At 67.8% G+C, this 53,645-nt stretch carries 50 protein-coding genes, 1 pseudogene and 1 riboswitch (1 of these 52 only partly in view); of the genes and pseudogenes, 22 read left to right on the top strand and 29 right to left on the bottom strand.

The window, feature by feature from the left end; genetic code table 11:
* Window positions 1-100 precede the first annotated feature (100 nt).
* The 7 genes from trxA to ABZ208_RS06885 all read right to left on the bottom strand — a co-directional run bounded on the left by trxA (window position 101) and on the right by ABZ208_RS06885 (window position 9,545).
* On the bottom strand, window positions 101-433 hold the full coding sequence (trxA, locus tag ABZ208_RS06915; RefSeq protein WP_328398806.1) for a thioredoxin: 333 nt from the start codon (window positions 431-433) through the stop codon (window positions 101-103).
* Window positions 434-479: 46 nt separating this feature from the next.
* Window positions 480-1,454: a thioredoxin-disulfide reductase gene (trxB, locus tag ABZ208_RS06910; protein WP_356908499.1), complete on the bottom strand. Its 975-nt coding sequence runs from the start codon at window positions 1,452-1,454 to the stop codon at window positions 480-482.
* A 124-nt stretch (window positions 1,455-1,578) separates the two neighbouring features.
* A complete protein-coding gene (locus ABZ208_RS06905; protein WP_356908498.1) occupies window positions 1,579-2,028 on the bottom strand; it encodes a hypothetical protein in 450 nt (149 codons plus the stop codon).
* A gap of 449 nt (window positions 2,029-2,477) precedes the next feature.
* Window positions 2,478-3,182, bottom strand: a complete 705-nt coding sequence (gene sigM / locus ABZ208_RS06900) for an RNA polymerase sigma factor SigM (RefSeq protein ID WP_356908497.1) — start codon at window positions 3,180-3,182, stop codon at window positions 2,478-2,480.
* Window positions 3,183-3,206: 24 nt separating this feature from the next.
* Window positions 3,207-4,913: a protein kinase family protein gene (locus ABZ208_RS06895; RefSeq protein WP_356908496.1), complete on the bottom strand. Its 1,707-nt coding sequence runs from the start codon at window positions 4,911-4,913 to the stop codon at window positions 3,207-3,209.
* A gap of 117 nt (window positions 4,914-5,030) precedes the next feature.
* A complete protein-coding gene (gene murJ / locus ABZ208_RS06890; RefSeq protein ID WP_356908495.1) occupies window positions 5,031-7,172 on the bottom strand; it encodes a murein biosynthesis integral membrane protein MurJ in 2,142 nt (713 codons plus the stop codon).
* A 45-nt stretch (window positions 7,173-7,217) separates the two neighbouring features.
* On the bottom strand, window positions 7,218-9,545 hold the full coding sequence (locus ABZ208_RS06885; protein ID WP_356908494.1) for a DUF6049 family protein: 2,328 nt from the start codon (window positions 9,543-9,545) through the stop codon (window positions 7,218-7,220).
* Between the two features lie 180 nt (window positions 9,546-9,725).
* On the opposite strand from ABZ208_RS06885, the gene ABZ208_RS06880 reads away from it, so the two are divergent.
* Window positions 9,726-11,192: a CCA tRNA nucleotidyltransferase gene (locus ABZ208_RS06880; protein ID WP_356908493.1), complete on the top strand. Its 1,467-nt coding sequence runs from the start codon at window positions 9,726-9,728 to the stop codon at window positions 11,190-11,192.
* Window positions 11,193-11,307: 115 nt separating this feature from the next.
* On the opposite strand, the gene ABZ208_RS06875 is transcribed toward ABZ208_RS06880, so the two are convergent.
* The 3 genes from ABZ208_RS06875 to ABZ208_RS06865 all read right to left on the bottom strand — a co-directional run bounded on the left by ABZ208_RS06875 (window position 11,308) and on the right by ABZ208_RS06865 (window position 14,500).
* Window positions 11,308-12,558 (bottom strand): MFS transporter, encoded by a 1,251-nt coding sequence (locus ABZ208_RS06875; protein ID WP_356908492.1) that lies wholly within the window; start codon window positions 12,556-12,558, stop codon window positions 11,308-11,310.
* An 83-nt stretch (window positions 12,559-12,641) separates the two neighbouring features.
* A complete protein-coding gene (locus ABZ208_RS06870) occupies window positions 12,642-13,724 on the bottom strand; it encodes an inositol-3-phosphate synthase (RefSeq protein ID WP_356908491.1) in 1,083 nt (360 codons plus the stop codon).
* A gap of 59 nt (window positions 13,725-13,783) precedes the next feature.
* The gene (locus tag ABZ208_RS06865) at window positions 13,784-14,500 is read right to left on the bottom strand and encodes a PadR family transcriptional regulator (protein WP_328398826.1); all 717 of its coding nucleotides are present in this window, start codon (window positions 14,498-14,500) and stop codon (window positions 13,784-13,786) included.
* 371 nt (window positions 14,501-14,871) lie between these two features.
* Here ABZ208_RS06865 and ABZ208_RS06860 point away from each other — a divergent pair, with 371 nt between their 5' ends.
* A complete protein-coding gene (locus ABZ208_RS06860) occupies window positions 14,872-17,586 on the top strand; it encodes a transglycosylase domain-containing protein (protein WP_356908490.1) in 2,715 nt (904 codons plus the stop codon).
* 101 nt (window positions 17,587-17,687) lie between these two features.
* Entirely contained in the window at window positions 17,688-19,223 is a 1,536-nt protein-coding gene (locus ABZ208_RS06855; protein WP_356908489.1) for a glycosyltransferase 87 family protein, read from the top strand.
* 102 nt (window positions 19,224-19,325) lie between these two features.
* Here ABZ208_RS06855 and ABZ208_RS06850 read toward each other — a convergent pair whose 3' ends face one another.
* The 3 genes from ABZ208_RS06850 to ABZ208_RS06840 form a co-directional block, all read right to left on the bottom strand.
* The gene (locus tag ABZ208_RS06850; RefSeq protein WP_356908488.1) at window positions 19,326-20,357 is read right to left on the bottom strand and encodes an alanine racemase; all 1,032 of its coding nucleotides are present in this window, start codon (window positions 20,355-20,357) and stop codon (window positions 19,326-19,328) included.
* A 94-nt stretch (window positions 20,358-20,451) separates the two neighbouring features.
* A complete protein-coding gene (locus ABZ208_RS06845; protein ID WP_328398834.1) occupies window positions 20,452-21,570 on the bottom strand; it encodes a peptidoglycan bridge formation glycyltransferase FemA/FemB family protein in 1,119 nt (372 codons plus the stop codon).
* Window positions 21,571-21,727: 157 nt separating this feature from the next.
* Complete coding sequence (locus ABZ208_RS06840; RefSeq protein ID WP_356908487.1) at window positions 21,728-22,039, bottom strand: hypothetical protein; 312 nt, start codon at window positions 22,037-22,039, stop codon at window positions 21,728-21,730.
* A 272-nt stretch (window positions 22,040-22,311) separates the two neighbouring features.
* Here ABZ208_RS06840 and rpsF point away from each other — a divergent pair, with 272 nt between their 5' ends.
* From rpsF to rplI, 4 genes are all read left to right on the top strand, one after another.
* On the top strand, window positions 22,312-22,602 hold the full coding sequence (gene rpsF, locus ABZ208_RS06835; protein ID WP_004950685.1) for a 30S ribosomal protein S6: 291 nt from the start codon (window positions 22,312-22,314) through the stop codon (window positions 22,600-22,602).
* Window positions 22,603-22,675: 73 nt separating this feature from the next.
* Window positions 22,676-23,254, top strand: a complete 579-nt coding sequence (locus ABZ208_RS06830; protein ID WP_356908486.1) for a single-stranded DNA-binding protein — start codon at window positions 22,676-22,678, stop codon at window positions 23,252-23,254.
* Between the two features lie 43 nt (window positions 23,255-23,297).
* Window positions 23,298-23,534 (top strand): 30S ribosomal protein S18, encoded by a 237-nt coding sequence (gene rpsR, locus ABZ208_RS06825; protein ID WP_003956534.1) that lies wholly within the window; start codon window positions 23,298-23,300, stop codon window positions 23,532-23,534.
* An 18-nt stretch (window positions 23,535-23,552) separates the two neighbouring features.
* Window positions 23,553-23,999, top strand: coding sequence for a 50S ribosomal protein L9 (gene rplI, locus ABZ208_RS06820; RefSeq protein ID WP_328398840.1), 447 nt, complete (start codon window positions 23,553-23,555; stop codon window positions 23,997-23,999).
* A gap of 165 nt (window positions 24,000-24,164) precedes the next feature.
* On the opposite strand, the gene ABZ208_RS06815 is transcribed toward rplI, so the two are convergent.
* A complete protein-coding gene (locus ABZ208_RS06815) occupies window positions 24,165-25,502 on the bottom strand; it encodes an MATE family efflux transporter (RefSeq protein WP_356908485.1) in 1,338 nt (445 codons plus the stop codon).
* 442 nt (window positions 25,503-25,944) lie between these two features.
* On the opposite strand from ABZ208_RS06815, the gene dnaB reads away from it, so the two are divergent.
* Window positions 25,945-27,420, top strand: a complete 1,476-nt coding sequence (gene dnaB, locus ABZ208_RS06810) for a replicative DNA helicase (RefSeq protein ID WP_356908513.1) — start codon at window positions 25,945-25,947, stop codon at window positions 27,418-27,420.
* A 170-nt stretch (window positions 27,421-27,590) separates the two neighbouring features.
* On the opposite strand, the gene ABZ208_RS06805 is transcribed toward dnaB, so the two are convergent.
* Window positions 27,591-28,340, bottom strand: a complete 750-nt coding sequence (locus ABZ208_RS06805; protein ID WP_356908484.1) for a helix-turn-helix domain-containing protein — start codon at window positions 28,338-28,340, stop codon at window positions 27,591-27,593.
* 221 nt (window positions 28,341-28,561) lie between these two features.
* On the opposite strand from ABZ208_RS06805, the gene ABZ208_RS06800 reads away from it, so the two are divergent.
* From ABZ208_RS06800 to ABZ208_RS06785, 4 genes are all read left to right on the top strand, one after another.
* Window positions 28,562-29,233 carry a DUF4097 family beta strand repeat-containing protein gene (locus tag ABZ208_RS06800; RefSeq protein ID WP_356908483.1) on the top strand — a complete coding sequence of 224 codons (672 nt, stop codon included), beginning with the start codon at window positions 28,562-28,564 and terminating at the stop codon, window positions 29,231-29,233.
* Window positions 29,234-29,247: 14 nt separating this feature from the next.
* Window positions 29,248-30,222, top strand: a complete 975-nt coding sequence (locus ABZ208_RS06795; protein WP_356908482.1) for an ATP-binding cassette domain-containing protein — start codon at window positions 29,248-29,250, stop codon at window positions 30,220-30,222.
* Window positions 30,219-31,010, top strand: a complete 792-nt coding sequence (locus ABZ208_RS06790; protein WP_356908481.1) for an ABC transporter permease — start codon at window positions 30,219-30,221, stop codon at window positions 31,008-31,010. Before ABZ208_RS06795 ends, ABZ208_RS06790 begins: the two co-directional genes overlap by 4 nt.
* A gap of 236 nt (window positions 31,011-31,246) precedes the next feature.
* The gene (locus ABZ208_RS06785; RefSeq protein WP_356908480.1) at window positions 31,247-32,635 is read left to right on the top strand and encodes a serine hydrolase domain-containing protein; all 1,389 of its coding nucleotides are present in this window, start codon (window positions 31,247-31,249) and stop codon (window positions 32,633-32,635) included.
* A gap of 60 nt (window positions 32,636-32,695) precedes the next feature.
* On the opposite strand, the gene ABZ208_RS06780 is transcribed toward ABZ208_RS06785, so the two are convergent.
* From ABZ208_RS06780 to ABZ208_RS06765, 4 genes are all read right to left on the bottom strand, one after another.
* Window positions 32,696-33,148: a GNAT family N-acetyltransferase gene (locus ABZ208_RS06780; protein ID WP_356908479.1), complete on the bottom strand. Its 453-nt coding sequence runs from the start codon at window positions 33,146-33,148 to the stop codon at window positions 32,696-32,698.
* A 10-nt stretch (window positions 33,149-33,158) separates the two neighbouring features.
* Window positions 33,159-33,635 (bottom strand): MarR family transcriptional regulator, encoded by a 477-nt coding sequence (locus ABZ208_RS06775; RefSeq protein ID WP_356908478.1) that lies wholly within the window; start codon window positions 33,633-33,635, stop codon window positions 33,159-33,161.
* Window positions 33,636-33,799: 164 nt separating this feature from the next.
* Entirely contained in the window at window positions 33,800-34,672 is an 873-nt protein-coding gene (locus tag ABZ208_RS06770; RefSeq protein WP_356908477.1) for a GNAT family N-acetyltransferase, read from the bottom strand.
* Window positions 34,673-34,677: 5 nt separating this feature from the next.
* Complete coding sequence (locus ABZ208_RS06765) at window positions 34,678-35,223, bottom strand: DUF2269 domain-containing protein (RefSeq protein WP_356908476.1); 546 nt, start codon at window positions 35,221-35,223, stop codon at window positions 34,678-34,680.
* A 77-nt stretch (window positions 35,224-35,300) separates the two neighbouring features.
* Here ABZ208_RS06765 and ABZ208_RS06760 point away from each other — a divergent pair, with 77 nt between their 5' ends.
* Together ABZ208_RS06760 and ABZ208_RS06755 are read left to right on the top strand one after the other, a co-directional pair.
* On the top strand, window positions 35,301-35,951 hold the full coding sequence (locus ABZ208_RS06760; RefSeq protein ID WP_356908475.1) for an HAD-IB family phosphatase: 651 nt from the start codon (window positions 35,301-35,303) through the stop codon (window positions 35,949-35,951).
* Window positions 35,952-36,247: 296 nt separating this feature from the next.
* The gene (locus ABZ208_RS06755) at window positions 36,248-37,744 is read left to right on the top strand and encodes a globin domain-containing protein (RefSeq protein WP_356908474.1); all 1,497 of its coding nucleotides are present in this window, start codon (window positions 36,248-36,250) and stop codon (window positions 37,742-37,744) included.
* Window positions 37,745-37,848: 104 nt separating this feature from the next.
* Here ABZ208_RS06755 and ABZ208_RS06750 read toward each other — a convergent pair whose 3' ends face one another.
* The 5 genes from ABZ208_RS06750 to ABZ208_RS06730 form a co-directional block, all read right to left on the bottom strand.
* Window positions 37,849-38,328: an NUDIX hydrolase gene (locus ABZ208_RS06750; protein WP_328398868.1), complete on the bottom strand. Its 480-nt coding sequence runs from the start codon at window positions 38,326-38,328 to the stop codon at window positions 37,849-37,851.
* Between the two features lie 85 nt (window positions 38,329-38,413).
* Window positions 38,414-39,304 (bottom strand): LysR family transcriptional regulator, encoded by an 891-nt coding sequence (locus tag ABZ208_RS06745; RefSeq protein WP_328398870.1) that lies wholly within the window; start codon window positions 39,302-39,304, stop codon window positions 38,414-38,416.
* Window positions 39,305-39,547: 243 nt separating this feature from the next.
* Window positions 39,548-40,669, bottom strand: a complete 1,122-nt coding sequence (locus tag ABZ208_RS06740) for a cystathionine gamma-lyase (RefSeq protein WP_356908473.1) — start codon at window positions 40,667-40,669, stop codon at window positions 39,548-39,550.
* Window positions 40,666-41,163, bottom strand: coding sequence for a low molecular weight protein-tyrosine-phosphatase (locus tag ABZ208_RS06735; RefSeq protein ID WP_356908472.1), 498 nt, complete (start codon window positions 41,161-41,163; stop codon window positions 40,666-40,668). The genes ABZ208_RS06740 and ABZ208_RS06735 overlap by 4 nt, the downstream gene beginning before the upstream one ends.
* Window positions 41,164-41,170: 7 nt before the next feature.
* Window positions 41,171-41,548 (bottom strand): phage holin family protein, encoded by a 378-nt coding sequence (locus ABZ208_RS06730; protein WP_328398876.1) that lies wholly within the window; start codon window positions 41,546-41,548, stop codon window positions 41,171-41,173.
* A gap of 51 nt (window positions 41,549-41,599) precedes the next feature.
* On the opposite strand from ABZ208_RS06730, the gene ABZ208_RS06725 reads away from it, so the two are divergent.
* The 4 genes from ABZ208_RS06725 (at window position 41,600) to ABZ208_RS06710 (ending at window position 43,866) form a co-directional block, all read left to right on the top strand.
* The gene (locus ABZ208_RS06725; protein WP_356908471.1) at window positions 41,600-41,917 is read left to right on the top strand and encodes a cupin domain-containing protein; all 318 of its coding nucleotides are present in this window, start codon (window positions 41,600-41,602) and stop codon (window positions 41,915-41,917) included.
* Between the two features lie 136 nt (window positions 41,918-42,053).
* Window positions 42,054-42,266, top strand: a complete 213-nt coding sequence (locus tag ABZ208_RS06720; protein WP_356908512.1) for a DUF5326 family protein — start codon at window positions 42,054-42,056, stop codon at window positions 42,264-42,266.
* Between the two features lie 264 nt (window positions 42,267-42,530).
* Window positions 42,531-43,301: an IclR family transcriptional regulator C-terminal domain-containing protein gene (locus tag ABZ208_RS06715; RefSeq protein WP_356908470.1), complete on the top strand. Its 771-nt coding sequence runs from the start codon at window positions 42,531-42,533 to the stop codon at window positions 43,299-43,301.
* A gap of 130 nt (window positions 43,302-43,431) precedes the next feature.
* On the top strand, window positions 43,432-43,866 hold the full coding sequence (locus ABZ208_RS06710; protein WP_356908469.1) for an SsgA family sporulation/cell division regulator: 435 nt from the start codon (window positions 43,432-43,434) through the stop codon (window positions 43,864-43,866).
* A 25-nt stretch (window positions 43,867-43,891) separates the two neighbouring features.
* Here the strand turns inward: ABZ208_RS06710 and ABZ208_RS06705 are convergent, their stop codons facing one another.
* Entirely contained in the window at window positions 43,892-45,241 is a 1,350-nt protein-coding gene (locus ABZ208_RS06705) for a YibE/F family protein (RefSeq protein WP_356908468.1), read from the bottom strand.
* 70 nt (window positions 45,242-45,311) lie between these two features.
* Window positions 45,312-45,425: riboswitch (TPP riboswitch) on the top strand.
* Here ABZ208_RS06705 and thiC point away from each other — a divergent pair.
* Both thiC and ABZ208_RS06695 read left to right on the top strand, forming a co-directional pair.
* Window positions 45,418-47,211, top strand: a complete 1,794-nt coding sequence (thiC, locus tag ABZ208_RS06700; protein WP_356908467.1) for a phosphomethylpyrimidine synthase ThiC — start codon at window positions 45,418-45,420, stop codon at window positions 47,209-47,211. Its footprint overlaps the riboswitch before it by 8 nt.
* A gap of 75 nt (window positions 47,212-47,286) precedes the next feature.
* Window positions 47,287-47,430 (top strand): annotated as a pseudogene (locus ABZ208_RS06695) (IS630 family transposase); the annotation flags it as partial.
* A gap of 155 nt (window positions 47,431-47,585) precedes the next feature.
* Here the strand turns inward: ABZ208_RS06695 and ABZ208_RS06690 are convergent.
* Window positions 47,586-49,007: an alkaline phosphatase family protein gene (locus ABZ208_RS06690; protein WP_356908466.1), complete on the bottom strand. Its 1,422-nt coding sequence runs from the start codon at window positions 49,005-49,007 to the stop codon at window positions 47,586-47,588.
* 364 nt (window positions 49,008-49,371) lie between these two features.
* On the opposite strand from ABZ208_RS06690, the gene ABZ208_RS06685 reads away from it, so the two are divergent.
* On the top strand, window positions 49,372-49,533 hold the full coding sequence (locus tag ABZ208_RS06685; protein ID WP_356908465.1) for a hypothetical protein: 162 nt from the start codon (window positions 49,372-49,374) through the stop codon (window positions 49,531-49,533).
* A gap of 464 nt (window positions 49,534-49,997) precedes the next feature.
* On the top strand, window positions 49,998-51,104 hold the full coding sequence (locus ABZ208_RS06680) for a hypothetical protein (RefSeq protein ID WP_356908464.1): 1,107 nt from the start codon (window positions 49,998-50,000) through the stop codon (window positions 51,102-51,104).
* Between the two features lie 28 nt (window positions 51,105-51,132).
* On the opposite strand, the gene ABZ208_RS06675 is transcribed toward ABZ208_RS06680, so the two are convergent.
* The 3 genes from ABZ208_RS06675 to ABZ208_RS06665 all read right to left on the bottom strand — a co-directional run.
* Entirely contained in the window at window positions 51,133-51,957 is an 825-nt protein-coding gene (locus ABZ208_RS06675; protein ID WP_356908463.1) for a hypothetical protein, read from the bottom strand.
* 149 nt (window positions 51,958-52,106) lie between these two features.
* Window positions 52,107-53,180, bottom strand: coding sequence for a metallophosphoesterase (locus ABZ208_RS06670; RefSeq protein WP_356908462.1), 1,074 nt, complete (start codon window positions 53,178-53,180; stop codon window positions 52,107-52,109).
* A 174-nt stretch (window positions 53,181-53,354) separates the two neighbouring features.
* Window positions 53,355-53,645: the 3' end of a LacI family DNA-binding transcriptional regulator gene (locus tag ABZ208_RS06665; protein ID WP_328398896.1), read on the bottom strand. The gene runs 822 nt beyond the window's last position; 291 of the gene's 1,113 nt are visible here — the last part of the coding sequence; its start codon lies beyond the right edge, outside the window; it ends in the stop codon at window positions 53,355-53,357.

Below are 53,645 nucleotides of genomic sequence, written 5' to 3'. Positions count from 1 at the left end.
CTTCGTTCAGAAAATCTCCTGAATGTACAACTCACCTGGGAAATTACGCAAATTCCCCACCCCCCCCTCCCCTCCACCACCCCCCACCACGACTCAGCGGCTACTCGCCGAGGAAGGTCTCGAGGTCGCGGACGATCGCTGCCTTCGGCTTGGCACCGACGATGGTCTTCGCGACCTCACCGTTCTGGTACACGTTCAGCGTCGGGATGGACATGACGCCGTACTTGGCGGCGGTGGCCGGGTTCTCGTCGATGTTGAGCTTTACGATCTCGATCTTGTCGCCATGCTCAGCCGCGATCGCTTCGAGAGAGGGAGCGATCTGGCGGCACGGACCGCACCAGGCAGCCCAGAAGTCCACCAGCACGGGCTTGTCGCTCTTGAGGACGTCCTCCTCGAAGGAGTCGTCAGTCACATTCTTCAGGGCGCCGGCCACGGCGACCTCCTTAGCTCTGCGGGGTGTGTGGGGTGGGGTGCGGGGGTCAGACCACGGGGGTCTTCTCGGGCTCCGCGGCCTTCTCGCTGTCCGAGAGCGCAGAGAGGAAGCGCTCAGCGTCCAGTGCGGCGGAGCACCCGGTGCCGGCGGCGGTGATGGCCTGGCGGTAGGTGTGGTCGACGACATCGCCCGCGCCGAAGACACCCGTCAGATTGGTGCGCGTGGACGGCGCATCGACCTTCAGGTAGCCCTCGTCGTCCAGCTCGAGCTGGCCCTTGAACAGCTCGGTCCGAGGGTCGTGGCCCACAGCGATGAACAGCCCCGTCACCGCGAGTTCGGAGGTCTCGGCCGTCTTGGTGTTACGAAGGGTGAGGCCGGAGAGCTTCTGCTCGCCGTGGATCTCGGCGACTTCACTGTTCCAGGCGAAGGAGATCTTGGGATCGGCGAAGGCGCGGTCCTGCATGGCCTTTGAGGCGCGCAGCGTGTCACGGCGGTGGACGATGGTGACCGACTTGGCGAAGCGCGAGAGGAAGGTGGCCTCCTCCATCGCCGTGTCACCGCCACCGATGACGGCGATGTCCTGGTCCTTGAAGAAGAACCCGTCACATGTGGCACACCAGGAGACGCCGCGTCCGGAGAGTGCGTCCTCGTTCGGCAGGCCCAGCTTTCGGTGCTGGGAACCGGTGGTGATGATGACGGCCTTCGCGCGGTGGACGGTACCGGCCGTGTCGGTCACGGTCTTGATCTCGCCGGCGAGGTCGACGGACACGACATCGTCCGGGACGAGCTCGGCACCGAAGCGCTCCGCCTGGGCACGCATGTTGTCCATCAGATCGGGACCCATGATGCCGTCGCGGAAGCCGGGGAAGTTCTCCACCTCGGTCGTGTTCATCAGCGCGCCACCGGCGGTCACTGCTCCCTCGAACACCAGCGGCTGCAACGATGCGCGCGCGGTGTAGAGGGCGGCTGTGTAGCCCGCGGGCCCGGAGCCGATGATGATCACATTACGGACGTCGCTCACGGGTTATTTCCTCGTCTCTGCAGACTGCCTACTGCCTACGGGGCCGGTTCAAGGACTCTCACCCCACCCAACGGATCCTACGGGGCTTGCATTCCCGAGGTGTCAGAGCGGCACAGGCGACATATCAGTGGCGAGGGTAGGTCTGCGTCAGCAGAAGCTTTCCTGTGGAGGCCGGCTGGGCATCGACACAGGCGGCGTCGACGACATAAGCCTGGACCCGGGAGCTGTCGGTGGAGTGTGGCATCACCACGAGGTAGGCCCTGACGCCTTCGAATATGCCTCGCTCAACGGCGATGGGGGCATCAGAGCGTCCGGTGCCCTGCTGGATACACGCGGGAGCCCTCGCGATCGCAGTGGCCTTGGGAGTCACCGTGGACGCACCCAGATCCTCCGAGGGCCCCTTCTCCATCCGCGGCTCGGCCTGTGCCGGTCCGGCCGTGAGCAGCGCCTCCACGCGCTGCTCGAGTGCCGCGCCGGTGAAGACCTGCCCGTCGCCTGCCCCGGCGCTGACGCTGGCCTTCCGTGCGGTCTCCGACGCACTCTCCGAGGAGTCATGAGTGGACTGCAAGAACATGACGCTCACACCTACTGCAGCGGCGCTGAAGACAGCTCCGAGGACCACGGTGCGGCGGCGTCGTGTTCGACGGCTCCGGCGGCCGGGGCCAGTGGCCGCATGAGAGTGACCGGCAGGCCGACCGGCCGGTGCAGGCTCGGCTGAACGAGTCGACGACTCTGTTTCACGTGAAACATGCGCGCTGTCGTCCGGAGCGGTTGCGTCCAGGAGTGCCTCGGCGGCCAGAGCGGCATCGATCCGCTCCGCGACATCGGCCGGCATCCCTTGGGCTCCGGGCAGCGTGCCGAGCAGCCCACGGACTTCCTCGAGCGAAGCTCGCACGTCCGCGCACAGGGGGCAGTCGTTCAGGTGGTCTTGCACGTCGGCAGTACGGGAGGGGGACAGTAGTCCTTCGGTGAGGTCGGAGATTTCCGAGACGTCCGGGTGCCGAGTCGTATCGGTCGTGGATGTCACGCGCGCCCACCTCCGCCCTTCACTGCCGCAGGGTCATTGGGCCCTGTCTCTTTCGACCCCGACGCCGGTGGGACGGATGTCCCCGGCGTCCGGTTCCTTCCCTTGCTGACCTCGGCGTTACCCCCGCCGTCACGACGAAGATGGGTGAGCAAGGGCAGCAGCCGCGCCCGACCGCGCGCGCACCGGCTCTTGATGGTGCCCGTCGGTACATCGAGCACACGTGCCGCCTCGGCCACGGGATAGCCCTGCATATCCACCAGCACCAGAGCGGCGCGCTGGTCCACAGGGAGCGTCGCCAGCGCCGCCAAGAGCTCGCGGTGGAGGTCCTGGCGCTCTGCCGGCGCCTCGGCAGACTCGTGGGGCTCCAGCAGCTGCTCCAGGCGCTCCGTGTCGTCGACAGGCGAGGTCTTGCGCGAGGCTGCTTTGCGCGCCCGGTCCAGGCAGGCGTTCACGGTGATGCGGTGCAGCCACGTGGTGACCGCAGACTGACCCCGGAAGGTGTGGGCGGCGCGGAACGCCGACACAAGGGCGTCCTGGACCGCGTCAGCGGCCTCCTCGCGGTCTCCCAGGGTCCGCAGAGCGACGGCCCAGAGCCTGTCCCGGTGGCGCCGTACCAGCTCACCGAAGGCATTCGGATCCCCCGCGACATGCCGCTCCAGGAGATCCTGGTCGCTGATGTCGCCGAGTGTCGCGTCATCCAACGGTGAGCCCCCTCCCGCGTACTGTCAGCTGGTGATCTTGATTTCCGAGATCTTGCCGCGGAAGTCACTGCCCTCGGCCGGCGGCAGGTTGGTCAGCCAGACCAGAACGTACCGCGCCTCGACCGGCTTCCCGGGCTTCAGGGACACATTCGTGCCGGTGCCTTCGGCGACCTTGGTGAAGCCGTCGGGGGTCGTGGGCTCGGCCGCGGCATCCGCAGGTGCCGTCCGCAGCTCCACCGAGGTGTTTCCACCGAGGAAGGAGACGTCCACTGACCCGACCTGCTGGGATTTACCGAGGTCCACGATGATGCCGACACCGGACTTCAGCCGACCGAAGTCCGCGCTGAAGTAGCTCTTGGTGTTCCAGAACGTCGTGGGGTCGCCGTCGTAGCTGTTCCTTATCGCTGCCGGGTTCTCGGAGCCGTCGCTGCCGAACGGGTCGAAGTCGTGAGCACCGACGATGGTGATCGGTTTGCCCGACTCCACCTCCGGATTCTTCTCTTCGGGCTTCGTCTGGGTGGTGCCGCCCGGCTTGACCTTTTCCTTGTCGCGGTCGATCAGCTTGTCGGCGATCTGCCAGCTGCCGAGGCCCAGCGCGGCGATGAGCAGCGCGGCGACGGTCCACTTCAGGGCCTTGCCGGTGCGGCTCTCCAGAGGCGCCGGCGGGGCCGCCGGCATCGCCTTGGTGACGGTCGCGCCCGGGCGCGCTGCGGGGCGGCCGTACGTGCCCTGCTGATAGGTGGTGCGCTGGTACTCGGGCGGTGAGGTGAAGGCCGGCTCCGGCGGGCGGATGCGCGGCATCGCGGCGACGGCCTTGGCCAGCTCGTCGGGTGTGGTGCACGCCGGTTCCTGGCGGGAGGCTGTGGCACCGTCGTTGACCAGAGCACGCATGGCGAGCTCGGAGAGCCCACGGTGCACGCCGGCTCGCACCTGGTCGGGGGCGATCAGACCGACGCCCTTGGGCAGGCCCGGCAGGCCGTACGCGTCGTTCTCGTACGGCCAGCGCTGTGTCAGCGCGGCGTACAGCAGAGCACCGATCGCCTCGGTGTCCGTGCGATGCGGGAGATCGGCGGAGATGCCGCGCAGGGCGGCGTTCACCGCCAGGCCACGGATCCGGTACTGCCCGGTCGACGTCCGCAGCACCGCGCTGGGGGTGAGTCGGAGGTGGGCAAGCCCTTCACGATGGGCCGCGGCCATGGCCTGGGAGATCTGATCGACGAGCATGTAGGCGTCGTGCGGCTCAAAGGGTCCTGCGGCGAGCAGCGCGGTGAGCTCGACGGCGTCCGGGAGCCACTCGTGCACGACATAGACGAGGTCGTTCTCCTCGACTGCGTCCAGCACCTGGACGAAGCGGGGGTCGCCGAGCAGCGCGGAAGAACGCGCCGCCGCGAGGACGGAACGGGCCCGGGGGTGGTCGGCAGGGAGGATATGGACGCCGACAGCGCGCCGCAGTTTCTCGTCGACTGCACGCCAACTGCTGAAACCGTCCAGACGGGTGACGCACTCCTCGAGGCGGTAGCGTCTGGCGAGCTTATGACCGCTGTGCAGTTCGGGCGCCGAGATGGAGGGTTCGCCACCCTGCCGCTCGGCATCCGGGTCCGGTGCGGTCTTCTCTGCCGCGTTCTGGGATTCCGCCGCCCCGTCGGTCGTGGCCTTGCCCGCCTGCGCGGTCAGCGGGTCGTCTCCGCTGTTGTCGGCCACGTCGACGGCAGCCGTGCTACGTTCCGCCACCGTCGTTCCTGCCTCCCCATCCGTTGCGCCATATCCAACAGCCATGCCAATTGTGCCCACAGTCCGACGCTATGCACGACACGCGGGGTCCGACGATGGTTGTGCGGACCCCGCAGATCAGCGTCCCAGTCGTCCGCGGACCATACCGACCATGGCGTTGAGTTCTTCGATGCGCATCCGCTTCGCGGCGAAGAGGAAGACGCCCAGCAGTGCGATTCCACCGACGACCAGCGCAGCCAGTGAACCGGCAGCGCCGCTGCCGAGCACCTTCATCACACCGAAGGCGATCGCACCGGCGACGGCAGCTGCGGGCACCGAGGCCATGGACAGCCGCGCGTAGGTCCGCATGACGTGAGCGCCGTCCAGATCGCCGCCCAGACGGTTCTTGAGGCGTCGCCAGGCGATGCCTACGCCGACGGCGTAGGCGAGGCCGTACGAGGCCGCCATGCCGACGACGGCCCAGCGTGCCGGCAGCACCGCGTAGCACACCGCTGAGGCGCCGGCATTGACGCCGGCGACAATCACCGTGTTGTAGAAGGGGGTTCGGGTGTCCTCATAGGCGTAGAAACCGCGCAGCACGACGTACTGCACCGAGTAGGGAATGAGCCCGAGCCCGAAGGCCATGAGGATGAAGCCCATGCCCTTCGCGCCTTCGAGGCCGCTGGAGGCGAACAGCAGCGTGGACATCGGGACGCCCAGCGCGAAGAAGGCGAAGGCGACCGGGACGATCGCGACCGCCGAGTTGCGCAGGCCTTGGGAGATGTCGTCACGCACGGCGCCCGGATCGTTGTCGTGCGCGGCGCGCGAGATACGCGGCAGCAGAGCGGCCATGACCGACACGGTGATGATCGCCTGCGGCATGCCCCAGATCAGCTGCGCGTTGGCGTAGGCGATGAAGCCCGCACCCTCTCTGCCGGACGCCGCGCCTGCCGCGGTGGCCAACTGGGTGACCACGAGCACTCCCGCCTGGTTGGCGAGAACGAACAGGACGGTCCACTTCGCCAGCTTCACGGTCTTGCCGAGGCCGTGGCCCTTCCAGTCGAAGCGCGGACGGAAGCGGAAGCCGGTCTCGCGCAGGTAGGGGATCATCGCGAGTGCCTGCACGACCAGGCCGAGCAGTGTGCCGATGCCGAGCAGGCGGACGCCCTCCGGCGGGATCGTCTGGACTCCCATCTGGGACTCGGCGGCGGTGCCGTACACCCAGATGAACAGACCGAACGTGGTGATCATGACGATGTTGTTGAGGACCGGGGTCCACATCATCGCGCCGAACTTCCCACGGGCATTGAGGATCTGCCCCATGACGACATGTACGCCCATGAAGAAGATCGTGGGCAGGCAGTAGCGTGCGAACGTGACGGCGACGCTGTTGGCCGCCTGATCGTTCGCAATCGTGTCCGACATCAGCCGGATCAGGAATGGAGCCGCGAACACGGCGGCGGCCACGATGACGCCGAGTGCCACCATGACGAGGGTGAGCAGACGGTTGGCGTATGCCTCGCCGCCGTCCTCGTCGTTCTTCATGGCGCGCACCAGCTGCGGCACGAAGACCGAGTTGAGACCACCGCCGACGGTCAGGATGTAGATCATCGTCGGCAGGGTGTACGCGATGGTGAACACGTCACCGAGGAGGGCGGCACCGAGAGCCGCCGTGATCACCAGGCTCCGTACAAAACCGGTGAGGCGGGACACGAGGGTGCCGGCTGCCATCACCGCACTGGATTTCAACAGGCCGGACGCACGTCCGGCCGGCTTCTTGGGCGCCGGAGGCGCAGGCGCCGGCTCAGGCTCGGGAGCCGGGGCGCCCGATGCCTGCTGGTCGCGGAAGAGGTGGGCGAAGGCATCGGGTTCCGGCTTCTCGTCGGAGGCCTGGGTGACCAGATCGTCCACGCCTGTGAACTGGGTGGTTCTGGCGTCGTCGCCGTACGGCAGCCTGCGGGAGGGGCCGTCGTCGGGCTCGGGGGGCGGAGTCTGTGCCCAGATCCGCGGGTCGGGCGCGTAGGGCGACGCCGGCGGCTGCTGGTACAGCGGTTGCGGCTCCTGGTAGGTGCCGGGAGGCGGCGGGGGGTGCGCCGAGCGGTCGTAGACCGCCTCGGCAATCGGATCCTGAGCGGCGAGATCCTGCGCCTGGAAGGGGTCGTGGGCGTAGGCGTCCTGGACATAGGGGTCCTGGGTGTACGGATCCGGGGCGGGCTGCGACGGCGGCACCTGGCCCCCACCCGCGCCCTGACCACGGTCACCGTCGTACGGCGCGTTCATCGCTACCCCACCTCATCGTCCCCGGCCAACCGGCCACGACATCGCTCAATGGTCCACTTTCTCACCAGCGCCGGACGGGTCGCCGCTTTCCGGTCGGGTGTCCGGTGTCAGGTCACTCGCCTGCCCGGGATCCGGACGGTCGATGTCACCTTCAGCGCCTGATACGGCTTCTTCGCCCGCCGAAGCGGCTTCGCGCGCCGCTGCGCGCTTGCGCTGGGTGTACATCCTGACGCCGGCGAGGACAAGGAGCAGGACACCGCCCGCGAGGACGAGCATCACGGTCGGGGTGATCTCGGACACCTTCAAGGTGAAGGCCATCGGCCGGCCGTACGGTTTGCCGTCCTCGGTGTACAGCTGGGCGGTCATCTGGACCTGGCCGTTGGCATTGGCTTCGGCCGGGAACTTCACCGTCTGGCTGTGGCCGCCCTCGACCGTGATCGGCTGCTCGGCGGCACCCTTGTCTCCGTCGAGGTTGAGGCGTGTGGGATTCTCCGACGTCAGCCGCAGCACCAGGTGATCGATTCCCTGGACCAGCTTGTTCTGCACCGTGACCGGGATGGTCGCGCTGCGCCCGGACAGGGTCACATCCGACTTCTCGATCAGTCGCACTTCGCCGGTGAGGCTGTGCAGATAGTTCCGCACGATCCGGCGGTACTCGTGGGCCGGTGCCGGCGTGCCGCGCCACGACACGGACAGTTCACGGTCGATCGCTCGGCCGAAGGGAGTCTCCACCCGGTCGGCAAGAGTGAGGATGACCTTGAACTTGTCGAGGGTGTCCTGGGTGGCCTTGATGTCCTGGAAGGTCTCCACCGGCAGTTCCTGCTTGCGCAGGGCGGCGGGGTAGCGGGCGGAGCCGGGCACCTGGGTGTTGGCGTCGGCGTCCGGCTTGGCGTCCGCGGCGGCCTCGAGGTCGAGCGGCTGCGTCCAGCGCCGGGTGTCGAGGGCCCGCAGCGCCTGGGCCATGGACTGGGCCTGGGCGGTCGTCGGCGTGCGCTGAGGGGCGACCACGATGCTGCGCTGATTGTTCGGCTGCTGGTGGGTCAGCGCCAGCGTCTGGGCGAGAAACTCCTGAACCGCCAGGGTCGAGTCACCGGCGTCGGTCATATCGCGCTGGAAGGCGGTGGAGAGCCGCGAATCGGCCACGACCGCCGTGGTACCTCCACCGATCGGGCGGGCCGCGGTCGGCGTGTAGTGCAGGTTGTCCTGGAGGCTGTCGCTACGGGCGATGACCTTGTCCGCACCGGCCGAGGTGGCCACGTCGACGATCGACGAGTCGATCTGGCCTTCCACCGGCCAGGCGAAGTCGATGGACGGCTTCACATGAAGCACGGTCTCCACCGTCGTCTCGGCAACCTCGGTGGCGGGCTGCAGATGGCTGAGGGAGCCCGACACGCCCTTGCCGCGGTGGGCGAGTGAGGCGAGGTCGGGGTCGGCGAACGGCAGGGCGACGACCTTGCGACCCTGTACGGCACCTTCGAGTGCGCTCAGCCAGCGCTTGGCCACTGCCTGGTTGTCTTTGCTGCCGGCGACTGTGGTGTTTCCGCTCTTGACCCGGTAGTTCCGCGTCATGGCGTCGACGGTCGCCAGGAGGTCGGGGTCGATGACCCAGGTGACGGGCAGATCGCGGCCAAGAGCAACCATCTGCTCGAGCCGGCCGCCGGGAGCGAGCTCCGCGGCCAGGGTCTCGTCCTCGAAAACGGGCGTCTGCTGTTCGTCCGAACCGGTCTCCGCCGTGAGATGTGTGGAGGAGATCAGCGGCCAGAGGTAGGTGAAGCGGGTCTTCTCCTGTGTGGCCTCCGGCTGCCAGGGCAGGAAGGTGCGCTCGATGCCCAGCACCTGGTCGAACTGCGCGCTCGCGGTCCGACCGGTCAGGGAAACGCCGAGCTGGTAGACGCCGCCGTCCTCGTCGAGGTCGAGCTTGTCGGCGGGGACCGAGAGAGTGAAGTCCTGGCTGATCCCGGAAGCGAGCTTCGGGATCTCCACCGAGTACCTGTCGTCGATCGCGGGAGCGTCGACTCCCGGGAGGTAGCCGGTCCGGTCGGCCGCGCTGTCGATCTCGGTCCTGCCGAGCAGCTTGGGTCCCACGCCCAGATCGATGTGGGCGTCCGTGACGGGCTGCTTGCCGTTGTTGACCACCGTGCCGGAGATGGTGATCGTGTCGCTCTTCCCGGGCGCGGTCGGCGTAAGGGTGTCAAGAGACACATCGACCGTACGGGAGCCGGTGGCGTCTTCGGCGGCATACGCCGTCGGTGCGACGGGCACCCAGAGCAGCCCGGCCAGGAGCGGAGCGCCGATGATCAGGGAGGCTGTGCGACGCAGCCACCGGCGCACAGGAGAAGTACTCATCCCCTGGAAGTCTGCCGCCTCGGCCACGTGCTCGCCCGTCCCTCGTCGATTGCTGTCGCTGGTCGTTCTCTGGTTCTTGCGTCCACGCATGGTAACGAGGTGCGCTGTGCCGAAGTGCCGTGGTGTGCCCCACAAGATCGGAAGCGATGTGAGGGCCGCCATAAACGAGGACGCTCCGGTCGGCCCGGGCACGTACCCTGTTCTGTTGTGCCGAACGCCAATGATGACAACCCCACTGCCCTGAGCCAGGTGCAGCACCGCGCAGTGAGTGAACTGCTGCGGGTGTCCCCTGTCGCCGACGACCTTGCACGCCGATTCCAGGAGGCCGGGTTCAGCCTTGCCCTGGTGGGTGGCTCTGTTCGTGATGCGTTGCTCGGGCGGCTCGGCAACGACCTCGATTTTACGACGGCCGCCCGTCCGGAAGATGTCCTGAAGATCGTCCGCCCCTGGGCGGATTCGGTGTGGGACGTCGGCATCGCTTTCGGCACGGTCGGGGCCCAGAAGGACGGCCTTGTCGGGGATGCCGTGCAGCGCTTTCAGATCGAGGTGACGACGTACCGCTCGGAGGCGTACGACCGGACTTCGCGCAAGCCCGAGGTCTCCTACGGCGACTCGATCGAAGAGGACCTGGTACGGCGCGACTTCACGGTGAATGCCATGGCCGTGGCGCTGCCGGAGAAGGAGTTCATCGATCCGCACAACGGCTTGGACGATCTTGCTGCGCGTGTTCTGCGAACTCCCGGCACGCCCGAGGAGTCCTTCTCCGACGACCCGCTGCGCATGATGCGAGCCGCCAGATTTGCCGCGCAGCTCGACTTCGAGGTGGCGCCCGAGGTGGTTGCCGCCATGAAGGCGATGGCGGAGCGCATAGAGATCGTCTCCGCCGAACGGGTACGTGACGAGCTCAACAAGCTGCTGCTCTCGGCAAACCCTCGTAAGGGCCTGGGGCTGCTCGTGGACACCGGCCTCGCTGACCATGTGCTCCCAGAGCTGCCGGCTCTGCGACTGGAGAGTGATGAGCACCACCGGCACAAGGACGTCTACGAGCACTCACTGACGGTGCTTGACCAGGCCATCGACCTGGAGGACGACGGGCCGGATCTGGTGCTGAGGCTGGCGGCACTGCTCCATGACATCGGCAAGCCCCGGACGCGACGTTTCGAGAAGGACGGCAGGGTCTCCTTCCATCACCACGAAGTGGTGGGCGCGAAGATGACCAAGAAGCGGTTGGCCGCACTCAAGTACTCCAACGAGATGGTCAAGGACGTCTCACGGCTCGTGGAGCTGCATCTGCGCTTCCATGGCTACGGGACAGGGGAATGGACGGACTCCGCGGTGCGGCGGTACGTCCGTGACGCCGGGCCGTTGCTGACCCGACTGCACAAGCTGACCCGGTCGGACTGCACCACGCGGAACAAGCGGAAGGCGGGCGCGCTCGCGCGGGCGTATGACGGGCTGGAGCTGCGTATCGCGCAGCTCCAGGAACAGGAGGAGCTGGATGCCATCAGGCCCGACCTGAACGGCAACCAGATCCAGGAGATTCTCGGTATCGGCCCCGGCCCCACGGTCGGCAAGGCCTATGCCTACCTGCTGGAGCTGCGCCTGGAGAACGGCCCGATGGAGCATGACGCAGCCGTGGCGGCGCTGAAGGAGTGGTGGGCCGCCCAGGGCTGATGCGAGGCGATGCGATGTTTCACGTGAAACATCGCGTCGGATCCATGGGGAGGGAACCGAGACGGTGTCGAGGGTGATGTTTCACGTGAAACATCACCCTCGGTGCTTCCCGGGGTCAGCGCCAGCGTGCGAGAGCGGTAGCGATTGCCGCATAGATCAGCGAGACCACGACAATCAGGGGGACCGACCGCCCGTCTGGCGGCAGCATCAGAGCGGCAATGGCCGCGGCGCCCACGAAGGCGACATTGAACAGAACGTCGTAGAGGGAGAAGATCCGTCCTCGGAAGGCGTCGTCCACGGACGTCTGCACCACGGTGTCTGTGGCGATCTTCGAGCCCTGGGTGATGAGTCCCAGCACGAACGCCGCGACCAGCATGGGCGCCGGGGCGAAGGGCAGCCCCAGTGCCGGTACGAGAACCGCCGCGGATGCCGCACAGGTGAGCATCCAGCCGGACCGGCCGAGCCGCTCGATCGCCCATGGGGACACCACAGCCGCTGCGAAGAAGCCTGCGCCCGAGACGGCAACGGCGAGACCGAGCAGGGCCAGGCCCTCCGACTCGGTATCCGACCAGGAGTAGCGGCAGAGCATGAGAACCATCACGGTCAGCGCGCCGTAGCAGAAACGCAGCAGCGTCATCGCGATCAGCGCATGAGCTGCGGGCAGGCGCTCTGTCAGATGCCGAAGCCCGCTCACCAGGCCACGCGCTGTGGAGGCGATAGCAGCTCCGAGCCGGGGCTGAACGAGCTCCGGGTCGGGTCCGAGCAGGTTCTTTCCCATGCGCAGTGAGGCAAGTGCGGAACAGAGATAGAGCGCGGCGCCGACCAGCATGACCGCCGCATCGGAGTCCGCAGCCACAAGTCGCACCACAAAGGCGAGCCCGCCGCCTGCGGTCGCGGCGAGCGTCCCGGCCGTCGGGGAGAGGGAGTTGGCCACGACCAGTCGTTCGGGGTCGACCACTCGTGGCAGGGCCGCAGAGAGCCCGGCCAGTACGAAGCGGTTGACCCCGGTGACGGACAGCGCGGAGACGTAGAGGAGCCAGTCAGGTACGGAGGCGAGGATCAGGAGCGCCGTGCAGCACGCGAGCAGGGCGCGCAGCAGATTGCCGTAAAGGAATACCTGGCGGCGTTGCCAGCGGTCGAGCAGAACGCCGGCAAAGGGTCCGATCACCGAGTACGGCAGGAGTAGCACGGCCATGGCGGAGGCGATCGCGGCCGCCGACGTCTCCTTCTCCGGAGAGAAGACCACGTACGTGGCGAGCGCCACCTGATAGACACCGTCGGCCGCCTGGGACAGCAGCCGGACCGTCAGCAGCCGACGAAAGTCGGTCAGGCGCAGGAGTACGCGCAGATCACGTACGACAGGCATGCGAGCAAGGGTCACACACGCGGAGGGTCCCCGGGTGGATTACCCGGGGACCCTCCGCGTGTGTGCTCGACGCAGCCGGACGCTTAGCGCTCGACCTCGCCCTTGATGAACTTCTCGACGTTGGCGAAGGCCTCGTCGTCGAAGTACTGAACCGGCGGGGACTTCATGAAGTACGAGGACGCGGAGAGGATCGGGCCACCGATGCCCCGGTCCTTGGCGATCTTCGCGGCACGCAGGGCGTCGATGATGACACCGGCGGAGTTCGGGGAGTCCCAGACCTCGAGCTTGTACTCCAGGTTCAGCGGGACGTCACCGAAGGCACGGCCCTCGAGGCGTACATACGCCCACTTGCGGTCGTCCAGCCAGGCCACATAGTCCGACGGACCGATGTGGACGTTCTTCTCGCCCAGCTCACGGTCGGGGATCTGCGAGGTGACGGCCTGCGTCTTCGAGATCTTCTTGGACTCGAGGCGGTCGCGCTCCAGCATGTTCTTGAAGTCCATGTTGCCGCCGACGTTGAGCTGCATGGTGCGCTCAAGACGGACACCGCGGTCCTCGAACAGCTTCGCCATCACGCGGTGCGTGATGGTGGCGCCGACCTGCGACTTGATGTCGTCGCCGACGATCGGGACACCGGCCTCGGTGAACTTGTCCGCCCACTCCTTGGTGCCGGCGATGAAGACCGGGAGAGCGTTGACGAACGCGACCTTGGCGTCGATGGCGCACTGCGCGTAGAACTTCGCAGCGTCCTCGGAACCGACGGGCAGGTAGCAGACCAGGACGTCGACCTGCTTGTCCTTGAGGGTCTGGACGATGTCGACCGGCGCCTCGGTGGACTCCTCGATGGTCTGGCGGTAGTACTTGCCCAGGCCGTCGAGGGTGTGGCCGCGCTGCACGGTGACGCCGGTGTTCGGCACGTCGCAGATCTTGATGGTGTTGTTCTCGCTGGCGCCGATGGCGTCCGCCAGGTCGAGGCCGACCTTCTTGGCGTCCACGTCGAAGGCGGCCACGAACTCCACGTCACCGACGTGGTAATCGCCGAACTGCACGTGCATCAGACCCGGCACCTTGCCGGCCGGGTCGGCGTCCTTGTAGTACTCGACGCCCTGCACCAGCGAGGCGGCGCAGTTACCCACGCCGACGATGGCTACGCGAACCGAACCCATTCCGGTTGCTCCCTGTGTGTTCTCGGTTTTCCGGATGAAACCCTGCGGTGCGCAAGGTCTCACTTGGCGGTGTCCTCGGACGGATCCGGCGGGGTGGGGCCTTCCGGAGGTGTCCCTCCCGAAGACGCGGCACCCGTGTGCCGGGGCAGGCCGCCCGTCTCTCCAGATGTGTTGTCCTGCTGAGCGGCGCTCTCGGGGGAGGGTCGTCTCTGATCCCGCCCCGCCCGCTCGCTCTCGATGAGCTCGTTCAGCCAGCGCACTTCGCGCTCCACGGACTCCATGCCGTGCCGCTGCAGCTCAAGCGTGTAGTCGTCGAGGCGCTCGCGAGTCCGGGCCAAAGAGGCGCGCATCTTCTCCAGGCGCTCCTCCAGCCGACTGCGCCGGCCTTCGAGCACGCGCATCCGCACGTCGCGCTCCGTCTGCCCGAAGAAGGCGAAACGGGCTGCGAAATGCTCATCCTCCCAGGTGTCGGGGCCGGTCTGCGAGAGCAGCTCTTCGAAGTGCTCCTTACCTTCCGCCGTCAACCGGTAGACGATCTTGGCGCGTCGCCCCGCCAGTGATGCGGCGAGGGCATCCTCCGGAGCACTTCCCGGTTCCTCGATCAACCAGCCGTTGCTGACCAGCGTCTTGAGGCATGGGTAGAGGGTCCCGTAGCTGAAGGCCCGGAAGATCCCCAGCGAGGTGTTGAGCCGCTTGCGCAGCTCGTATCCGTGCATGGGGGCTTCACGGAGCAGACCGAGCACGGCGAACTCGAGGATGCCGGAGCGCCTGCTCATCGTCGCCTCCTCGCCGGGCCGGTCATGTATGTCGCTCTGATGTGTCGTGCTGATGTATCGAGTCGATACATCAGCACGATAGAGCGATGTAACCCGTGCGACAAGTGGGGTCATCGTGAGCGGCGTCACATCGCCAATTCCCACCAGGCAAAATGCCTGATTTGGGGTGAATTTCAAGGCTAGGCGGGTTTTGGCCGTGCGTAGTCTGTGCGGCATGCAGACCGCCGGGAACCATGTGACGCCCTCAGGCGTCCTCGCCGTGGATGCACAGCGGATGAGCTCTTCACCCAGCTCATCCGTAACCATTTCGGGGGGACCGGAACTCAACTGCCGCTTCCAGGCGTCTCGCCTGCCCGAGGAGTAGTCGTTCGATGAGCGAGCACCGTCGCAAACCGCCGCAGCCCCAGGGCGGCGGACGCGCCGCGGCCCGGCGCGCCCCACAGCAGCCTTCGGGGCGGCGCGCAGCCCCGTCCAGGGGCACCGCGTCAGCCTCCCCTTCCTCGTCCTATGACGACGAGCGCACTTACGGCGGCCGGGCAGAAGCCCGGCGTGCCGCCCAGCGCGGTGGTCGCCGCCGCGTGGACGAAGCCGCCGGCGCCGGTCAGGGAGGCCGGGCGGGAGGCGGCCGACGCGGTGGCGGCGGAGGGGGTCACGAAGGTCCCGGCCGTGGCCGGGGCGGCCGCCCCGGCAAGAAGCGGCTGATCGACTACCCGCGGCACAACAAGTACGGATGGCGCCGCTGGGTGCCCTCGTGGAAGTTGGTCACCGGGCTCTGCCTGGCCTTCCTGGGATCCCTGATGACCGCCGCCACGATTGCCTACGCCATGGTCGGCGTTCCGAAGGAGGGCGACTTCGCCAAGGCGCAGAACAACGTCTACTACTGGGACGACGAGTCACAGATGGCTGCGACCGGTGGTGAGGTGAACCGTCAGATCATCCCCATCGAACAGATCCCACTGGACATGCAGAACGCCGTCATCTCGGCGGAGAACAAGACGTTCAAGACCGACTCCGGCATCGATCCCATGGGAATCGGTCGTGCCCTGTTCAACATGGCCAAGGGTGAGCAGACCCAGGGTGGTTCCACCATCACCCAGCAGTTCGTCAAGAACGCGGTTCTCGAGGACCAGGACCAGAGCCTGAGCCGTAAGTTCAAGGAACTGTTCATCTCCATCAAGGCCGGGGCGGAGATGGACAAAGACGACATCATGCGGGGCTATCTCAATACCTCGTACTACGGCCGTGGCGCGTACGGCATCCAGGCGGCTGCCCGCACGTACTACAACAAGGACGCGAAGGAACTCGACGCGAGCGAGTGCGCCGTTCTCGCCTCGCTGCTCAAAGGCGCGACGTACTACGACCCGGCGGGCGCCGAAGCGATCGACGCGGCGGCGACCCCGGAGGCCAACAGAGAGCGGGCCGAGAAGCGCTGGCGCTGGATCCTCGACGAGATGGTCAAGGACGAGCACCTGACGGCTGCGGAGCGGAGCAAGTTCCAAGAGTTCCCGATGCCCGATCCGCCCCGTAAGAACGCCCAGCTGGGCGGCCAGGTCGGATACCTCGTGGACCTCGCCAAGGCCTATGTCGTCAACAACACCGACATCACGCCGGAGCAGCTCTCCAAGGGCGGCTACGAGATCCACACGACCTTCAACAAGAACAAGGTCCGCGCGCTCGAGAAGGCCGTGAACAAGGTTCGGGACAAGAACATCAAGCCCAAGCTGCGTCCGAAGAAGGACACTCACGTCCAGTTCGGCGGGGCGTCGGTCGAGCCGGGGACCGGCAAGATCGTGGCGATCTACGGCGGCGCGGACGCGACGAAGCACTTCACCAACAACGCCGACACGACCGGTGCCCAGGTCGGTTCGACGTTCAAGCCGTTCGTCCTCGCAGCGGCGATGCGCGACGGCGTTCGCGACCCCGATGGCGGCGAAGAGCAGGCCCTCGCAGAGCGCACCATCGTGGACCCGGACAAGAGCCGCTACAGCGGCAAGAACAAGCTCAAGATCAAGAACTGGGACGGTTCCATCTGGGCCGACGAGTCCGGCAAGGAGTGGCTCCAGCGCAACGACGGCGACAGGTCGTACGGCAACATCGATCTGCGTGAAGCCATGATCCACTCCGCCAACTCGCCCTTCGTCCAGCTGGGTATGGATGTCGGCATTCCGCAGGTCAGGCAGGCAGCCGTGGACGCGGGTCTGCTCGAGGGCAGCCTGGCCAAGGGGAACGTCCCGTCGTTCTCGATCGGCACCTCCTCCCCCAGCGCCATCCGCATGGCCGGCGCGTATGCGACCTTCGCGGCCAATGGCGAGCAGTACGCCCCGTATTCGGTCAGCAAGATCGAAAAGGGCAACGTGCCGGTCTACCAGCATGAGGGGGACGGCAAGCAGGCCTTCTCCAAGGCGGTCGCGACCAATGTGACCGACGTCCTGCGGGATGTGGTCGAGGATCCCGAGGGCACGGGTAACAACGCCGCCATCCCCGGTCGCCAGGTCGCCGGCAAGACCGGTACGACCGACGGCAACAAGTCGGCCTGGTTCGTGGGCTACACGCCGCAGCTGTCGACCGCCATCGACATGTACCGGCTCGACGACAACGAGAAGAGCGAGAAGCCGCGCGAGTTCCTCGAGATGTTCGGCACGGGTGGACAGGCCAAGATCCACGGTTCGTCGTTCCCGTCCGAGATCTGGCAGACCTACATGTCGGATGCGCTCGAGAACGCGAAGGTGCTGGAGTTCGACGAGCCCGAGCCCATCGACGGCGAGGCCGTCTGGGGCGGCGGCGCGGTCAGCCCGTCGCCGACACCGAGCGATACGCCGTCCGAGACCCCGTCCGAGACCCCGTCCGAGACCCCGTCCGAGACGCCGTCGATCTCCCCCGGCCCGACCGAGTCGTGCAACCCGTGGGAGGACTGGACCTGCACCGACGGCGGCACCAGCACCGGCACGGACCAGGGTGGTGTGAACGGCGGGCCGACCGTCAGCCCGTCCACCTCGCCGACGGACGGCGGAGGCAGGAACGGCGGAGGGAACGGCAACGGAGGGAACGGCGGCGAGTTCATCGGCGGCGCGGACGGTACCGGTTAGCCTCGGCCGTCCAGGTACCACCACGCGGGCCGCCACCCCCGGAACATCGGGGGGTGGCGGCCCGCGCCGCAGTCCCCACCCCGTACGGCAGGATGTGCAGCATGCCCAGCGCAGAAGAGACGAGCGTGTACGAGGACCGTGCCGAGGTGCGCCCCACGCGGCACGACAGGATCGCCGCGGCCGGCAGCGAGCTGATCGGCGGTGCCGCCGGCCGCTGGGCGCTGCGCGGCGCCCATGGCTGGCTCACGCCCGTACGGGTCATCGCTCTGGTGGCCATCGGCATGTTCGCGCTCGGCATGGTGCAGAAGTGGCCCTGCTACAACTGGGCCTGGTTCCGCGGAACCAGCTCGCAGTACACCCACGCGTGCTACTCCGACATCCCGCACCTGTACGTGGGGCGCGGCTTCTCGGAAGGCAGTATTCCGTACTTCGACCGGCTGCCCGGCGACATGGAGTACCTCGAGTACCCCGTCCTGACCGGCCTGTTCATGCAGCTTGCCTCGTGGGTCAACGACCTTGCCTCCTGGCTCGGTCTCGTCGACGACGGCATTCAGCAGCAACAGCTGTACTGGATGGTCAACGCCGGCATGCTGCTGATCTGCGCCGCGATCGTGGCCGTCTGTGTGACCCGCACCCACCGCCACCGCCCCTGGGACGCACTGCTCGTCGCCCTGGCACCTGCCTTCGCGCTCACCGCCACCATCAACTGGGACCTGCTGGCCGTGGCCCTCACTGCCGCGGCCATGCTGATGTGGTCCCGCGGCAGAGTGGTCGCGTTCGGCATCCTCATCGGGCTGGCCACCGCGGCCAAGCTCTATCCCGCATTCCTCCTCGTGGCACTGCTGCCGCTGTGCTGGCGCGCAGGCAAGTGGCGGGAATTCATCACCGCGTCGATCGCTGCCGCGAGTGCCTGGCTGATCGTCAACCTCCCGGTGATGCTGTTCGCGCCGGAGGGGTGGAAGAAGTTCTACACCTTCAGCGAGGAGCGGACGATCGACTTCGGCTCGATCTGGCTGATCATCACTCAGCGCACCGGCATCCAGATCGAGGTCCCCGCGGTCAACACGTACGCCTCGCTCCTGGTGATCGCGGCCATCCTCGTCGTCTGCGTACTCACGCTGACCGCCCCGCGGCGGCCCCGCTTCGCCCAGCTGGCGTTCCTGCTCGTGGCGGCGTTCATCCTCACCAACAAGGTCTACTCGCCGCAGTACGTGCTGTGGCTGATTCCGCTCGCCGCGCTGGCCCGGCCCCGCTGGCGGGACTTCCTGATCTGGCAGGCCTGCGAGGTGATGTACTTCCTGGGCATCTGGATGTACCTCGCCTTCACCACCAGCCCGAAGCACCAGGGGCTGCCGACCGAGGGCTACCAGGTCGCCATCGCTCTGCATCTGCTCGGCACGCTGTACCTGTGCGCGGTGATCGTGCGCGACATCTTCATGCCCGAGAAGGACGACGTACGCCAGGACGGCACGGACGACCCTGCGGGCGGGGTGCTGGACGGAGCTCCGGACGTGTTCGTCCTGGGGCACGCCGCCCATCCGCCGAAGCACGCGGCGCACGCTGTGGAGGGCACACGCGTCGAATGGGGGGCCCATCTCCGCAGCGGCCCGGAGACTGGCCCCCGGGTGGCGTCCTAGCCCCGGTGCAGGCCCTGCGCCGGGCCTCGCGCAGGGAGACACGTACGCCGCCCCGCGGCAGGGGACGTACGCCGGGCCCCTGCCGCGTACGCTCAGACGGTCCTAGCGGTCGACGAGACGGTCGAACTGCGTCGTCGTGTGCCGCAGGTGAGCCACCAGCTCGTCACCGACCTTCGGTTCCTGCGCATCGGCAGGTACGAACAGGATCGACACCTGCATGTGCGGCGGTTCGGCGAACCAGCGCTGCTTGCCCGCCCACACGAACGGCGACAGATTGCGGTTCACCGTCGCCAGACCCGCGCGCGCGACACCCTTGGCACGCGGCATCACACCGTGCATCGCCTTCGGCGCCTCGAGGCCGACGCCGTGCGACGTACCGCCGGCCACGACCACGAGCCACCCGTCGGACGTCGCCTTCTGCTGGCGGTAACCGAAACGGTCACCCTTGGCGACCGGCGTGACATCGAGCACCGAGCCGCGGTACTCGGTGGACTCGTGGTCACCCAGCCACAGCCGGGTACCGATGCGGGCCCGGAAGCGGGTCTGCGGGAACTGCTGCTGAAGCCGCGCCTGTTCCTCGGCCCGCAAATGGCTGACGAACATCGTGTGCAGGGGGAGCCGGGCCGCCCGCAGCCGGTCCATCCAGCCGATGACCTCCTCGACCGCGTCCGAACCGTCCGTGCGGTCCAGCGGCAGGTGCAGCGCGAAGCCCTCCAGCCGTACGTCCTCGATGGCCGCGTGCAGCTGGCCGAGCTCCTGCTCGACGATGCCGTGCCGCTTCATCGAGCTCATGCACTCGATGACGACCCGCGCCCCGACCAGGGCGTGCACACCGTCCACGGACGAGACCGAACGGACCACCCGGTCCGGCAGCGGCACCGGCTCCTCGCCGCGTCTGAACGGGGTCAGGACCAGCAGGTCGCCGCTGAACCAGTCCTTGATCCGTGCCGCCTCGTAGGTGGTGCCCACAGCCAGCATGTCGGCGCCGAAGCGGGCAGCTTCGTCCGCGAGCCGCTCATGACCGAAGCCGTAGCCATTGCCCTTGCACACCGGTACGAGCCCGGGGAACTGGTCGATCACCGACTTCTGGTGCGCCCGCCAGCGTGCGGTGTCTACGTAGAGGGAGAGCGCCATGGCCGGCCCGGAACCTTTCTGGTGGCTGCGGTGTATCAGAGGTATGTACGAGACTACGGAGTCATTCGCTGCGACGGAGCCGTTCGGGGTGTCGTCAGCGACGCGACATGTAGATGTCGAGCGCCTTGTGGAGCAGCTTGTTGAGCGGGAAGTCCCACTCGCCCACGTACTCGACGGCCTCGCCGCCCGTGCCCACCTTGAACTGGATCAGACCGAACAGGTGGTCCGTCTCGTCGAGCGAGTCGCTGATACCGCGCAGGTCGTAGACCGTGGCCCCCATGGCGTACGCGTCGCGCAGCATCCGCCACTGCATCGCGTTCGAGGGCCGGACCTCACGCCCGATGTTGTCCGAGGCGCCGTACGAGTACCAGACGTGCCCGCCGACCACCAGCATCGTCGCCGCCGACAGATTCACGCCGTTGTGCCGAGCGAAGTACAGGCGCATGCGGTTCGGGTCCTCGTTGTTCAGCACCGTCCACATGCGCTGGAAGTACGAGAGCGGGCGGGGCCGGAAGCGGTCGCGCACGGCCGTGATCTCGTACAGGCGCTGCCACTCGGCAAGGTCGTCGTAGCCGCCCTGGACGACCTCGACACCGGCCTTCTCGGCCTTCTTGATGTTGCGCCGCCACAGCTGGTTGAAGCCCTTGAGGACATCGTCGAGCGAGCGGTTCGCCAGCGGTACCTGGTAGACGTAGCGGGGCTGCACATCACCGAAGCCTGCGCCGCCGTCCTCGCCCTGCTGCCAGCCCATCTTCCGCAGCCGGTCGGCCACTTCGAACGCGCGGGGCTCGATGTGGGAGGCCTCCACGTCGCGCAGACGCTTCACGTCGGGGTCCTGGATTCCCGACTTGATGGCCGGAGCGTCCCAGCGCCGGATGACCACCGGCGGGCCCATCTTCACGGAGAAGGCGCCCTGGTTCTTCAGATGCGCGAGCATCGGCTGGAGCCAGTCGTCCAGGTTGGGGGCGTACCAGTTGATGACCGGGCCCTCGGGCAGGTAGGCGAGGTACCGCTTGATCTTGGGCAGCTGGCGGTACAGGACCAGGCCTGCGCCCACCAGTTCGTTGTTCTTGTCGAACCAGCCCAGATTCTCCGAGCGCCACTCCGTCTTCACATCAGCCCATGCCGGAACCTGGCAGTGACTCGCCGAGGGCAGGCTCTGGATATAGGCCAGATGCTGCTCACGGCTGATGGTCCTCAGGGTCAGGCTCATGCGGGGCGCTCCTCGGCAGGTGTGTCCCCATGGGTACAGGGGCTCCGGCTCTCGCGCCGAAGCCTACTGCGCGGGGGAAGCGTGCTCGATGGCGCTGTGCAAGAGCGCTTGACCACCGTGGGCGCGCTGCCCCGCCGGCACACCTGCCGAGGACCCGCTATCCGAGTACTCCGCCGAAGAGTCCGCCGTGCGCCATGCCGAGGAAGAACCCGACTGCCGAGGCTCCCAGGCCGACGACCAGCGGGAAGCGTTCGCGGGTCGTCTCCGAAACGAACTGTCCGTATCCGCCGGTCAGGATGCCGATCAGTCCGGCCCACGAGCTGAGCAGATGCATGCTGTCGAACATGGCGGAAACGAAGGCCACAGCACCGAGTACGAGCGTCACCACCACCAGGGTGTCCTGGAGGGGATGAGGCTTGCCGTCCGTGGCGAGCAGAGAGACGGAGGGATGTCGCGTTGGCTGTGCCATGAAGCACCTCCTGGCGTTGCCGGAAAAGCGGCGCATGGTAGCGCCGCGTCCACCCGATGTGTACAGATTGCGTCTCCTCACCACCGGATTTCAACCGGAAGCCGGTGTGCGGGTACTCTGTACGGTCTGCACCGGTGTCTGTCCTGGCCAGAACGCAGTCCCAGCTCGACGAGCAGGGATTGTCAGTGGCGACCGATACCGTTGCTTACGCATCACGACCCTCCTGCCACGGAACGACCGTGGCCGCTGAGTCCAAAGGAGGTGGGTTCCACATGCGTCACTACGAGGTGATGGTCATCCTCGACCCCGATCTCGAGGAGCGCGCTGTCTCCCCGCTGATCGAGAACTTCCTCTCCGTCGTCCGTGAGGGCAACGGAAAGGTGGAGAAGGTCGACACCTGGGGCCGTCGTCGTCTCGCTTACGAGATCAAGAAGAAGCCCGAGGGCATCTACTCGGTCATCGACCTGCAGGCCGAGCCTGCGGTCGTCAAGGAGCTCGACCGCCAGATGAACCTGAACGAGTCGGTCCTCCGGACCAAGGTCCTCCGTCCCGAGACCCACTGAGCATCTAGCTCAGAGGTCATCGGGTTCGAGTAGCAGCAAGCAGCCAGAAGCAATCCCGCCGAGAGGTTCACCCATGGCAGGCGAGACCGTCATCACGGTCGTCGGCAATCTCGTCGACGACCCCGAGCTGCGCTTCACCCCGTCCGGTGCGGCGGTCGCGAAGTTCCGCGTCGCGTCCACTCCCCGCACCTTCGACCGCCAGACCAATGAGTGGAAGGACGGCGAGAGCCTCTTCCTCACCTGCTCGGTCTGGCGTCAGGCGGCGGAGAACGTCGCCGAGTCGCTCCAGCGCGGCATGCGCGTCGTCGTGCAGGGCCGTCTGAAGCAGCGGTCGTACGAGGACCGCGAGGGCGTCAAGCGCACGGTCTACGAGCTGGACGTCGAGGAAGTCGGCCCCAGCCTCAAGAACGCCACGGCCAAGGTCACCAAGACCACCGGTCGCGGTGGCCAGGGCGGCTACGGCGGCGGCCAGCAGGGCGGCGGTAACTGGGGCGGCAGCCCCGGTGGTGGCCAGCAGCAGGGCGGCGGCGCTCCCGCCGACGACCCCTGGGCCACCAGCGCGCCGGCCGGCGGCGGCCAGCAGGGTGGGGGCAGCTGGGGCGGAAGCTCCGGCGGTTCCGGCGGCGGCTACTCGGACGAGCCGCCCTTCTAAGGGCAGCTCGTACCCCACTTCTTGATCACACAGGAGATACACCATGGCGAAGCCGCCTGTGCGCAAGCCTAAGAAGAAGGTCTGCGCGTTCTGCAAGGACAAGACCGTGTACGTGGACTACAAGGACACGAACATGCTGCGGAAGTTCATTTCCGACCGCGGCAAGATCCGTGCCCGCCGCGTTACCGGCAACTGCACGCAGCACCAGCGTGACGTCGCCACGGCCGTGAAGAACAGCCGTGAGATGGCGCTGCTGCCCTACACGTCCACCGCGCGATAAGGGAAGGGTGACCGAAACATGAAGATCATCCTCACCCATGAGGTCTCTGGCCTCGGCGCCGCCGGCGACGTCGTCGACGTCAAGGACGGCTACGCTCGCAACTACCTGGTCCCGCGCGGTTTCGCGATCCGCTGGACCAAGGGCGGCGAGAAGGACGTGGCGCAGATCCGCCGCGCCCGCAAGATCCACGAGATCGCGACCATCGAGCAGGCCAACAGCGTCAAGGGCCAGCTCGAGGCCGTGAAGGTGCGCCTGGCCGTCCGCTCCGGCGACGCCGGCCGCCTGTTCGGCTCCGTCACCCCGGCCGACATCGCCTCGGCGATCAAGGCTGCCGGTGGCCCGGAGGTCGACAAGCGTCGCGTTGAGCTCGGTTCGCCGATCAAGACCCTGGGCTCGCACCAGGTGTCCGTGCGTCTGCACCCCGAGGTTGCTGCGCAGCTCGGTGTCGAGGTCGTCGCGGCCTGATCGCTGCGACCGGCTCGATAGAGCAGTAGAGAAGGGCCGTACCCTCTGGGTGCGGCCCTTCCTCTTCGGGGCATCGCTTCTGTCTGTCTGCTCTGTGAACCCTGTCCGGGCGTAGGAAGCGCACCGTGTTTCACGTGAAACGTCGGTACGGGCTCGTCGAGGGCGTCAGCGTGTGGCGCCCGTGACAATCCAGCGGCCGGATCGCGCACGCCACCAGAGGGTCAGCATCCGCACCGTCATCATCAGCGCCATCGCCCACCACAGAGTGGTAAGCCCGCCGCCGAGGCTGGGTACCAGCAGGGCGACCGGCGCGAACACCGCCAGCGTCAGCAGCATCGCCCAGGCCAGATAAGGCCCGTCGCCCGCACCCATCAGGACACCGTCCAGGACGAAGACCACTCCAGCGATCGGCTGGGTGACGGCAACGACGAGCAGGGCAGGAAGCAGCGTGTCCTGCACCGCCTGATCACTGGTGAACAAGGGGACGAAGAGCGGACGGCAGACCACCACCAGCAGCCCCAGTGCGACTCCCGAGATGATCCCCCACTCGACCATGCGCCGACATGCCTGCCGCGCTCCGTCGCCATCGCCCGCGCCGAGACAGCGCCCGATGATCGCCTGTCCGGCGATGGCGATCGCGTCGAGGGCAAAGGCCAGCAGAGTCCACAGGGAGAGCACCACCTGATGTGCGGCGATATTCGTGTCCCCGAGACCCGCTGCGGCGGCCGTGGCGATCAACAGCACTGCCCGCAGGGAGAGCGTGCGGACCAGCAGGGGCCCGCCCGCCTGGGCACTCGCCCGTATGCCCGCTGCATCGGGCCGCATCGACGAGCCGTGCCGCCGCGCACCGCGGACCACGACGACGAGATAGGCCGCCGCCATGCCGCACTGGGCGATCACGGTGCCCCAGGCCGAGCCCGCGATGCCGAGGTCTGCGCCGTATACCAGGCCGGCGTTGAGGCCTGCGTTGGCCGCGAATCCGCCGATCGCGACGTACAGCGGGGTTTTCGTGTCCTGTAGTCCGCGCAGCACACCGGTGGCCGCGAAGACGACGAGCATGGCCGGGATGCCGAGGCTGGATATCCGCAGATAGGTGATGGCATGGGGGGCCGCGGTGTCGGAGGCGCCGAGAAGATCGATCAGCCATGGGGCACCGGGCAGGGTGACGGTGACGACGGCGACACCGAGCAAAAGGGCCAGCCAGATGCCGTCCATGCCTTGGCGGATGGCCGCCTGATGATCGCCCGCGCCGACGCGTCGGGCTACGGCTGCAGTTGTGGCATAGGCGAGAAAGACGAAGATGCTCACGGCCGTCGTCAGCAGTGCGGCCGCGATGCCCAGCCCGGCGAGTTGGGGAGTGCCGAGATGGCCGACTATGGCGCTGTCGACGATGAGGAAGAGAGGCTCGGCGACGAGTGCACCGAAGGCGGGAACGGCGAGCGAGACGATCTCTCGGTCGTGCTGTCGTCGATGAGCCTTCGACGCCACGGGAGCCTGTGTCATGGCATCAATGTAATCTTCCACAGGTAAGAGATGCAATTGCCTTACGTCCCTTACCGAATCGGTCTTGGTGGGCACTCCTGTGCGCTGTTCGTTCCGATCTTGGTCCGGTTGGGAAAGTTTTTCTCCCCCACAGCCGGTGGACGGAAAAATGCCAGGTCAGTTGGGGTTGGAGGAGGGGGTTATGACTTTGTCCACAGTGCTGTCCCCCGCTCCGTGCACAGGTTCTGGAGGGTTCTCCACAGCATCTGGTCCGTCGTCCACATGGCCTGTGGATAACCAGATTGGCTGAAGGTGCCGCCGGGCCTACCGTGGACCGTCGCCTGACTCGCCGAAAGCGGAGTTCGGCGGTCTGTTTTGTCAGTGTCGTGCCGTAGAAAGAGTGGCGCGGCGAGGTCCGTGGAGCGGACGGGAGGAGGTGGGCCGGGTGAGCATTTCCGAGCCCCTGGACGATCCGTGGGCGGCCGAAACCAGCCCCAGTGACCGTCTGCCCGCTTCCCGCCGGCGCCAGGATCAGGGTCGCAGCGGGCGCGGGGGCCGAGAGGACCAGCACGACCGGGGCACGGAGAACGGCGGTTGGGACTCGGGCTCGCCCGGCTTCGAACGCGTGCCGCCCCAGGACCTGGACGCCGAGCAGTCGGTGCTCGGCGGCATGTTGCTGTCCAAGGACGCCATCGCCGATGTCGTGGAGATCATCAAGGGCCATGACTTCTACCGGCCCGCCCACGAGACGGTCTTCCAGGCCATCCTGGACCTGTACGCGAAGGGTGAGCCCGCAGACCCCATCACGGTCGCCGCCGAGCTGGTCAAGCGCGGTGAGATCACCAGGGTCGGCGGAGCTCCCTATCTGCACACGCTGGTTCAATCGGTGCCGACCGCGGCCAATGCGTCGTACTACGCGGAGATCGTCCATGAGCGTGCGGTGCTGCGCAGGCTGGTGGAGGCCGGAACCAAGATCACGCAGATGGGATATGCCGCCGACGGCGATGTCGACGAGATCGTCAACTCGGCGCAGGCGGAGATCTATGCGGTCACCGAGCAGCGCACCAGTGAGGACTATCTGCCGCTCGGCGACATCATGGAGGGCGCTCTCGACGAGATCGAGGCGATCGGTTCCCGTAGCGGCGAGATGACCGGTGTGCCGACCGGGTTCACGGACTTCGACTCGCTGACCAACGGACTGCACCCGGGCCAGATGATTGTGATCGCGGCCCGTCCCGCCATGGGTAAGTCGACTCTGGCCCTGGACTTCGCGCGGGCCGCCTCGATCAAGAACAATCTGCCCAGCGTGATCTTCTCCCTCGAAATGGGCCGGAACGAGATCGCGATGCGTCTGCTGTCCGCCGAGGCGCGGGTGGCGCTGCACCACATGCGGTCCGGGACGATGACGGACGAGGACTGGACGCGGCTCGCGCGCCGGATGCCGGACGTGTCGCAGGCCCCGCTCTACATCGACGACTCGCCCAACCTGTCGATGATGGAGATCCGTGCCAAGTGCCGTCGGCTGAAGCAGCGCAATGATCTGAAGCTCGTCGTCATCGACTATCTGCAGCTGATGCAGTCGGGCGGGTCCAAGCGGGCCGAGAGCCGTCAGCAGGAAGTCTCGGACATGTCCCGGAACCTGAAGCTGCTGGCCAAGGAGCTCGAGGTCCCGGTGATCGCCCTGTCCCAGCTGAACCGTGGTCCCGAGCAGCGCACGGACAAGAAGCCGATGGTCTCCGACCTGCGTGAATCGGGATCCATCGAGCAGGATGCGGACATGGTCATCCTGCTGCACCGCGAGGACGCGTACGAGAAGGAGTCGCCGCGCGCGGGCGAAGCGGACCTGATCGTGGCCAAGCACCGTAACGGCCCGACGGCGACGATCACGGTCGCGTTCCAGGGCCACTACTCGCGCTTCGTGGACATGGCGCAGACCTGATCCGGTGATCTTCGACCCGCCACCCGATCAGCCACGGAGTTGCGATGAAGGACTTGCCGACCTCACCGACCCCAGCCTGAACGAGGCCGCCTGGCGGGCGCACGTTGGGGTCGGCTCAGGTTGAGGGATCCGGCGCGGGCGCCACTGGCTGTGACCATCAGGACGGCTGTCTATCCGCGGTCTGCACGTGGCTCGGCAGTGCTGCCCGGGGTCGCCTCGGCTTTGGTGTAGAGGACTTCGCGGGCCTGCTCCGCGGCGCGGATGATGCTCTCGCCGACGAAGTCGAGGAAGCGGGCGACGTTTTCGAGGCGGGCGGCGGCCGGGGTGTCGCGACCGAGGACGGCGACGCCTTGGCGTGCGGTCTCGGCGAGCTGGGCGTTGGACCGGGCGCTGGCCATCATCGACTGGTACCAGATGTCGTCGTCGACGATGTAGCGCTCGCGGCGGCGTTCGCCTGCTTCCCGGCGCACGAGGGTCATGTTCTCGAGCGCCGTGATCGCTTTGGAGATGGACGCCGGGCTGACCTGGAGGCGCTGGACGAGTTCGGACGCGGTGAGGCTGCCCGCGTCGCTGGTGTAGAGGCAGGTCAGCACCCGGGACAGCATCTTGGGCAGGCCCGATTGCATCAGGACGGTGGTGAACATCTCCTCGTACTCGCGCACGGCCTCGACGTCGCGTCCGTGTGCCTGCGCGTCCGACCCGCGGGGCGAGGTGTGCCTGCGCCTGTGGGCGCGGCGTTCGGTGGCGCGCTGGGCCAGCTCGGCGCGGTAAGCGGTGGGGCCGCCGTTGCGCATCACCTCACGCGTGATCGTCGAGGTGGGGCGGTCGAGACGTCTGGCGATCTCCGCATAGGCGTCGCCGTCGGCCAGCCCCAGCGCGATCTGCCGGCGTTCGGACTGGGTGAGCCTGCCTCCCGGCATCGCGGCCTCCTTCGTGCTCCCGTGTTGCCTGCAGCTTAGCGTTCACCCTCAATCCAGTGCAACAACAGAGCGGGTGCTGTTGCGTTAGTCTCCAATCCATTGCAACGATCTAATGGCTCTTACCTGCACTAACAGTGATTGTGTGCAACAAGCTTGTTGCCAGATCCTTGAATGCAACGTAGCTTTTCCGGCATCGGAAACAACGAGCACAGGAGAGCACGATGCAGAAGTTCGACACCCCCGCCCCGATCTCCGCCGTCCTGGACATCCCCGCGGGGCGCATCCGGTTCATCGCCGCCGACCGGGCCGACACCACGGTCGAGGTCCTGCCCGCAAACGCCTCGAAGGGCCGCGACGTGAAGGCGGCGGAGCAGACCACGGTCGACTACGCCGACGGCGTCCTGCGGATCGACGCCCCGGCGGCGAAGAACCAGTACCTCGGCCCCTCCGGATCCATCGAGGTGAGCATCCAGCTGCCCGCCGACTCCCGTATCGAGGCGAAGTCATCCTGCGCCGAATTCCGGGCCGTCGGACGCCTCGGCGACGTCGTCGTCGAGGGTGCGCACGGCGCGATCAAGATCGACGAGGCCGCGAGCATGCGCCTCACCGCGGCCGCCGGTGACGTCTCCATCGGCCGCCTGGGCGGCCCCGCGGAGATCAGCACGCAAAAGGGCGACATCCACATCGCCGAGGCGGTGCGCGGCACGGTCGTGCTGACCACTCAAATGGGCGACGTGTCCATCGGCGCCGCTCACGGAGTCTCCGCCTCCCTGGACGCCGGCACGGGTTACGGCCGGCTCCACAACGCGCTCAAGAACACCGACGGCGCCGCCGCCGGCCTGAACATCCGCGCGACCACCTCCCACGGCGACATTTCCGCCCGCAGCCTGTAGAAGGAGCACCCCTCATGACCAACCTGGCCATCGCGGCGAACGGGCTGCGCAAGTCCTACGGCGACAAGGTCGTCCTCGACGGCGTCGACCTGGCCGTCCCCGAAGGAACGATCTTCTCCCTGCTCGGCCCGAACGGCGCCGGCAAGACAACCGCCGTCAAGATCCTCTCCACCCTGATCAGCGCCGATGACGGCGTGATCCGCGTCGGTGGCCATGACCTGGCCACCGAGCCCCAGGCGGTGCGCGCCGCGATCGGCGTCACCGGCCAGTTCTCCGCCGTCGACGGCCTGATCACCGGCGAGGAGAACATGCTCCTCATGGCGGACCTGCACCACCTCTCCCGCAGCGAGGGGCGGCGCACCGCCGCCGAGCTGCTGGAGCGCTTCGACCTGGTCGAGGCGGCGAAGAAGCCCGCCTCCACCTACTCCGGCGGCATGAAGCGTCGTCTGGACATCGCCATGACGCTGGTCGGCAACCCGCGGATCATCTTCCTCGACGAGCCGACCACCGGCCTCGACCCGCGCTCCCGGCACAACATGTGGCAGATCATCCGCGAGCTGGTCTCCGACGGCGTCACCGTCTTCCTCACCACCCAGTACCTGGAGGAGGCCGACGAGCTCGCCGACCGTATCGCGGTGCTGAACAACGGCGGGATCGCGGCCGAGGGGAGCGCCGACGAGCTGAAGCGGCTGATCCCCGGCGGACACGTGCGGCTCCGCTTCGCCGACCCGGCCGCGTACCAGAGCGCCGCCCTCGCCCTGCGCGAGGTCACCCGGGACGACGAGGCACTGGCGCTGCAGATCCCCAGCGACGGCAGCCAGCGCGAGCTGCGCTCCATCCTCGACTGGCTGGACTCGGCCGGCATCGAGGCGGACGAACTGACCCTGCACACCCCCGACCTCGACGACGTGTTCTTCGCCCTGACCGGCACCGACGCGCAGCCCGGCCGGTCCAGCCTGCCCAGCCAGCCCAAGGAGGCCGCCCGATGAGCTCCCTCTCCCTCGCCGTACGCGACTCGTCCACGATGCTGCGCCGCAACCTCCTGCACGCGCGGCGCTATCCCTCCCTCACCCTGAACCTGCTGCTCACCCCGATCATGCTGCTGTTGCTCTTCGTCTACATCTTCGGCGACACGATGAGCTCGGGCATCGGCGGCGGTGGCCCGGACCGCTCCGCATACATCGCGTATGTCGTCCCGGGCTTGCTGCTGATGACCATCGGCAGCACCGTGGTCGGAACCGCGGTGTCCGTCTCCAACGACATGACCGAGGGCATCATCGCCCGCTTCCGCACGATGGCGATCCACCGCCCTTCGGTGCTCGTCGGGCACGTCGTCGGCAGCGTGCTGCAGTCGATCATGAGCGTGGTCCTCGTCGGCGCCGTCGCCGTGGCCATCGGCTTCCGGTCCACGGATGCAACCGCCCTGGAGTGGCTGGCGGCGTTCGGGCTGCTCGTGCTCTTCGCCACGGCGCTCACCTGGATCGCGGTCGGTATGGGCCTGATCAGCCCGAACGCCGAGGCCGCCAGCAACAACGCGATGCCGCTGATCCTGCTGCCGCTCCTCTCCAGCGCCTTCACCCCGATCGACTCCATGCCCGGCTGGTTCCAGCCGATCGCCGAGTACCAGCCGTTCACGCCCGCCATCGAAACCCTGCGGGGCCTGCTGCTCGGCAGCGAGATCGGCCACAACGGGTGGCTCGCCATCGTCTGGTGCCTGGGTCTCGCGGTGCTCGGCTACTTCTGGTCGACCTCGAAGTTCAACAGCGACCCGAAGTAACCGCCATGACAGCGCGGGGCCGCCTCCCGCAACTCGTTCCGCCCCAGGGCGGCGTACTCCGGCACCGCGTCGGCGTACGCCGCCCTGTCGGCGCTCCCGGCCATCCGGCCCCGGGGATCCCCGGCCCCGTGGCACCGTCTCAATTGATCTAGGCGCCTGATGGCGCGGGGAGCCGCGCGACGAGGTGTCGGGCACATGCGGTCGACGTCGCGGACCGGCACCGATAGACCTTGCGTATGAAGTCATTCTTGGAAGAACTGCTTCCCAGCACCCGGCGGGCCCTTCTGCACCGTATCGCCGTCGCGCAGGCCGAAGGGCGTGCGCCGTCGCTGGTTGCCGCCGTGCAGCGCGATGGGCATCTGGTGTGGACGGGGTCGCGCACATCGGTCGACGGACACGCGCCGGACGCCGACACCCAGTACCGCATCGGCTCCATCACCAAGACCTTTACGGCAGTCCTCGTGATGCGGCTGCGCGATGAGGGGCTGCTGGATCTGGGCGATCCTCTGGAGAAGCATCTGCCTGGCACGGGTGTGGGTGAGGTGACCATCGTCCAACTTCTGGGGCACAGTGCGGGGTTGAGCGCGGAGTCACCGGCGCCATGGTGGGAGCGGACCCCGGGGTCTACTCGCCCGGACCTTGCCGATGTGCTGGGTGAGAAGACACGGATGCACCCGGCCGGGCGCCGGCATCACTACTCCAACCCCGGCTACACACTCCTCGGTTCGCTGGTCGAGGCGGTACGGGAGGCGTCGTGGGAGGAGGTGCTCCGGCGCGAGATCCTTGAGCCGCTGGCGCTGAATCGCACGAGCATGCAGCCCCGGATGCCGCACGCCGGCGGGTGGGCGGTGCACCCCTGGGCGGATGTGATGCTGCCCGAACCGGCCGAGGACCTGGGGTTGATGGCCCCGGCCGGGCAGCTCTGGTCGACGGCCGGCGACCTCTGCCGCTTCGCTGCCTTCCTTGCCGATGGGGACGACCGCGTCCTGAGTGCCGAGTCCCTGAGCGAGATGCGGACGCCGTCCGTGCCGCCCGAGAGCGGGGAGTGGGAGAGCCTGTACGGCCTGGGCCTGCAGATCGTGCGACGGGACGGACGCACCTTGGTCGGCCATGGAGGCTCGCTCCCAGGCTTCCTCGCCGGGCTGTGGGTGAGCCTGGACGACGGCGTTGCGGCGGTCGCGCTGGCCAACGCAACCTCGGGCCCCTCGACCGGGGTGGTAGCCGGCGATCTCGTACGGATCGTGGCGGATGCAGAGCCGCGGATCCCTGAACCTTGGAAGCCGCTCCCTGAGGTCGACCAGGCGCTGCTGGAACTGACGGGGCCTTGGTACTGGGGGACATACCCCTACGGTCTGCGCCTGGTGGCGGACCGCGGCGTAGAGCTGGAGCCGCTGCGCGGGGCGGGCCGGAAGTCACGATTCGTCGCTGACCCGGGGGCGCGGGAGACATGGACCGGGCTCGACGGCTACTACGCGGGGGAGACGTTGCGTGTGGTGCGCCGTGACGACGGTTCGGTGAGCCATCTGGACCTCGGCTCGTTCGTCTTCACCCGCGAGCCGTACGAGCCGGGTGATGCGGTTCCCGGGGGTGTGGACGAGCACGGCTGGCGCGGGCTCGGTGGATGAGCCGGACGGTGTTTCACGTGAAACCGCCACCTGCTTCTACCAGACCTGTCTGTACACGGATCAGATGCTCAGCTTGAACCCGACGTGCGAAGCCTCGAAGCCGAGCCGCTGGTAGAAGCGGTGTGCATCGGTGCGGCTGACATCGGATGTGAGCTGAACGAGCCGGCAGCCCCGGCGGCGTGACTCGGCGACGGCCCATTCGACGAGCTGGGTGCCGAGGCCGGTGCCGCGCTCGTCCGCGTGGATTCGTACGCCCTCGATGATCGAGCGCGTGGCGCCTCGGCGCGACAGCCCGGGGATGATCGTGAGCTGGAGAACACCGACGACCCGGTGACCGCGTACCGCGACCGTCTGATGCTGGTTCGGGTCGTCGGCCAGCCGCTCAAACGCGGCGTTGTACGGGTCGAGGTCGTCCGGCGACTCCCGCTGGGCGCCCAGAGGGTCGTCGGCGAGCAACGCCACGATCGCCGGGATGTCGTGGCGTACGGCCGGCCGTATCTGCAGCTCGTTCATGATCGGCAGACTACGCAGTTGCTGCCCGCTGTGCGGGAACTCCGAGCTCTTCGACAGCCTTGACCAGAGGAGCGAGCTCAGGGTTCTTGGCCGCTTGGTCGAGTGCCTCGCGCAGGGCGGAGTCATTGGTGGGGCGGGCCTCGGCGAGGAGCCGGAGGCCCGCTTCGCTGACGTTGGTGTAGATGCCGCGGCGGTCGGTGGGGCACAGGTAGCGGGACAGCAGGCCACGGTCCTCGAGGCGGGTGACGAGGCGGGTGGTGGCGCTCTGGCTGAGGACGACAGCGTCGGCGACCTGCTTCATCTGCAGATGGCCACCTTCGCCGTCGTGCTGGCGGCTGAGAACGTCAAGGAGTGAGAACTCCCGGACGCTCAGTCCGTGGTTGGCCTCGAGAGCGCGCTCGATATGGGCCTCGATCTTCCCGTGCAGCAGCGAGAGAGCGCACCAGCCCTGGGACAGGGACGTGAGGGCGGGGTCGGTCGCGCTCATCTGGTGACCTCCTCGGTGCTGGAGTCCTCGGCTCTCGAGCGGCTCGCTCTCCAGGTTAGACGATTGATGCAATATCCCGCGCTTGCAACTAATCGAGGCGTGTTCGCTGTTCCCTCAGGGGCCGCACTCCCAGAGGGCCGGCTGTCGGGCAGGCTGGCGTCGCCCTAGCCGGCTGCCACGGTGAGTGGGGCGAAGCGGCGCGTCCAGTCGCCGGGCAGGTGAGGGATGCCATGGGTCATCACGGTGTTGAAGGCGATCGGTTCCAGTCCGCATTCCTTCACCCAGGCCAGAAGGTCCTCGTGGCGCACATCGATGTCGGTCCGCAAAGGGCGGTCCGTACCGGCGGCGAGTGAGGTGATCAGCGCCTTGGCCGTGTGCGTGTCCCGGGCAATCAGGGGGCCGATGACATGGGTGTTCATATTGGGCCAGAGCGCCGCGTATCCAGTGAGCACTCCGTCCTCCTGGGCCACCAGGAGCTGGTCCGCGAAGGCGGGCAGCCGGGTGATCATGGAAGTGCGGTCCTGACCGAAGACGTCGGCGTCCAGGCGCAGCACGGCGGGCAGGTCCTCGGCGGTCGCCGGTCGGGTTGCCACCGTGGATGCGGGGCCGGAATGGATGAAGTGGCCGCGCACCATCTCCGCGCGGCCCGTGACGGCGAAGCCCAGCTCCTCGTACAGCGGCCTGCCGTTGGGAGTGGCATGGAGGGTGATCGGGGTGTCCCCGGTCTCCGCGATGACGTGTTTCATCAGACGGCGCCCGATCCCCAGTCGGGCGTATCGCTCGGCGACGAGCACCATGCCGATCGCGGCGAGTCCGGGGCCCTCGGTGCGTCGGGGGCCGTACGAGGTGAGCACGCAGGCGGCGGCCAGGCCCTTGGTGTCCGGGGCGTCGACCCCGTAGCCGATCCCTGCTGTCAGCAGCAGACCCCACTTGTGGTCTTCGCGCGGCCAGCCGCGGTCTTCGGAGAGGTCGGCACAGGCGCTGAGGTCGTCCCAGGTCAGGCGTCTGATCGGGAGCTCGGAGAGCGGCATCGACATAGGGGTCAGGCTGTCCGACTCAGCGACCGTTCGTCCAGTGCTTTTGGTGATGTCGCGGGCGCGCGGAGCTGGCGGCCGCGCCTGGTCAGGCGCCATGGCTTGAGGACGGAGATGACCGTCATGAAGACATAGGCACTCAAGGAGACGGCGGGGCCCATCACCAGGTCGAGGGGGTCGGCGAGCACACCGCCCTCAGCAACGGTGTCGGCTGCCCTGGTGACACCCGGACGCAGTGCGAAGACGGTGGCAGTGGTCGTAGCGAGGGTGAGCCAGAACTTCGTATAGATCCAGCGATAGCGGGCCAACCCCCACTTGGTGCCCAGGGACAGGGCGAGCCCACTGGCCAGCGTGAGCAAGGCAACCGGCAGCACGAGCCAGTCGGTGAAGACCTTCATCGAGCGGCACGCTGCTTCGATCATGACGGCAGACTCGGTCGTGTAGGCCGTGAGGGCCAGCGACAGCAGGCCGAGTGTGAGACCGAGCCAGCCGGCGGAGGTGGTGACATGGACGACGAGGATGGCCCGACGAGCGGGGCGTGTGAGTGGTTTCACGTGAAACACGATGTCCGGCGGCGCAGGTCTTCCGCATCTGACGGCGGGAGTAACCACGGCTACTAATCTCGGCGTACATGGCATACAGAGAAGGCACGCCAAGGCTTCATCTCTTCGATATGGACGGCACGCTGATCCGGGGATCGGCGGCGGCCGTGGACATTTTCCGGCAGCTCGGGATGCTCGAGGAGATCGCCGCACTGGAGCGGCAGTTCGGTGCCCGGGGGATCGGCCCGCCGGAGTATGCCGAGGCTGTGCACGCCCTGTGGCAGGACCTGACCGAGGCACATGTGGCCGCGGCGTTCGTGGCCGCTCCGTGGCTCGCAGGCATCCGGGAGGTGTGGCGGGAGATCCGTGAGCGTGGCGACTACTGCGCCGTCATTTCGCTCTCGCCCTCCTTCTTCGTGGAACGACTGCTGAACTGGGGAGTTCACGCGGCCCACGGATCGCGCTTTCCCGATCTTCCGTTCAGCCGGCCTGTGGATCCGACGGGGATTCTCAGTGCAGCGGCAAAGGTGAAGATCGCGAACCGCCTCTGTGCAGAGTTCGGGGTGGGCCTGGACGCATGTGTTGCATATGGTGATTCCATGTCGGACGCGGAGATCTTCGCGACGGTGCCCGTGACGGTAGCGGTGAATGCGGATCGCCATCTGGTGGGCCTGGCTACACACTGCTATACGGGGGGTGATCTTCGCGAGGCCTATGAACTAGTGGGAAACCCCGGCTAGTTCACACCGCAACTGGTTCAGGGGCCCAGGGATGGCCGAGAGGCCCCGCATATGGACATGGGGGCAATGCAGCTTAACGGGAAAACGGGTTCGGATACCCGGACTTTCCGCTCTTTGTCCTTTGTGGTGGCGATACCTGGGATGCTGCGACGACGGGTGCTGCGGGCAGAGTCTCGATCAAGGGCTACTCGTCCCGATTCGGCGTATGGCCGAAGGCGGTGTGGGCCTGCAGACTCCTGAGGCAGAGCGGAATTGAGGCACGTTCCGACCGCGGAAGTGCGTGGACCGACCCAGAGATGTTCGAGGCGAGGCAGACAATGGACGCTCCGACCACCACGTCGGCCAACAACGGCACTTCAGGGGATGACGGCGCGGGTGGATGGTTCGCCCCTCGGAAGCAGCCGGGCCGGGGCCGGTCGCCGGAGGGTGCGCAGCAGGCGGACGCCGATGGTCCGGAGCGAATAGTCACCCCGAGTCGTTCGTTCGCATCCATTCGACCGGTGGGCTCCGGTGCGTCCCGCGCCGCGGAAGGCCACACCGCTGCCCGCCCTCCCGGTGGGCACACCGCGTACGAGGCGGCGCCGCGCCAAGAACCGGCACCCGAAGCAGAGGCGGTGGCGCATACGGAGCCGGCTCCAGCGGCCTCCTCGGCTTTCGCGCTGCCCTCTGCCGACGCCTCGCCGGATGCGATCCTCATCCGCCGCACGATGGCGGAGATCGCTCCCGTCGCGGACAAGGTCACGTCGTACTTCTACGCACTTCTCTTCGTGCGCCACCCCGAACTGCGCGACCTCTTTCCGGTCGCTATGGACGCCCAGCGCGACCGCCTGCTCAAGGCGCTGCTGACAGCAGCCGATCACATGGACAACGCCGCAGTGCTGACCGACTATCTGCAGCACCTGGGCCGCGGCCATCGCAAGTACGGCACGCAGCCCGGGCACTACCCAGCCGTCGGCGAAGCCCTGATCGGGGCACTGGCCCGGTATGCGACGGCCACCTGGGACGCGGAGACCGAGGCCGCGTGGGTGCGTACCTACACCACGATCTCGCAGATCATGATCGACGCGGCGTCGGAGAACGAGCGGCATGCGCCTGCCTGGTGGCACGCCGAGGTGGTGTCGCATGATCTGCGCACCCCCGACATAGCGATCGTCACCGTGCGCCCCGACCAGCCGTACGCCTTCCTGGCCGGTCAGTACACGAGTCTGGAGACGCCCTGGTGGCCGCGGATCTGGCGGCACTACTCCTTCGCCGGAGCGCCCCGGGCCGACGGACTGCTGTCCTTCCACGTCAAGGCTGTTCCGGCCGGCTGGGTCTCCAATGCGCTGGTGCACCACGCCCGCCCCGGTGACGTGCTGCGGCTGGGGCCGCCCGCCGGTTCCATGACGGTCGACCACAGCACCGACAACGGACTGCTGTGTCTCGGCGGCGGCACCGGCATCGCGCCCATCAAGGCACTGGTGGAAGACGTCGCGAAGCATGGCGAGCGGCGGCCGGTGGAGGTGTTCTACGGGGCGCGCACCGACTACGACCTGTACGACATCGACACCATGCTGCGTCTCCAGCAGACCCATCCATGGCTGTCGGTGCGGCCGGTGGTGGACGACCGGGCGCAGTTCCCGGATGCCGTACGGGAGTTCGGCCGCAACGGACCCTGGAACGGGTACGACGCCTATCTCTCCGGACCGCCGGGGATGATCCGCAGCGGTGTCCATGCACTGCGCGGCATCGGGATCCCGTACGACCGCATCCGCCATGACTCGCTCGAAGAACTCGTGGCGGCCGGCGACTAGGCCCCGTCCGGGCGATCTTGTCGGGCCCGGCCTAGGCCCGATCCGGGTGCGGTGCGCCGGGGGCGCCCGGCCAGGGCCCGGCCGTCGCGTGCTGCGTCAGCGCATCAGCCCAGGTCCGGAGCGTGCATGGCCCGTACGCCCTCGATATTGCCGTCCAGATAGTGACGCAGTGAGAGCGGGACGAGATGAACGGCGGCGATCCCGACGCGGCTGAACGGCACGCGCACGATCTCGTACTCCCCGGCGGGCTCGTCGACCTCGGGGCCGTGCCGCAGGGCGGGATCCATCGATTCCAGCCGGCACACGAAGAAGTGCTGCACCTTCACACCGGTCACGCCGCCGTCCGCGATGTGCTCGACGGTGTCGACGAAACACGGCACCACGTCGGTGATCTTGGCGCCGAGTTCCTCGTCCACTTCGCGGTGGAGGGCGTCGACGACAGTGGCGTCCTCCGGCTCGACCCCGCCGCCGGGGGTCAGCCAGTAGGGGTCCACACCAGGCTTGGTGCGCTTGATCAGGATGAGGTCGTCGCCGTCGAGCAGGATGGCGCGGGCCGTGCGCTTGACCACGGGTCGTTCGGTCATGGCAAGAGAGTGGCCCATGCCGGCGGTTCTGAAACGCCCGGCCCAGCAAACTCTTGCCGGACGGTCTTCTCGCCGCCGTTCACGCTCACCAGTCGGCGGCCGCGCGCAGCAGCCACTCGTGGGCCCGGGCAATGTGCGGATGGGCCAGGGTACCGGTGCGCACCACCAGAAAGTACGTGCGCAGCGGCGGCACGGCAGGGTCGAGGAGGGCGACGAGCCGGCCGCGTTCCAGAGCCTCCTCGCACAGATATCGGGGCAGTACGGCGAGCCCCGCGCCGCTGGCGGTGGTTTCCAGCACGGCCCGCAGATCGGGCGCGATAACGGCTCCCGCGGCGGCCGGCCGGGAGTCGAAGACGGCGTTCCAGTAGCGCGAGACGAGGGGTAACGACTCATGCACCTCGACCACCGGCAGCTGCTCGAGCACTACGTGGCCCTTGCGCAGCACAGCGGGCCCCAGGCGGGCGGCCCATCGCGGGGCGGCGACCAGGACGTGCTCCTCGTCGCACAGTGCGGTCGCCGTGAGCAGTCCGCCGCGGGGCCGGGCGGTGGTGATGGCCACGTCGTGGTGTCCGGCGGCGAGCCCCTCGAGGGTCTCCTCCGCGGTTCCGAACGAGGCCCGCAGCGCCAGTCCCTGGCCGATCAGTGGCGTGAGTGCCGGCAGGGCACGCAGCGAGGTGAACTCGGGCGGGCCCGCGAGATGCAGGGTCCGGATGCCCGCCTCGTCGTCGAGTCCGGCCTCGGCGATCTCCACCAGGGCGTCCAGATGCGGTGCGGCCCGGTGCGCGAGCTCGTCTCCGATGGTCGTGGGGGTGACGCCACGGGCCTGGCGCAGGAAGAGGGGGCGGCCGAGCTGGCGCTCCAGCGTGCGGATCTGTCCGGTCACGGCGGGCTGGGACAGGCCCAGCAGTGCGGCGGCGCGCGTGAAGGAGCCGGCCCGGTGCACTGTGACAAATGTGCGCAACAGGGCCAGATCCATGCCATGTCCCTCCCGAACCGACGATGCCCGAACCCGGCCAACTATAAATAAGTCGATAGGTCTCTGTCGCTACCGTGATTGGACACTGACGCAGAGTCAACTAGCCTTGTCCGCACGGTTCTTCGCGCGTAGGAACCGGGACGGTCCGAGCCATGAGGGGGGAGGCTCGGACCGTCCGCCGTACGTAGCAGCACTCAGCGCCCGGGCGTAGCGGGTGCTACGCCCGGCCCGTCGCACCTACGGCTACGCCGCTGCCTCGTCCAGCGCCCGCAGCACATCGGCCACCAGATCGGTGGTGTCCTCGGCGCCCGCCGAGAAGCGGATGAAGCCCTCCGGGACCGCGTCGCCGCCCCAGCGACCGCGGCGTTCCGCGGTGGAGCGCACACCGCCGAAGCTGGTGGCTTCGTCGACCAGCCGCAGTGCGCCGAGGAAGCGCTCTGCGTGCGCACGGCCGGGCAGCACGAAGGAGACCACACAGCCGAAGCGCCGCATCTGTCGCGCGGCGGTCGTGTGCGAGGGGTCGGTGGCCAGCCCCGGATAGCGCAGCCCGCTCACCTCGTCACGTCCGCCCAGCGCCTGTGCGAGGGCGAGGGCGTTGGCGCACTGGCGGTCGGCACGCAGCTGGAGCGTGGCCAGCGACCGGTGGGCGAGCCAGGCCTCCATCGGCCCCGGGATCGCCCCCACGATCTTGCGCCAGCGCCGTACCCCTGCCGCCATCTCGGCGTCGCGGCAGGTCACATGGCCGAGCAGGATGTCACCGTGGCCGGTCATCCCCTTGGTGTCGCTGGCGACCGAGAAGTCCGCGCCGAGTTCGAGGGGGCGCTGCCCGAGGGGGGTGGCGAGGGTGTTGTCGACGGCGACGAGCGCCCCGGCGGCGTGCGCCGCATCGGCGAGCCGTCGCACGTCGCATACGTCGAGGCCCGGGTTGGAGGGGGTCTCGATCCACAGCAGCCGCGCTCCGTCCAGGACGGAGAGCTGTGCGTCGCCGCCGGTCGGCGCGGTCCGTACCTCGATGCCATAGGCCTCGAGCTGTGCCCGCACCATGGGCAGCACCTGGTAGCCGTCGGCGGGCAGCACGACCGTGTCGCCCGCCGTCAGCTGCGAGAACAGTACGGCGGAGATCGCCGCCATGCCGGAGGCGAAGGTGAGCGTCTCGACGCTCTCCCCAGGCGCCTCCAGCTCGCCGATCGCCCGTTCCAGATGCGTCCAGGTCGGGTTGTCGTCGCGGCCGTAGGTGTAGGGGCCGGACGCCTCGCCGGGCAGGTGGAAGTGGGCCGAGAAGACCGGCCCGGGCAGTGTCGGCTCGTACTTAACCGGCTCGGGCAGCCCCGCCCGCACCGCCCTGGTGCCGTCTCCGACTGTCATGCCACGTGCTCCTCAAGTGCTGCGCGTACGGCGGCGAGCAGCCCCTCGCTCGCCGCCTCCACCATCTCCAGGCAGTCCTCGAACCCTCCCATGCCGCCGTAGTACGGGTCGGGCACGTCCGTGTCGTCAGGCCGCCGGGAGTCGTACTCCCGCAGCAGCCGCACCTTCGCGGCGTCCGCGGGCGTCGGTGCGAGCCGCCGCAGCGCTCGCAGATGTCCGGCGTCGAGCGCGATCACGAGATCGAGCCGGGGGAACCAGGCGGCCTGGAACTGGCGAGCGGTGTGCGCGCTCGCGTAGCCGGCCGCTTCCAGGACGGCGACGGTGCGCGGGTCGGCGCCGTCGCCCTCGTGCCAGCCTCCGGTGCCGGCACTGTCCACCTCGACCGCCGCCGCGAGCCCGGCCTCCTCGACGCGTGCGCGGAAGACGGACTCGGCCATCGGCGAGCGGCAGATGTTGCCGGTGCACACGAAGCAGACGCGATACAGGGAACTCACGCGGTGTTCAGTCCTTGTCGGGCAGGGCGACGTTCAGTGCCCACGAGACGATGGAGATGATCAGGCCGCCGAGTACAGCGGTCCAGAAGCCTTCGACATGGAAGTTCAGGTCGAACTGGTCCGCGAGCCACGAGGTCAGGAGCAGCATCAGGGCATTGATCACGAGGGTGAACAGGCCGAGGGTAAGGATGAACAGCGGCAGGGTGAACAGCTTCACCAGGGGCTTGACCAGGAAGTTCACCAGGCCGAAGAGCAGGGCCACCAGTATGAGTGTCAGGGCCTTCTTGCCGGTGGAGTCACCGGTGAGGGTGATGTCCTGGAGCAGCCAGATGGCCACCCCGAGGGCTGCGGCATTGGCGAGCGTCTTGACTAGGAAATTTGTCATGTGTCTGATCGTGGCAGACGTGATCGGGCCAAGTGGAGGGGCTGACGGGCGATGAAAGCATTCCGACTCGATGAACTGGAGGCGGAGCGCGCCGCGAACGACGGGGCTTATCTCCAGTTTCTGCGCGAGCGGAACATGTCGGTCGGGCTGTACGCGCTCGATGCGGGCGAGATCGACCCTCAGCTGCCCCACAACCAGGACGAGGTCTACTTCGTCGTCAGTGGCCGGGCGTCGATCACCGTGGGTATGGAGACCACGCAGGTCGGCCGGGGCAGTGTGGTGTACGTTCCGGCGGGCGTTCCGCACAAGTTCCATCACATCAGCGAGGATCTGCGGGTGATGGTGGTCTTTTCTCCCCCTGAGAGCTGAGGGGAACCCTGCCGGTCCCTAGGGGTTCGATCAGGGGAGATCAAGGGCTCGCGGCCCCCCGCACACCACCGTCGCGCGCCTAGCATCGATGGCAGGCACTCGAAGAGGCTCAGAGAAACGAGGTAGGACGATGGCTGTGCGGGAGATATTCGCGGGGATGCCGTGGTGGGTGAAGTGGGTGGCCGTGCCCGTCTTCGCCCTCGTGGTGTTCGGCGGGCTCATTGCGAGCGTCGTCGGTTTCGTGATCGGGCTGCTCTTCAAACTTCTGGTCTTCGTGGCCCTCGTCGGTGGACTCATCTTCGTCGTACGGAAGTTCACGGCGTCCTCCAGTTCGCGCAGCGACTGGTAGTGCGTGCGACCGGAGGCAGCCGGTACGACAGTTAGCCCGGCCGGGGGAACGCCCTTGATAAACCCGCCCCCGGCCCGGCGCTGCCATTAGAGTGGAAAATCTTCGCCGCTTCTTGAGTGATTCCTCCGGCAACCAGCGCTGTGACCAGCACTTCCGGCGCTGCGCAGGCTGAATGCCGGGTCAGTGCCCGAGTGAGCGGCGGCCGCGCGGGGGCGGCCCCCGCGGGCGGGCGGGCTGCCCGTCACCACGCCTGGGGGGTGACCTTTGGCCGGAGCTACGAATGCCGCTGTCCCTACCCTGATCGGCTCGGTGCAGCGGGCGCTGAGACTGCTGGAGGCCGCGGGCGCCCATCCGGACGGAGCCCCCGCCAAGCAGCTTGCCCGTGAGGCCGGAATCCCGCTGCCCACCGCCTATCACCTGCTGCGCACCCTGGCTCATGAGGACTATCTGCGCCGGGAGAAGGGCGTGTTCGCCCTCGGTACGGCCGTCGACCGGCTGGCCGTCGGCGGCGCGGTGCAGAATCGTCGCAGCACCCTTGAGGACTCGCTGGCGCACTGGCGTGATGCGATCGGGGTCCCGGTCTACTTCGCGGTCTACCGCGAGGGTGAGATCGAACTCGTCGCAGTTGCCGACACCCCCCAGGCCCCCGCGGTGACGGAGTGGGCGGATTTCCGCGAGACCGGTCATGCGCATGCGCTCGGGCAGTGTCTGCTCAGCCAGCTCGACGACCGTACCCGCCGGGATCATCTGGACCGCCATCCCGTGCAGCCGGTGACCCCGTACTCCGTGCGCAACCGGTGCGCGCTGCTGGAACGGCTCTCCTCCGTCGGGCGGACGGAAGTGGTGGTGGAGCGTCAGGAATATGCGCTCGGCACGGTCTGTGCCGCGATTCCCATCACAGCCGGCTCCGCCGCGGCCACGATGGCCATTTCACTCCCCCTCCACCAGGCAGCGCGGCTACTCCCTGCCGTGGAACAGTTGCGCAGTGGTATCGCTGGGCTCCTGGGGTCACTCGCCTTCTCTATCAGTATCTGAAATATCACTCCTTGTGATCTGTTAGCCCTTCCACCACGATTACGTCAAGAGGGCCTACGGGGATCGTTCCTGGCCGTTTTCTTGCTCCATAAGCACGGTTCATTCAGCTTCGTCACCTGCGAGGTATGTGATGCGCGAGTCGGTCCAGGCCGAGGTCCTGATGAGTTTCCTCGTCTCCGAGGAGCTCTCCTTCCGGATCCCGGTGGAGCTCAAGTACGAGACGGGGGACCCCTATGCGGTGCGGATGACGTTTCACCTGCCCGGCGATGCGCCCGTGACCTGGGCGTTCGGCCGCGAGTTGCTGCTGGACGGGATCAACGCGCCCAGTGGGGACGGCGATGTGCACATCGCGCCCACACAGCCCGAGGGACTCTCGGACGTCAGGATCCGGCTGCGCGTCGGGAACGACTCCGCGCTCTTCCGGGCCGGGGTGGCACCCCTCGTCGCCTTCCTGGACCGCACGGACAAGCTGGTTCCCCTCGGCCAGGAGCGCGCGCTCAGCGACTTCGACGAGAGCCTCGTGGCAGCGCTCGGGCGCATCCTCGCCGAGGAGAACGCCGGCTGACCTTGCCGCCTCGTCTCCCGGCCGGCTACTTCTTGCGCCGGCGGCCCCGGCCGCCGCGGCCCGGCGATCCGCCCTGCGCCGCGGGCGATCCGGACACGCCCGCAGCAGCCGCAGTCCTGTCGGCGGAGACGACCAGTGCCGCAAGGCCCGTGGTCAGCGGTACGGAGGCGACCAGCCCGATCGACCCCACCAGAGTCCGCACGATCTCCTCCGCCACCAGTTCGCTGTTCGCCACGGTGCCCACGCTGGACTGTGCGATGGAGAAGAGCAGGAGCAGGGGCAACGCCGCGCCCGCATAGGCGAGTACGAGAGTGTTGACGACGGACGCGATGTGGTCGCGGCCGATGCGGATGCCCGCCCGGTAGAGGGCACGCGGGCCCATCGCCGGGTCGGCCTGGTGGAGTTCCCAGACCGAGGACGTCTGGGTGACCGTCACATCGTCGAGCACACCGAGCGAGCCGATGATGATGCCGGCCAGCAGCAGACCGCTCATGTCGATGTCCGGATACAGGCCGTGGATCAGTCCGGTGTAGTCGTCGGTGTTGCCGCTCAGACTCGCCCAGTCGATGAACACAGAGCCCAGCAGCCCGATCAGCAGCAGGGAGATCAATGTGCCGAGCACCGCGACCGAGGTGCGCGCACTCAGCCCATGGCACATGTAGAGCGCGCACAGCATGATCGCGCTGGCCCCGACGACCGCGACGACCAGCGGATTCGATCCCTGGAGAATCGCGGGCAGGATGAACATGGTCAGCACGGCGAACGAGACGGTCAGCGCGATCAGGGCCATGACGCCACGCATTCGTCCCACCAGGACGACGGCGAGCGCAAAGATTCCGGCGAGTACGACCATCGGCACCGTACGGTCGACGTCCGTCACCGAGTACTGGAGATCCCGGGGCGCATCGGGTGCGTATGCCACCACCACCCCCTGCCCCGCGCGCAGTTGGCGCGGCGCGTCCGGCGGGACGATCTCGGTGAAGGTCCGGCCCTTGTCCTTGCCGCTCGTGACCTCGATCGTGGCCTTCCCGCAGCTGCCCTGCTGGGCGTTGCCGGCCTCGCGCCCCTCGGGGGTCGACGTGTCGCCGGTCGGCGGGACCTGCCCGACGTTGACGTCCGCGCAGTCCACCTTCTCGACCTTGACCACCTTGCCCTGCTCCGTCTGCCGGTCGAAGCCGACCCCGCTGCGCTCATGGCCGGGTACCCCGCCGGGCCACAGCACGGCGAGACCGACGACCACGGCCGTGGCGAAGGGGATCAATACGGCTGCGATGACCTTGCGAAGGTGTCTGGAGACGGGCGCTGCGGGCCCGTGGCTGTGCGTATGGCCGGTCGGGTGGCCGTGCGGTTCTGGGGCCTGCGGCGATGAGGTCACCGACCGATCATCGCAAGAAGCGACGGGCCCACTGTTCAGCACGCCGGATATGACGCTAGCGTGGTGGCACCTTTGAACACGCGGGAGCTCGGAGCACCGGGCTGAGAGGGCGCTGACGACGCTGCGCCGACCGCCGAACCTGTTACCGGGTAATGCCGGCGTAGGGAGTAGGTCTCATGACCATGTCGGACGCACGCACGCCTGCCTCGATGCAGAACGACGAGGCAGGGAAGTCCATCGGCTGGCACAAGGGATACGTCGAGGGCTCGCGCCCCGACCTCCGGGTGCCGGTGCGCAAGGTGCACCTCACCAACGGCAGCGACGTGACGCTGTACGACACGTCCGGCCCGTACACGGATCCGGCGGTGGCGACCGACGTCCGTCGTGGACTTGCCCCGCTGCGCGAGAACTGGATCGTCGGCCGCGGTGACACCGAGGAGTACGCGGGCCGCCCTGTGCGCCCTGAGGACGACGGGCTCAAGCACACTTCACCGCGCGGGGGACTGCGCAATCTCGACGCGGTCTTCCCGGGCCGCCCGCGGCAGCCGCGCCGGGGCCGCAACGGGCAGGCGGTCACCCAACTCGCGTACGCGCGCCGGGGCGAGATCACACCCGAGATGGAGTACGTCGCCATCCGCGAGAACGTGTCGCCCGAGGTGGTGCGCGAGGAGATCGCCGCCGGCCGGGCCGTACTTCCGGCGAATGTGAACCATCCCGAGATCGAGCCGATGATCATCGGTAAGCGGTTCCTGGTGAAGGTCAACGCCAACATCGGAAACTCCGCGGTCACCTCCTCCATCGAGGAGGAGGTGGAGAAGATGACCTGGGCGACGCGCTGGGGCGCGGACACGGTGATGGACCTGTCCACGGGGCGCAACATCCACACCACGCGGGAGTGGGTGCTGCGCAACTCCCCTGTCCCGATCGGCACGGTGCCGCTCTACCAGGCCCTCGAAAAGGTCGACGGCAGGGCCGAGGAGCTGACCTGGGAGATCTACAAGGACACCGTCATCGAGCAGGCCGAACAAGGCGTCGACTACATGACGGTCCACGCGGGCGTGCTGCTGCGCTACGTGCCACTGACCGCGCGCCGCAAGACCGGCATCGTCTCGCGCGGCGGCTCGATCATGGCGGCCTGGTGCCTGGCGCACCACAAGGAGTCGTTCCTGTACGAGAACTTCGAGGAGCTCTGCGAGATCCTCGCCTCGTACGACGTCACCTACTCCCTCGGGGACGGGCTGCGTCCCGGCTCGATCGCCGACGCCAACGACGAGGCGCAGTTTGCGGAGTTGAGGACGCTCGGTGAGCTGAACTCGATCGCCAAGCGCCACAACGTCCAGACGATGATCGAGGGCCCGGGGCATGTCCCCATGCACAAGATCAAGGAGAACATCGACCTTCAGCAGGAGATCTGCGAAGAGGCCCCCTTCTACACCCTGGGGCCGCTGACCACCGATGTGGCGCCCGCCTACGACCACATCACCTCCGGAATCGGCGCGGCGATGATCGCCTGGTGGGGCACTGCGATGCTCTGCTACGTCACGCCGAAGGAGCACCTCGGGCTGCCCAACCGTGACGACGTCAAGACCGGTGTCATCACGTACAAGATCGCCGCGCATGCGGCGGACCTCGCCAAGGGGCACCCGGGGGCCCAGGAATGGGACGACGCGCTCTCGGACGCCCGGTTCGAGTTCCGCTGGGAGGACCAGTTCAACCTGGCCCTCGACCCGGACACGGCACGGGAGTTCCACGACGAGACGCTGCCGGCCGAACCGGCGAAGACCGCGCACTTCTGTTCCATGTGCGGTCCGAAGTTCTGCTCGATGAAGATCAGTAGAAGCATCACGGAGCAGTTTGCCCCTGACCTGCTCTCTTCTGCTTCAGAAGAGGAGATCGAGGCAGGGATGCTTGAGAAGTCCAAGGAGTTCGCAGCAAGCGGCAACCGCGTGTACCTGCCCCTGGCGGACTGATCGGCCGACTGCGGTGGAGACTCCCGGAGGGTCTCCACCGTCAGTCTGGTGCGCACAACCGTCGTTCGACCGCCAACCGACCGGACCCGGGCCCTGCACGCCTACCTGCGCTGGCGCAACAAGAACGCCCGCCACCCCGACGTCCTGGCCGCGCAACGACGTGAACGCGCACGCGTCCGCATCGAGAAGGGAATCCGTTGGGGAGGCAGGCCGCCGGCCGACGCGGCCCGACCTACCCAGCTCGCCGTCGTTGGTGTCAACGGTTGGTATCAGCAGCGGGTCAGCCTGACGATGTTCGAAGGCCTGGGAAGAGGGTGTGTGCGCTCTCGTGGACCATCGCCATTGCTTCCTGGCCCTTCAGCTGCGCCTTTTCGTCAATCATGGGCACGGTGGCTCCCATCTGCGCGGCGAGTGCGAGGTAGCCGTGGAGCATGGCGGTGGAGTGGGGTGAGTGGCGCGTCGGGCGGGACCAGGGCCTGGTCGAACTCGGGGACCGCTTGGGCGTTGACGTCGGGCCAGTCCTGCGGGTCGCGTGGCCGGTCGAGGCTCAGGACGGCGGCGAGGTCGGGGGCTTCGGCATCTCGGGCTGTGAGGGGTCGGCCGAGGTTCCAGCGTTCGCGGAGTGTGCGGATGACCGACGTGTGGTGGTGGACACCGTTGACGACTGTCTGAGCAGGCAGCCAGGCGGAGATCGCGATCGCGGGCAGGCGGACGCCGAGCCGGTCGAAGGTGAAGCCCATCTGCCCGGGCGGCGCCGCGGGGTCCGGGGCGACGGCGGCGGGCGGGGGTACGTGGTCGTAGGTGCCGCCGTGCTCGTCGAAGACGACCATCAGCAGCGTGTTGAGCGCGTTCGACCCGTCGGACGAGGTCGACGAACGGACGGCGTTGTAGATCTTGGCCAGCAATGCCTCGCCGCCCAGCAGGGACGAGGGCGCATCGAAGGAGAACCCCTGGACCAGTGCGGCTGTCGGCGGGTGCATGTCGTTGTGGCCGTGCCACATGTTGGGCTCGATGAACGCATAGGTCGGCAGCCTGCCGGCGGCAGCATCCTCCAGGAAGCGGTCCGTGGTGACGAAATGCGTAGCGAACCGCTGCCGCAGCCGCGCCCCGTGGATCAGCCCGGTGAACGGGAGCGGGCTCGGTGCGTCCACGTACACCCGCCAGGTCAGGCCACTGGCCTCCAGCCGCTCGAACACCGTCTCGGCGGTGTTCTGCAGCGGGAACGTGCGATACGGCGCATTGACGACGAAGCCCGACGAGCTCGCGGCGTGGAAGAACGAGCGGTTGGTGAACGTCTGCGAGGGCACCTCGGCGAACCAGTGGTCGAAAGCGCCGAAACCACGTGCCAGCGAGGACACCACAGGTAGCTGGTCCGGGGTGTACCCGGCCATGATCTGCGCGTATTCGTGGTACCGGGGCTGGCGGCCCATTTCCGCCCAGAACGCGCTGATGTAGTCGGCGACGAACCCGTCCATCGTCGGCGCCCGCCCGGGCGGCGGCGCGTTGAACGGCGCGGCCATCTGCTCGGCCGGCACTCCCCGGTTGCCCTCGGGGTCGATCACGCCGAACAGTTGGGTGTTGATGTGCTGGTACTCCTCGCCCGGATCCGGGCTTGGCGTGTCCATCGTCTCGGCGATCCCGAACGGCACTGTCTGTCGGCCCGAGCGGTCCTCGGCCCAGTCCGGGATCGGGTTCGACAGGTCTTTCCCGAGGACACCCTCGAAGGCGGCGACCTCGCCCGGCCCGTACAGCCGTCCGAGCAGGTTGTCGAACGAGCGGTTCTCAAACATCAGCACGACTACATGGTCCAAGGCGTGACTACGGTCGGTAGTGGGACCGATGACCTCCGATCCGGGTAAGTGGCCCCCGCCCCGCGAAGTCAATTCCACTCTTCTCCGGCCGAACTCAGCTGTCAAAACGGGCCGATCGGCCCAGACATCCAGGCCGGTGCACAGCCCGGACGCGCCCGCTCGTACCGCAACTGCGAGAGACAGAGGCAATGCCTGCCGCAGCCGCAGCGAGAAGGGCATCCGTGGGGGAGAACGCCGCCCCCTCGCCCTCACGAACCGACCAAACCGGCGAACCTGTCCGGTCACAGCACCAGGTCGTCTACCGGCATCCGAAGGTGCTTGAGCCACATGCTGTGAGCGCTCCTGCTCGATGAAGATCAGCAGAAGCATCACAGAGCAGTTCGGCGGTGACGAGCCGACCGCGTCGGGCGAGGAGATCGCCGAGGGCATGCTCCAGAGGTCGGCGGAGTTCGCGGCCCCGGGCAACCGGGTCCCCTACCTGCACCCGATGGGTTGGGCGGTAGCGGGGTGAGCGGGCGGGATGAGTGTCGAGGGTGAGGTGCTCTGAGCGGTACCGCTTTCGGCATCCTGACGGAGCTCCAACACACCGCCGGTTCTGGTTGGCCTCGGAGGCGCGGGCCCATTATTTCTGGGCGCTTACCGGCGCCTCAGTTCAGCGACTGTGCACAACAACACGAAAACCGGACCACCCCTCGGCCTGGACAGCTACGGGGTGGTCCGGTCAGGCGGTCCCTGTTCAGGACCTTGGTGCCCGATGGGCAGCGGTGGTGGTCATCCTTGGGCCCGCATGGCTGCGTCTCAGCGTCTCCCGGCACACACGCCCCCGGTTCCCTCGTCGGACCCGGGACGCCGGCGGCCCGTCATGTTCGTCGGGTCCGGCCTCACCGGTCCGTACCCCGCTGACCGCCCGGCCCGTCCGTCCCGTTGGCGGACGGCCCGGACGGCAGGTGATCACTCCCGGCTACGCTGCGGGGCATGGTCGGAATAGATGTCGCCAACGGAGTGGTCGGAGCCGTGCTCGGCATCGTCTTCGCGACGTTGTTCCAACAGCCTTTGCAGGACGCGTGGTTCAAGGTGCGCAGGCGGTCCACGAGGGCGGTACGGCGCCTGAGGTCCCGGGGCGAGGAGTCCGGTCCGTCGTGGACGACCTTCTCCCTGGGGCCGCTGCACACCCCCGCCCTGATCGTGGAGGGGGACGGCGAGTCGACGATCGGCGCCGAGGCGATCCACATCCAGGTGGTGGACGAAGAAGTCGTCCTGCCGCCGGACATGGCCGGCTGGCGAAACGAGATCGAGGCCGAGAGCGCTCGGCTCCAGGCCGGGAACGGGACGCCCATCTGGAACGGTCAGCGCTACGCCGTGGAGGCGCTCGACGTCTCGCGGACCGCCCTCGAGGAGCAGCCGGAGGTCCATCTGCGGCTGCGGCCGACGGATTACTACACGTTCCTCGCGGCCCAGCAGCTCGACCGCCGGCTGCCCGACGGTGCCACACCGCGGTCCCGGTACCTCGATCCCGACGCCCCGCTGAAGGCACCGGCCTTCCTGCAGTGCAGCTTCGCCGTCAACATCGCCGTGGTGACCGCGGACGACATGCTGGTGGTCACCAGGCGGAGCGATCGGGTGCGTATGTCGCCCGGCGTGTGGAACTCCTCGGTGAACGAGGGCCTGGCCCGGCACATCGACTCGTCCGGCAGGAATGCGCCGGATCTGTACGCGGTCGCGCGCCGCGGCATGCGCGAGGAAATGTCCCTGGAGACCAACGAGTACTCTCTCGCCCTTCTCGCCTTCGTCCTGGACTCCGAGCGGCGCCACTGGAGCGCTCATTTCTCCGCGCGCCTCAAGACGCTGACCCGCGACGACCTTCGGGCGCGGATGAGCAGAGGCGTCGCCGACAGGTGGGAGCACCAGACGATCGACTACGTTCCCTTCCGCCCCGCGGATGTCGCCCGCTACCTGCTCCGTGCCGACCGCGTCCACCGGTGGGCACCGCTGGCTCCCGCGTTGTTCCACCTGGCCCTGGTCGATGCCCATGGCCGTGCATCGGTGGAGCGCGCCGAGGCCCAGGTCGTCCGTCGTCTGTGAGGACGGCCGCGGGACCTGGCCGCTCCGGTCACTCCGGCTGGTGCTCGGGGCCGCCGAAATCGGGACTGGTGAAGTCCGGGCTGGTGAAGGTCGGCCGCTGTCTTGTGGTCGACCCCTCACTGGGGCTGGAGAAGTCCGGACCGCTGTAGCCGACCTTGGGGATACGGCTCACAGGTCGCGGCGGTTCGCTCGAGGCCGGGTCGACACTCGGGTCCGCGAGTGCGGCCCGCAGGAAGGGCAGGATGCCCCGTTCCAGCAGGGCGTGGCGCCAGGCTTCCTTGGCACGGGCGACCTCGTCGGGCAGCTCGCCGGTCGATTCCTCGGCCGCGACCTGGGTGGCACCGTTGCGCAGGGCCGTCAGCAGCAGTCCCACAGCGGCGACCAGGATGGCTGCCGCGGTGAGCGCCCCGAAGAACCAGCCGGCGGTGAGCAGGGTGTCGGCGAAGGACGGGGTCGGGCTCAGCATTTTCAGGGTGTATCCGACGAGCAGGAAGATCAGCGCGGCGGTGCCCGCGAGCACCGGTGCCAGAACGGCGATCACGGCGCCGAAGCCCGCGCCGTCCTCGGAGGCGTCCGCGCCGGGTGCCAGTACGGAGTTGCGCACGGATGTGGCCGCCGCAGGGGTGCGCATTTCCCTGCGGACCTTTACGTAGTGCTCGTATTCGGCGGCGGCCGACGTGGTTATCAGGGCCGTCGCGTTCAGGGCCATGGTGCGCAGTTGCTCGATGTTGAGGCGCAGCCCGACGGCGGCGAGGTCCGGACGTTCACGGGCGTTGCGCAGCGCGTCGTCGAGGACCCGCTCGTATTCGGCGCGGTCCTCGGTCAGCAGGTGCGGAGCGCTGTTCATGTGCATCCCCCGATGCTCCGTAGGGCCCGGACTTCCCGCATGTGCAGGGCAGCAGGGCGGAAACGGAGGAGAGCCTGCTCTGGATAAGCCGATGGTAGAGCGGTTATGGCGCAACGTGACAGGGGGTTTCCATAAATCGCCTGTCCCCGGTCGGCTCAGCCCTGCAGAGGGAGTTGCACGACAAGGAGTTTTCCGGCCATGGTCACGCCGCCGTCCATGGCGATCGCCAGCCCGTCGGCGTACACATGCGGGCCCTCGACGACCGGGCGCTCGCCGTCCTCGCCGTCCTCGGTGCCGACCTCGCCCAGCAGATAGGGGATCGGGCTGTGTCCGTGCACCACGCGCCCGCCGCCGTAGGTGGACAGCAGCTCGCGTACGGCCTGCGGGCCGGAGTCGTCACGGAATGCGAAGCGCTTGGTGAACTTGCGGAACAGGTCCCAGCACTCGTCCGCGTCGTTGCGGGTGAGGATCGCGTGCACGGTGTCGTTGACGTCCGTGATGGTGGAGCCGTAGTCGAGGTAGGCGGTCGTGTCGGAGTGCAGCAGCAGGTGGCCGTCCTCCTCGACGACGGCATCGAGCCGCGCCATCCACTGCAGGTGCACTTCCTGCAGCCGGTCCATGTCGGCCTTCTGGCCGCCGTTGAGGAGCCAGGCGGCCTGGAAGGTGGCGGTGCCGGCACCGGAGTTCACGGGCGTGTCGCCGAAGCGCTTGGCGCCCAGCAGCAGCAGCTCGTGGTTGCCCATCAGCGCCTTGCAGTAGCCGCCGGCTGCCGCGGCCTCGGCGGACAGCCGCATGACGAGGTCGATGACGCCGATACCGTCGGGGCCCCGGTCGGTGAAGTCGCCGAGGAACCAGAGCCGGGTGTTTCCGGCGGCCCAGTTGCCTTCGGCGTCGATGAGGCCCTGCTCGGTCAGTGCGGCGACGAGTTCGTCGAGGTAGCCGTGGACGTCGCCGACGACATAGAGCGGGCCGAGGCCCTCGGGCTTGGGCTGCGCGTCGGGGTCGACCTGGACCTGCACGGTGTCGCCGGGGCCGCCGCGGCCGATGACCGGGAGGTCGCGGGCCGTGGGGGTGTAGCCCTCGGGCGGTTCGCCCTCCGGGAGGGCGTTTCCGGGATGGCTGGAGTTCATCGGATCCGACTGCACGGGTACCTGCGCGTACGGCGGGACGCGGAAATCGCGCAACGTCGCCGTCCGCACCACGGGTCCTTGACCGGCCCCCTGAGTCATCGACCCCTCCACCACAGTCGCGCCGCCGTTCACCTTTCGGCCCAGCCTGGTCGGGGTGGTCCGTGGTGTCGTTCGCCCATCATAGGAATGAGCCCGGCGCTGTGTGACGCACCAGGGGTGGTGAATCCTTGCGCACCCCTGGTTCTCCGACCGTTTCGTCCCAATTCGGAAGGTCTAGTCCTTCGCTGGTGAGCGTGGCGCGCTCACGGTTGTTCGCGGAGGGCGGCGCTGCGACGAGGTCCGGACGATCAGCTCGGTCGGTATCACCTGTTCGATCGGCCGGTCCTCGTTGATTCCCTCGATCGCGTCGATCAGTAACTGGACGACCGCTGTCCCGATCCGGCGTGGTTTGAGCGAGAGCGTGGTGATCGGCGGCTCGGTGGTGGCGTACACGGTCGACTCGCTGCAGCACACGAGCAGCAGATCGTCGGGGACACGCAGGCCGTACCTGCGGGCGGCGGCCAG

The organism is Streptomyces sp. NPDC006208, from assembly GCF_040613775.1.
In the GTDB taxonomy this organism is placed as follows: Bacteria; Actinomycetota; Actinomycetes; order Streptomycetales; family Streptomycetaceae; genus Streptomyces.
The sequence above is the reverse complement of the archived record's forward strand: the minus strand, read 5'-3'. Positions and strand labels throughout refer to the sequence as shown.

Excerpts from the sequence above, each read along its gene's own strand:
- ABZ208_RS06770 (WP_356908477.1), bottom strand. The coding sequence starts at position 34,672 with ATGTCGATGCCGCTCTCCGAGCTCCCGATCAGACGCCTGACCTGGGAC.
- ABZ208_RS06795 (WP_356908482.1), top strand. The coding sequence starts at position 29,248 with ATGACCAACCTGGCCATCGCGGCGAACGGGCTGCGCAAGTCCTACGGC.
- ABZ208_RS06860 (WP_356908490.1), top strand. The coding sequence starts at position 14,872 with ATGAGCGAGCACCGTCGCAAACCGCCGCAGCCCCAGGGCGGCGGACGC.
- ABZ208_RS06805 (WP_356908484.1), bottom strand. The coding sequence starts at position 28,340 with ATGCCGGGAGGCAGGCTCACCCAGTCCGAACGCCGGCAGATCGCGCTG.
- rplI (WP_328398840.1), top strand. The coding sequence starts at position 23,553 with ATGAAGATCATCCTCACCCATGAGGTCTCTGGCCTCGGCGCCGCCGGC.
- ABZ208_RS06710 (WP_356908469.1), top strand. The coding sequence starts at position 43,432 with ATGCGCGAGTCGGTCCAGGCCGAGGTCCTGATGAGTTTCCTCGTCTCC.
- ABZ208_RS06670 (WP_356908462.1), bottom strand. The coding sequence starts at position 53,180 with ATGACTCAGGGGGCCGGTCAAGGACCCGTGGTGCGGACGGCGACGTTG.
- ABZ208_RS06850 (WP_356908488.1), bottom strand. The coding sequence starts at position 20,357 with ATGGCGCTCTCCCTCTACGTAGACACCGCACGCTGGCGGGCGCACCAG.
- ABZ208_RS06800 (WP_356908483.1), top strand. The coding sequence starts at position 28,562 with ATGCAGAAGTTCGACACCCCCGCCCCGATCTCCGCCGTCCTGGACATC.
- ABZ208_RS06775 (WP_356908478.1), bottom strand. The coding sequence starts at position 33,635 with ATGAGCGCGACCGACCCCGCCCTCACGTCCCTGTCCCAGGGCTGGTGC.
- rpsF (WP_004950685.1), top strand. The coding sequence starts at position 22,312 with ATGCGTCACTACGAGGTGATGGTCATCCTCGACCCCGATCTCGAGGAG.
- ABZ208_RS06780 (WP_356908479.1), bottom strand. The coding sequence starts at position 33,148 with ATGAACGAGCTGCAGATACGGCCGGCCGTACGCCACGACATCCCGGCG.
- thiC (WP_356908467.1), top strand. The coding sequence starts at position 45,418 with ATGACCATGTCGGACGCACGCACGCCTGCCTCGATGCAGAACGACGAG.
- murJ (WP_356908495.1), bottom strand. The coding sequence starts at position 7,172 with ATGAACGCGCCGTACGACGGTGACCGTGGTCAGGGCGCGGGTGGGGGC.
- ABZ208_RS06725 (WP_356908471.1), top strand. The coding sequence starts at position 41,600 with ATGAAAGCATTCCGACTCGATGAACTGGAGGCGGAGCGCGCCGCGAAC.
- ABZ208_RS06675 (WP_356908463.1), bottom strand. The coding sequence starts at position 51,957 with ATGCACATGAACAGCGCTCCGCACCTGCTGACCGAGGACCGCGCCGAA.
- ABZ208_RS06845 (WP_328398834.1), bottom strand. The coding sequence starts at position 21,570 with ATGAGCCTGACCCTGAGGACCATCAGCCGTGAGCAGCATCTGGCCTAT.
- ABZ208_RS06680 (WP_356908464.1), top strand. The coding sequence starts at position 49,998 with ATGGTCGGAATAGATGTCGCCAACGGAGTGGTCGGAGCCGTGCTCGGC.
- ABZ208_RS06785 (WP_356908480.1), top strand. The coding sequence starts at position 31,247 with ATGAAGTCATTCTTGGAAGAACTGCTTCCCAGCACCCGGCGGGCCCTT.
- ABZ208_RS06875 (WP_356908492.1), bottom strand. The coding sequence starts at position 12,558 with ATGCCTGTCGTACGTGATCTGCGCGTACTCCTGCGCCTGACCGACTTT.
- ABZ208_RS06840 (WP_356908487.1), bottom strand. The coding sequence starts at position 22,039 with ATGGCACAGCCAACGCGACATCCCTCCGTCTCTCTGCTCGCCACGGAC.
- ABZ208_RS06830 (WP_356908486.1), top strand. The coding sequence starts at position 22,676 with ATGGCAGGCGAGACCGTCATCACGGTCGTCGGCAATCTCGTCGACGAC.
- ABZ208_RS06740 (WP_356908473.1), bottom strand. The coding sequence starts at position 40,669 with ATGACAGTCGGAGACGGCACCAGGGCGGTGCGGGCGGGGCTGCCCGAG.
- ABZ208_RS06760 (WP_356908475.1), top strand. The coding sequence starts at position 35,301 with ATGGCATACAGAGAAGGCACGCCAAGGCTTCATCTCTTCGATATGGAC.
- ABZ208_RS06905 (WP_356908498.1), bottom strand. The coding sequence starts at position 2,028 with ATGTTCTTGCAGTCCACTCATGACTCCTCGGAGAGTGCGTCGGAGACC.
- ABZ208_RS06755 (WP_356908474.1), top strand. The coding sequence starts at position 36,248 with ATGTTCGAGGCGAGGCAGACAATGGACGCTCCGACCACCACGTCGGCC.
- ABZ208_RS06750 (WP_328398868.1), bottom strand. The coding sequence starts at position 38,328 with ATGACCGAACGACCCGTGGTCAAGCGCACGGCCCGCGCCATCCTGCTC.
- ABZ208_RS06855 (WP_356908489.1), top strand. The coding sequence starts at position 17,688 with ATGCCCAGCGCAGAAGAGACGAGCGTGTACGAGGACCGTGCCGAGGTG.
- ABZ208_RS06870 (WP_356908491.1), bottom strand. The coding sequence starts at position 13,724 with ATGGGTTCGGTTCGCGTAGCCATCGTCGGCGTGGGTAACTGCGCCGCC.
- rpsR (WP_003956534.1), top strand. The coding sequence starts at position 23,298 with ATGGCGAAGCCGCCTGTGCGCAAGCCTAAGAAGAAGGTCTGCGCGTTC.
- ABZ208_RS06815 (WP_356908485.1), bottom strand. The coding sequence starts at position 25,502 with ATGACACAGGCTCCCGTGGCGTCGAAGGCTCATCGACGACAGCACGAC.
- ABZ208_RS06790 (WP_356908481.1), top strand. The coding sequence starts at position 30,219 with ATGAGCTCCCTCTCCCTCGCCGTACGCGACTCGTCCACGATGCTGCGC.
- ABZ208_RS06685 (WP_356908465.1), top strand. The coding sequence starts at position 49,372 with ATGAAGATCAGCAGAAGCATCACAGAGCAGTTCGGCGGTGACGAGCCG.
- ABZ208_RS06865 (WP_328398826.1), bottom strand. The coding sequence starts at position 14,500 with ATGAGCAGGCGCTCCGGCATCCTCGAGTTCGCCGTGCTCGGTCTGCTC.
- ABZ208_RS06745 (WP_328398870.1), bottom strand. The coding sequence starts at position 39,304 with ATGGATCTGGCCCTGTTGCGCACATTTGTCACAGTGCACCGGGCCGGC.
- ABZ208_RS06730 (WP_328398876.1), bottom strand. The coding sequence starts at position 41,548 with ATGACAAATTTCCTAGTCAAGACGCTCGCCAATGCCGCAGCCCTCGGG.